The organism is Mesorhizobium sp. WSM4307 (assembly GCF_007003945.1).
GTDB lineage: Bacteria > Pseudomonadota > Alphaproteobacteria > Rhizobiales > Rhizobiaceae > Mesorhizobium.
Map to the genome: position 1 here is coordinate 57,672 of NZ_VFTB01000019.1, position 50,018 is coordinate 107,689.

At 62.5% G+C, this 50,018-nt stretch carries 52 protein-coding genes (1 of these 52 only partly in view); 17 read left to right on the forward strand and 35 right to left on the reverse strand.

What is annotated here, in order from left to right; all coding sequences use genetic code 11:
• The 3 genes from pyrH to FJV83_RS33475 form a co-directional block, all read right to left on the reverse strand.
• Positions 1–316: the beginning of a UMP kinase gene (gene pyrH / locus FJV83_RS33465; RefSeq protein WP_095774470.1), read on the reverse strand. The gene continues 407 nt to the left of window position 1, outside the view; 316 of the gene's 723 nt are visible here — the first part of the coding sequence; the start codon lies at positions 314–316; its stop codon lies off the left edge, out of view.
• A gap of 214 nt (positions 317–530) precedes the next feature.
• The gene (locus tag FJV83_RS33470; RefSeq protein ID WP_142887036.1) at positions 531–1,640 is read right to left on the reverse strand and encodes an aldo/keto reductase; all 1,110 of its coding nucleotides are present in this window, start codon (positions 1,638–1,640) and stop codon (positions 531–533) included.
• A gap of 37 nt (positions 1,641–1,677) precedes the next feature.
• Positions 1,678–2,205, reverse strand: coding sequence for a nuclear transport factor 2 family protein (locus tag FJV83_RS33475; protein WP_142876783.1), 528 nt, complete (start codon positions 2,203–2,205; stop codon positions 1,678–1,680).
• A 132-nt stretch (positions 2,206–2,337) separates the two neighbouring features.
• On the opposite strand from FJV83_RS33475, the gene FJV83_RS33480 reads away from it, so the two are divergent.
• The gene (locus FJV83_RS33480) at positions 2,338–3,273 is read left to right on the forward strand and encodes a LysR family transcriptional regulator (protein WP_142887037.1); all 936 of its coding nucleotides are present in this window, start codon (positions 2,338–2,340) and stop codon (positions 3,271–3,273) included.
• A 13-nt stretch (positions 3,274–3,286) separates the two neighbouring features.
• On the opposite strand, the gene tsf is transcribed toward FJV83_RS33480, so the two are convergent.
• From tsf to FJV83_RS33505, 5 genes are all read right to left on the reverse strand, one after another.
• Positions 3,287–4,207, reverse strand: a complete 921-nt coding sequence (tsf, locus tag FJV83_RS33485; RefSeq protein WP_010909555.1) for a translation elongation factor Ts — start codon at positions 4,205–4,207, stop codon at positions 3,287–3,289.
• Positions 4,208–4,317: 110 nt separating this feature from the next.
• A complete protein-coding gene (gene rpsB / locus FJV83_RS33490; protein ID WP_019858207.1) occupies positions 4,318–5,100 on the reverse strand; it encodes a 30S ribosomal protein S2 in 783 nt (260 codons plus the stop codon).
• 177 nt (positions 5,101–5,277) lie between these two features.
• The gene (locus tag FJV83_RS33495) at positions 5,278–5,889 is read right to left on the reverse strand and encodes a LysE family translocator (RefSeq protein ID WP_095788821.1); all 612 of its coding nucleotides are present in this window, start codon (positions 5,887–5,889) and stop codon (positions 5,278–5,280) included.
• Positions 5,886–6,164 (reverse strand): DUF4031 domain-containing protein, encoded by a 279-nt coding sequence (locus FJV83_RS33500; protein ID WP_095774332.1) that lies wholly within the window; start codon positions 6,162–6,164, stop codon positions 5,886–5,888. Before FJV83_RS33500 ends, FJV83_RS33495 begins: the two co-directional genes overlap by 4 nt.
• 36 nt (positions 6,165–6,200) lie before the next feature.
• Positions 6,201–7,031: a cell envelope integrity EipB family protein gene (locus FJV83_RS33505; RefSeq protein WP_095774331.1), complete on the reverse strand. Its 831-nt coding sequence runs from the start codon at positions 7,029–7,031 to the stop codon at positions 6,201–6,203.
• Between the two features lie 138 nt (positions 7,032–7,169).
• On the opposite strand from FJV83_RS33505, the gene FJV83_RS33510 reads away from it, so the two are divergent.
• The 4 genes from FJV83_RS33510 to FJV83_RS33525 all read left to right on the forward strand — a co-directional run bounded on the left by FJV83_RS33510 (position 7,170) and on the right by FJV83_RS33525 (position 10,185).
• Positions 7,170–7,634: a RidA family protein gene (locus FJV83_RS33510; RefSeq protein WP_095774330.1), complete on the forward strand. Its 465-nt coding sequence runs from the start codon at positions 7,170–7,172 to the stop codon at positions 7,632–7,634.
• A 13-nt stretch (positions 7,635–7,647) separates the two neighbouring features.
• Positions 7,648–8,376 (forward strand): glycerophosphodiester phosphodiesterase, encoded by a 729-nt coding sequence (locus FJV83_RS33515; RefSeq protein ID WP_142887038.1) that lies wholly within the window; start codon positions 7,648–7,650, stop codon positions 8,374–8,376.
• Positions 8,377–8,431: 55 nt separating this feature from the next.
• Positions 8,432–9,646: a GNAT family N-acetyltransferase gene (locus FJV83_RS33520; protein WP_142887040.1), complete on the forward strand. Its 1,215-nt coding sequence runs from the start codon at positions 8,432–8,434 to the stop codon at positions 9,644–9,646.
• A 107-nt stretch (positions 9,647–9,753) separates the two neighbouring features.
• Complete coding sequence (locus tag FJV83_RS33525) at positions 9,754–10,185, forward strand: HIT family protein (RefSeq protein ID WP_095774469.1); 432 nt, start codon at positions 9,754–9,756, stop codon at positions 10,183–10,185.
• A gap of 31 nt (positions 10,186–10,216) precedes the next feature.
• Here the strand turns inward: FJV83_RS33525 and FJV83_RS33530 are convergent, their stop codons facing one another.
• From FJV83_RS33530 to FJV83_RS33545, 4 genes are all read right to left on the reverse strand, one after another.
• Entirely contained in the window at positions 10,217–10,837 is a 621-nt protein-coding gene (locus FJV83_RS33530) for a chloramphenicol phosphotransferase (RefSeq protein ID WP_142887041.1), read from the reverse strand.
• A gap of 62 nt (positions 10,838–10,899) precedes the next feature.
• The gene (clpA, locus tag FJV83_RS33535) at positions 10,900–13,368 is read right to left on the reverse strand and encodes an ATP-dependent Clp protease ATP-binding subunit ClpA (protein ID WP_095774326.1); all 2,469 of its coding nucleotides are present in this window, start codon (positions 13,366–13,368) and stop codon (positions 10,900–10,902) included.
• Between the two features lie 6 nt (positions 13,369–13,374).
• Positions 13,375–13,704 carry an ATP-dependent Clp protease adapter ClpS gene (clpS, locus tag FJV83_RS33540; protein ID WP_010909565.1) on the reverse strand — a complete coding sequence of 110 codons (330 nt, stop codon included), beginning with the start codon at positions 13,702–13,704 and terminating at the stop codon, positions 13,375–13,377.
• A 278-nt stretch (positions 13,705–13,982) separates the two neighbouring features.
• On the reverse strand, positions 13,983–14,312 hold the full coding sequence (locus FJV83_RS33545) for a phasin family protein (RefSeq protein ID WP_095774324.1): 330 nt from the start codon (positions 14,310–14,312) through the stop codon (positions 13,983–13,985).
• 284 nt (positions 14,313–14,596) lie between these two features.
• Between FJV83_RS33545 and FJV83_RS33550 the strand changes: the two genes are divergently transcribed.
• A complete protein-coding gene (locus FJV83_RS33550) occupies positions 14,597–16,036 on the forward strand; it encodes a D-alanyl-D-alanine carboxypeptidase (protein WP_142887042.1) in 1,440 nt (479 codons plus the stop codon).
• A 46-nt stretch (positions 16,037–16,082) separates the two neighbouring features.
• Here the strand turns inward: FJV83_RS33550 and FJV83_RS33555 are convergent, their stop codons facing one another.
• From FJV83_RS33555 to FJV83_RS33565, 3 genes are all read right to left on the reverse strand, one after another.
• A complete protein-coding gene (locus FJV83_RS33555) occupies positions 16,083–16,784 on the reverse strand; it encodes a DnaJ domain-containing protein (RefSeq protein WP_142887044.1) in 702 nt (233 codons plus the stop codon).
• 276 nt (positions 16,785–17,060) lie between these two features.
• Positions 17,061–17,498, reverse strand: a complete 438-nt coding sequence (locus FJV83_RS33560) for a DUF1489 family protein (protein WP_095774321.1) — start codon at positions 17,496–17,498, stop codon at positions 17,061–17,063.
• 71 nt (positions 17,499–17,569) lie between these two features.
• Complete coding sequence (locus FJV83_RS33565; protein ID WP_142887045.1) at positions 17,570–18,973, reverse strand: L-serine ammonia-lyase; 1,404 nt, start codon at positions 18,971–18,973, stop codon at positions 17,570–17,572.
• A 175-nt stretch (positions 18,974–19,148) separates the two neighbouring features.
• On the opposite strand from FJV83_RS33565, the gene FJV83_RS33570 reads away from it, so the two are divergent.
• Complete coding sequence (locus FJV83_RS33570) at positions 19,149–19,868, forward strand: DUF599 domain-containing protein (protein ID WP_142887062.1); 720 nt, start codon at positions 19,149–19,151, stop codon at positions 19,866–19,868.
• Here the strand turns inward: FJV83_RS33570 and FJV83_RS33575 are convergent.
• The 6 genes from FJV83_RS33575 to FJV83_RS33600 form a co-directional block, all read right to left on the reverse strand.
• Positions 19,841–20,638, reverse strand: a complete 798-nt coding sequence (locus FJV83_RS33575) for a YdcF family protein (protein ID WP_095793010.1) — start codon at positions 20,636–20,638, stop codon at positions 19,841–19,843. The genes FJV83_RS33570 and FJV83_RS33575 overlap by 28 nt on opposite strands.
• A 28-nt stretch (positions 20,639–20,666) precedes the next feature.
• The gene (locus tag FJV83_RS33580) at positions 20,667–22,232 is read right to left on the reverse strand and encodes an amidase family protein (protein WP_095793009.1); all 1,566 of its coding nucleotides are present in this window, start codon (positions 22,230–22,232) and stop codon (positions 20,667–20,669) included.
• On the reverse strand, positions 22,232–22,687 hold the full coding sequence (locus tag FJV83_RS33585) for a GNAT family N-acetyltransferase (RefSeq protein WP_095793008.1): 456 nt from the start codon (positions 22,685–22,687) through the stop codon (positions 22,232–22,234). Before FJV83_RS33585 ends, FJV83_RS33580 begins: the two co-directional genes overlap by 1 nt.
• 7 nt (positions 22,688–22,694) lie before the next feature.
• Positions 22,695–22,982, reverse strand: coding sequence for an Asp-tRNA(Asn)/Glu-tRNA(Gln) amidotransferase subunit GatC (gatC, locus tag FJV83_RS33590; RefSeq protein WP_095774315.1), 288 nt, complete (start codon positions 22,980–22,982; stop codon positions 22,695–22,697).
• Between the two features lie 122 nt (positions 22,983–23,104).
• Positions 23,105–23,521 (reverse strand): hypothetical protein, encoded by a 417-nt coding sequence (locus FJV83_RS33595; protein ID WP_095774314.1) that lies wholly within the window; start codon positions 23,519–23,521, stop codon positions 23,105–23,107.
• 24 nt (positions 23,522–23,545) lie between these two features.
• The gene (locus FJV83_RS33600; protein WP_142887046.1) at positions 23,546–24,253 is read right to left on the reverse strand and encodes a metal-dependent hydrolase; all 708 of its coding nucleotides are present in this window, start codon (positions 24,251–24,253) and stop codon (positions 23,546–23,548) included.
• 125 nt (positions 24,254–24,378) lie between these two features.
• Here FJV83_RS33600 and ruvX point away from each other — a divergent pair, with 125 nt between their 5' ends.
• Positions 24,379–24,903, forward strand: coding sequence for a Holliday junction resolvase RuvX (ruvX, locus tag FJV83_RS33605; RefSeq protein WP_142887047.1), 525 nt, complete (start codon positions 24,379–24,381; stop codon positions 24,901–24,903).
• Here ruvX and FJV83_RS33610 read toward each other — a convergent pair.
• The 3 genes from FJV83_RS33610 to FJV83_RS33620 form a co-directional block, all read right to left on the reverse strand.
• On the reverse strand, positions 24,803–25,162 hold the full coding sequence (locus FJV83_RS33610) for a DUF6105 family protein (RefSeq protein ID WP_095774312.1): 360 nt from the start codon (positions 25,160–25,162) through the stop codon (positions 24,803–24,805). The genes ruvX and FJV83_RS33610 overlap by 101 nt on opposite strands.
• Positions 25,162–25,710, reverse strand: coding sequence for a hypothetical protein (locus FJV83_RS33615; protein ID WP_095774311.1), 549 nt, complete (start codon positions 25,708–25,710; stop codon positions 25,162–25,164). Before FJV83_RS33615 ends, FJV83_RS33610 begins: the two co-directional genes overlap by 1 nt.
• A 156-nt stretch (positions 25,711–25,866) precedes the next feature.
• The gene (locus FJV83_RS33620) at positions 25,867–27,495 is read right to left on the reverse strand and encodes a DNA alkylation response protein (RefSeq protein WP_095774310.1); all 1,629 of its coding nucleotides are present in this window, start codon (positions 27,493–27,495) and stop codon (positions 25,867–25,869) included.
• Positions 27,496–27,652: 157 nt separating this feature from the next.
• Here FJV83_RS33620 and FJV83_RS33625 point away from each other — a divergent pair, with 157 nt between their 5' ends.
• Genes FJV83_RS33625 through dprA form a run of 4 tightly spaced genes read left to right on the forward strand, consistent with a single transcriptional unit; the run spans position 27,653 to position 31,692 of the window.
• On the forward strand, positions 27,653–28,633 hold the full coding sequence (locus FJV83_RS33625; protein WP_019858236.1) for an aspartate carbamoyltransferase catalytic subunit: 981 nt from the start codon (positions 27,653–27,655) through the stop codon (positions 28,631–28,633).
• On the forward strand, positions 28,630–29,916 hold the full coding sequence (locus FJV83_RS33630; protein ID WP_142887048.1) for a dihydroorotase: 1,287 nt from the start codon (positions 28,630–28,632) through the stop codon (positions 29,914–29,916). The genes FJV83_RS33625 and FJV83_RS33630 overlap by 4 nt, the downstream gene beginning before the upstream one ends.
• A gap of 58 nt (positions 29,917–29,974) precedes the next feature.
• Complete coding sequence (plsY, locus tag FJV83_RS33635; protein ID WP_095774308.1) at positions 29,975–30,562, forward strand: glycerol-3-phosphate 1-O-acyltransferase PlsY; 588 nt, start codon at positions 29,975–29,977, stop codon at positions 30,560–30,562.
• Positions 30,559–31,692, forward strand: coding sequence for a DNA-processing protein DprA (gene dprA / locus FJV83_RS33640; RefSeq protein WP_142887050.1), 1,134 nt, complete (start codon positions 30,559–30,561; stop codon positions 31,690–31,692). The genes plsY and dprA overlap by 4 nt, the downstream gene beginning before the upstream one ends.
• Before the next feature lie 9 nt (positions 31,693–31,701).
• On the opposite strand, the gene FJV83_RS33645 is transcribed toward dprA, so the two are convergent.
• The 5 genes from FJV83_RS33645 to FJV83_RS33665 form a co-directional block, all read right to left on the reverse strand.
• Entirely contained in the window at positions 31,702–31,914 is a 213-nt protein-coding gene (locus FJV83_RS33645; RefSeq protein ID WP_142887051.1) for a hypothetical protein, read from the reverse strand.
• Positions 31,915–31,959: 45 nt separating this feature from the next.
• Positions 31,960–32,751 carry a trehalose-phosphatase gene (otsB, locus tag FJV83_RS33650; RefSeq protein ID WP_095774306.1) on the reverse strand — a complete coding sequence of 264 codons (792 nt, stop codon included), beginning with the start codon at positions 32,749–32,751 and terminating at the stop codon, positions 31,960–31,962.
• Positions 32,748–34,517, reverse strand: a complete 1,770-nt coding sequence (locus FJV83_RS33655; protein ID WP_142887052.1) for a trehalose-6-phosphate synthase — start codon at positions 34,515–34,517, stop codon at positions 32,748–32,750. Before FJV83_RS33655 ends, otsB begins: the two co-directional genes overlap by 4 nt.
• A 109-nt stretch (positions 34,518–34,626) precedes the next feature.
• Positions 34,627–36,789, reverse strand: a complete 2,163-nt coding sequence (locus FJV83_RS33660) for an amylo-alpha-1,6-glucosidase (protein ID WP_095788863.1) — start codon at positions 36,787–36,789, stop codon at positions 34,627–34,629.
• A 46-nt stretch (positions 36,790–36,835) separates the two neighbouring features.
• The gene (locus FJV83_RS33665) at positions 36,836–37,897 is read right to left on the reverse strand and encodes a glycosyltransferase family 4 protein (RefSeq protein WP_142887053.1); all 1,062 of its coding nucleotides are present in this window, start codon (positions 37,895–37,897) and stop codon (positions 36,836–36,838) included.
• A gap of 174 nt (positions 37,898–38,071) precedes the next feature.
• Here FJV83_RS33665 and FJV83_RS33670 point away from each other — a divergent pair, with 174 nt between their 5' ends.
• The 3 genes from FJV83_RS33670 (at position 38,072) to FJV83_RS33685 (ending at position 41,982) form a co-directional block, all read left to right on the forward strand.
• The gene (locus FJV83_RS33670) at positions 38,072–38,602 is read left to right on the forward strand and encodes a hypothetical protein (RefSeq protein ID WP_246688973.1); all 531 of its coding nucleotides are present in this window, start codon (positions 38,072–38,074) and stop codon (positions 38,600–38,602) included.
• Between the two features lie 262 nt (positions 38,603–38,864).
• Positions 38,865–40,931, forward strand: coding sequence for an acyltransferase family protein (locus tag FJV83_RS33675; RefSeq protein ID WP_142887054.1), 2,067 nt, complete (start codon positions 38,865–38,867; stop codon positions 40,929–40,931).
• Between the two features lie 352 nt (positions 40,932–41,283).
• Positions 41,284–41,982: a CBS domain-containing protein gene (locus FJV83_RS33685; RefSeq protein ID WP_142876800.1), complete on the forward strand. Its 699-nt coding sequence runs from the start codon at positions 41,284–41,286 to the stop codon at positions 41,980–41,982.
• Between the two features lie 301 nt (positions 41,983–42,283).
• Here FJV83_RS33685 and FJV83_RS33695 read toward each other — a convergent pair whose 3' ends face one another.
• The 3 genes from FJV83_RS33695 to FJV83_RS33705 all read right to left on the reverse strand — a co-directional run bounded on the left by FJV83_RS33695 (position 42,284) and on the right by FJV83_RS33705 (position 46,095).
• Positions 42,284–42,553: a DUF6455 family protein gene (locus tag FJV83_RS33695; protein WP_095774464.1), complete on the reverse strand. Its 270-nt coding sequence runs from the start codon at positions 42,551–42,553 to the stop codon at positions 42,284–42,286.
• 114 nt (positions 42,554–42,667) lie between these two features.
• Entirely contained in the window at positions 42,668–45,355 is a 2,688-nt protein-coding gene (gene mgtA, locus FJV83_RS33700; protein ID WP_142887057.1) for a magnesium-translocating P-type ATPase, read from the reverse strand.
• Complete coding sequence (locus tag FJV83_RS33705; protein WP_179295969.1) at positions 45,286–46,095, reverse strand: universal stress protein; 810 nt, start codon at positions 46,093–46,095, stop codon at positions 45,286–45,288. Before FJV83_RS33705 ends, mgtA begins: the two co-directional genes overlap by 70 nt.
• Positions 46,096–46,281: 186 nt before the next feature.
• Here FJV83_RS33705 and FJV83_RS33710 point away from each other — a divergent pair, with 186 nt between their 5' ends.
• On the forward strand, positions 46,282–47,835 hold the full coding sequence (locus FJV83_RS33710; RefSeq protein ID WP_142887058.1) for a PAS domain S-box protein: 1,554 nt from the start codon (positions 46,282–46,284) through the stop codon (positions 47,833–47,835).
• On the forward strand, positions 47,825–48,439 hold the full coding sequence (gene fixJ / locus FJV83_RS33715) for a response regulator FixJ (RefSeq protein WP_095788842.1): 615 nt from the start codon (positions 47,825–47,827) through the stop codon (positions 48,437–48,439). Before FJV83_RS33710 ends, fixJ begins: the two co-directional genes overlap by 11 nt.
• A 2-nt stretch (positions 48,440–48,441) precedes the next feature.
• Here the strand turns inward: fixJ and FJV83_RS33720 are convergent, their stop codons facing one another.
• The 3 genes from FJV83_RS33720 to FJV83_RS33730 form a co-directional block, all read right to left on the reverse strand.
• Positions 48,442–48,711, reverse strand: coding sequence for a hypothetical protein (locus tag FJV83_RS33720; RefSeq protein ID WP_245438067.1), 270 nt, complete (start codon positions 48,709–48,711; stop codon positions 48,442–48,444).
• 95 nt (positions 48,712–48,806) lie between these two features.
• The gene (locus FJV83_RS33725; RefSeq protein ID WP_245433489.1) at positions 48,807–49,178 is read right to left on the reverse strand and encodes a cytochrome c; all 372 of its coding nucleotides are present in this window, start codon (positions 49,176–49,178) and stop codon (positions 48,807–48,809) included.
• A 5-nt stretch (positions 49,179–49,183) separates the two neighbouring features.
• Positions 49,184–49,567 carry a phasin family protein gene (locus FJV83_RS33730; protein WP_246691952.1) on the reverse strand — a complete coding sequence of 128 codons (384 nt, stop codon included), beginning with the start codon at positions 49,565–49,567 and terminating at the stop codon, positions 49,184–49,186.
• Between the last annotated feature and the right edge of the window lie 451 nt (positions 49,568–50,018).

Genomic DNA, 50,018 nt, shown 5'->3' on the forward strand with positions numbered 1-50,018 from the left:
TCGCGGACAGCACCACGGCGTCGACGCCGATCTTGTTCAGCGAGGTGCGCAGCGCCAGCGAGTTGATGACCGTGGCAAGCATGCCCATGTGGTCGCCGGTAACGCGGTCTCCGCCCTTGGAGGCGACAGCCACACCACGGAAGATATTGCCGCCGCCGATGACGACGCCGACCTCGATGCCAAGCGCTCGGGCCTCGGCGATGTCAGCGGCGATGCGATCCACGACGGAGACATCGATGCCGAAATGCTGTTCGCCCATCAACGCTTCGCCCGACGCTTTCAGCAAGACACGTCGGTAGAGGGGCTTCACCGTCATCTGGTCCTCGTCATTTTTCATGTGGTCGCGCCTGGGCTGGCCGCCCTCGCGCAGGCGCCGCGCCCGAACATTGGCACGATGCCGAGTTCCGATACACGAAGGGCGCCGCGCGGAGACACCGCGCCCGCCCCCCCCCCCGCCCGCCCCCCCCCCCCCCCCCCCCCCCCCCCCCCCCCCCCCCGACCGGCAAATTGGTGGCAAGCTGCGGGATCGATCAGTCGGTCGACACGCTGGCCGGCTCGCCCTCGACAAGCACCGGCGTTGCGTAGCCGGAGGGCTTGTCGCCGGTTGCCGCACCACCGGTGACGCGCGCCTGTATCAGCGATCCGAAATAGGAATAGGGGAACGGCGCCGGCGTTCTGCTGACCGCATCCAGGCGGTCGCGAAGCCCTAGCGGAATCTCGAAATCCAGCGCGCCAAGATTGTCCTTGATCTGGGCAAGCGTCGTCGCACCGAGGATGACCGTGGCGATCCCCGGCTGCGTCGCCACCCAGTTGAGCGCGACCTGCGGCATGCTGCGGCCGAGTTCGGACGCGACCTTTTCGAGTTCGGCCACGATGGACCAGTTGCGCTCCGTGAATTTCTGGAATCCCGGATGAGCCGAATTGCGGAAACCGTCGAGCCGGCCGGCATTTCCGGCCTGGGCCGGCCGATACTTGCCGCTGAGCAGCCCACTGGCGAGCGGGCTCCAGACCATGATGCCGGCGCCATGGCGCGTGCCGAAAGGCACGAACTCGTTCTCGATCGAGCGCTCGGCCAGGGAGTATTCGAGCTGCAGGGCAGAAACCGGCTCATACCCGCGCAGCTCGGCGATCGCCTGTGCCCGTCCCGCATACCAGGCCGGCACATCGGACAGGCCGACATGGCGAATTTTCCCCGCGCGCACGAGATCGTCCAGCGAGCGCATGACCTCCTCGGCCGGCGTCAGCCTGTCCCACACATGCATGAGATAGAGATCTATATAGTCGGTGCCCAGCCGCTTCAGCGAGGCATCGACCGCCCGCATGATGTTCTTGCGGCCGTTGCCGCCGGCATTCGGATTGCCCGGCTGCATGTTCATGGTGAACTTGCTGGCGATTACCGCGGTGTCGCGCAAGCCCCGGTCGGCGATGAATTCGCCAAGCCAGGCTTCGGCCGTGCCACCGGTGTAGAGGTCCGCCGTGTCGAAGAAATTGCCGCCCGTCTCGACATAGGCGTCGAACATCGCGCGGGCTGTCTCCCTGTCAGCTCCCCAGCCCCATTCCTTGCCGAAAGTCATCGTGCCGAGCGCCAGCCGGCTGACCCTGAGGCCGCTATTGCCGAGGGTGTAATAGGTCATGGTCATGATCGTTTTCCAATACTTGCTGGTGAAAGCTGTGGCCTCACAGGCCTGGGGTCGCCTTGACCCAAGGATTGCCGCGCTCATGCGTCATGCGGAACGTGAAGCCGTCGACTTTCCAGCCGGAGGAGGAGCGCGTCAGGTGATGCTCATAGGTGCCCCAGACTTCCCAAAGCGGGTCGCCATTGCCTTCCATCCGGTTCCAGGCATAGCCATTCGAACAGACGGTCGCCGTGTCCGCCTTGAGAACGACCTGGTGATTGGTGCGCAAATGCAGGCTCCTCTTCGAGCCCTTGAGATTGCCGGCCCAGGTGCCGATCAGCTCGTCGGAGGCGATGTTGGCCGCAGGCTGCCCGGACAGGCTGCTGAAATCAGCGGTAATCCGATCCGCGAAGTAGCTGCGCGCCAGTTTCCAGTCCTGCGCGTCGACGGCGCGGTCGATGGCGTCCGCAATGCGGATGACCGCGCGTTCGTCCGCGAGCGCCTGCCAGCCGGAAGGTTCGGCCCCGCCGGCATCGATCGGCGCCAGCGCCATGCCTGCCGCGAACGTTACGTGCTTCAATGCATTCATGTCTCTTCTCCTTGATGCCATCGGCCGATTGCCGATGTGTGGGGGCGCCGACGTGTTGGCGACAATGTGGATCACCGCGTCGGCATCGATAAGATTGCATTGTCTGCAAACACCATGCGATATCGTGCATGAATGGATCGGGATCTCCTCACGCATCTGCCTGTCATCGTGGCCGTTGCCCGGCGTGGCGGCTTCGCGCTTGCCGCGGCCGAACTCGGCATGAGCCCGTCAGCGGTCAGCCATGCGGTGCGCCTCGTTGAGGAGCGCGTCGGGCAGCCCTTGTTCGCGCGCACGACGCGCAGCGTTTCGCTGACCGAGGCCGGCAAGGCGCTGGTGGAGACCGCGGCCCCTGCCCTTCAGGATATTGGCGAGCGGATCGATCGGATCCGCAGCGTCAAGGGCAGGCCCTCCGGCCTGCTCAGGATCAACGCCTCCACCATCGCGATTCCATTGGCGGTGACGCCTGTCGTCGCGGCGATGGCCGAGCGCTATCCGGACGTTACGGTGGAGATTTTCGCCGATCAGGGGCTGGTCGACATCGTCGGCGAAGGCTTTGACGCCGGCATTCGGCTGGGCGAGATGATCGCGCAGGACATGGTGGCCGTGCGGCTCACGCCTCCGTTCAAAACCGTCATCGTCGCTTCTCCCGCCTATATCGGGCGCCGCGGCCGTCCGCGCAGCGTCGCCGATCTCGCCAACCACAATTGCATCGGCTACCGGCTTGTCCGCTCCGGTGCCCTCTATCGCTGGGATTTGACCGAAGACGGCAAGGATGTCGTGATGCAGACCGGCGGTACGGTCGTCGTCACGGATTCGCTCGCGGCGATTGACCTGGCGCTAGCCGGAGTGGGCCTTGCCTATATGTTCGAACCGCTGGCGCGCGCCGATCTTGCGGCCGGCCGCCTGGTGCAGGTCCTGCCGCAATCGGCAATCGAGGAACCCGGCCTTTTCCTCTATTTCCCGCGCCGTGCGGCGATGGCGCCGAAACTACGGGCCTTTATCGACACCGCACAAGAAATCGGCCGGACATCCCTGCGGACATCCGGCCGAAAAACGCTTTCGGCATAAAGCGGTAGGAAGTTTACTTCTTGACCGCCGCCGCGACTTCCGCCGCGAAGTCGGTCTCTTCCTTCTCGATGCCCTCGCCGAGCGCGAAGCGCAAATAGGCCGTGATCTTGGCCGGCGCGCCGATTTCCTTCTCGGCATCCTTCAGCGCCTTCTCGACGGTGATGTCGGGATTGAGCACGAAGGCCTGCTTCAAGAGCACGACTTCCTCGTAGAACTTGCGCATGCGGCCCTCGACCATCTTTTCGATGATCGCTTCCGGCTTGCCGGACTGGCGCGCCTGATCGGAGAAGATCGCCTTCTCACGCTCGACCGCTGCCGGATCGATCTGCTCCGCCGTCAACGCCATCGGGTTGGTGGCGGCGACATGCATGGCGACCTGACGGCCGAAAGCATTGGCGGCATGCTCGTTGCCGGTGGTTTCGATCGCAACCAGCACGCCGAGCTTGCCGAGGCCGTCGGCGACCGCGTTGTGGACATAGGTCGCAACCGCGCCGTGCGGAACCGTCAGCTTGGCCGAGCGGCGGAAGCCCAGATTCTCGCCAATGGTGCCGACCGCATCCTTGATGGTGTCGGTGACCGACTTGTCCGAACCCGGATACTTCGCGGCAGCCACGGCTTCCGTCGTGCCGTAGGCGAGAGCAACCTTGGCAACGTTGGCGACGATCTCCTGGAACGCGGCGTTGCGGGCGACGAAGTCGGTCTCGGAATTGACCTCGACGACGGCAGCTTCGCGCACGCCGGCATCGACGCCGATCAGCCCCTCGGCCGCGGTGCGGCCGGCCTTCTTGTCAGCCTTGGAAATGCCCTTCTTGCGCAGCCAGTCGACGGCTTCTTCCATGTTGCCGTTGGTCTCGTTCAACGCCGCCTTGCAGTCCATCATGCCCGCGCCGGTCAAGTCGCGGAGTTCTTTGACCTGTGCAGCCGAAATGCTCATTGTCGCCTCTTTGTTTTAAATGCACCGACGCACCACCGCTACTCGATGATGCGTCCGTTTAGCGTGCCAAAATATTAGAAAGATGAAGGCCGGAACCGGCCCTCGCCGTTTTACGCCTGAGGGGTCTCGGTCGACGGAGCCGGATCGAGCGCCGGCTCGACCGGGGCTTCGACCGAAGCGCCGATATCGACGCCGAGCGCGCCCTGCTGACGGGCGATGCCGTCGATCGCAGCCTTGGCGATCAGGTCGCAATAGAGCTGGATGGCGCGGGCCGCGTCGTCATTGCCAGGGATCGGGAAGTCGATCTTGTCCGGATCGCAGTTCGAATCGATGATGGCGACGACCGGGATGCCGAGACGCTTGGCCTCGAGGATGGCGATCGCTTCCTTGTTGGTGTCGATCACGAACATCAGGTCAGGCGTCGAGCCCATGTCCTTGATGCCGCCCAGAGCCTTGTCGAGCTTCTCGCGCTCGCGGTCGAGGTTCAGGCGCTCCTTCTTGGTGAGGCCCTGGGCCTCGCCGGCCAGCATCTCGTCGAGCTTGCGCAGGCGCTGGATCGAATTCGAGATCGTCTTCCAGTTGGTCAGCATGCCGCCGAGCCAACGCGAATTGACATAGTACTGGGCCGAACGCTGCGCCGCATCGGCGACGATGTCGGACGCCTGGCGCTTGGTGCCGACGAACAGCACGCGGCCGCCCTTGGCAACGGTGTCGGAAACCTGCTTCAGCGCCTGGTGCAGCAAAGGCACCGTCTGCGAGAGGTCGATGATGTGGATGTTGTTGCGGGCGCCGTAGATGTACGGCGCCATTTTCGGGTTCCAGCGGTGGGTCTGGTGGCCGAAGTGAATGCCAGCTTCCAAAAGCTGGCGCATGCTGAAATCAGGCAGAGCCATTCTCATTTTCCTTTCCGGTTAGCCTCCACGGACACAGGCATTTTTGGACGATGTCCTCTAACGCCACCGGAGGTTTCAGCCGGATTTCTCCCGGGCAGACACCAAAGTCCGTGTGTGGAATGAGCGCGCATATAGAGGGGAAGCGCGACAAACGCAAGCGGGGCGGCGGTTTACCGCTCAACGTGCGGCAATCAGCGCTCCGGTGCCGATCATCGCGCTGCCGGCAAACCGGTTCATCAGCCGCATGCGCTTCGGTGTCCTGAACCAGCTAGACGCCCGGCCGGCAAGCGCCGCATAGACCCCCATGGTCAGGATATTGACGCTGATGACGGTGGCCACCACCAGCAGGCCGTCGACAAATGTCAGCGTGTCGAGGTTGAGGATCAGCGGCATGATCGAGGCGTGGAACAGGATCGCCTTGGGGTTGCCCAGCGCAATGGACGCGCCAAGGAAAAAAGACCGGGACAATCTCGCCTCGGCCGTCCGCGGCCCATTCGATTGCGCGGTCGAGGCGCGCCACATCCTGATGCCGAGAAAGATCAGGTAGGCGGCGCCGGCATATTTCAGCAGGAGAAAGATCCATTCGAAGGTTTGCGCCAGCGCCACCAGGCCGAGCAGCGCCAGGGTGACCAGCACGGCATCGCCGGCGGCGACCCCGACGCCGGCCATGAAGGCACGCAGGAAACCGCGCGACACACCATTGGTGATGACCGTGAACATAGCAGGCCCAGGCGTGGCGGCAGCGAGTGTGACGGCGGCGCAATAGGCGAGAAATGCCGTTGGTGTCATCGTTTGGCCTTTCCATTGGGCACCCGCACCCGCCGGAAGATCGCGACGATCTCCTCGCGGCTGCATTCGATGGCGCCGAGCCGCACCGCGCGGTCGCGCTCCAAGCCGGTTATGTCATAATGCGGAGCCGATGTCTTGGGCGGCCCCTGGTAGGATGAACGCTTGACGCCAAGCGCGGCGGCGAAACGATGCAGTTCGTCAGTGTCGTCGGCCATCAGGTGGCACCAGCGATGGCCGGCCCATTTCCAGATCGCCGCATCGACGTAGACCGCCATCAAGCCCGCCGCGGCCAGTTCAATTGCGCAACCCTGCTATTTCGAGACCGGGCAAGGCTTGGTCTGGTCGAACAGCGACAGGTTGACCAGCTTGCCGGTCATCGAGAAGTCGCCATAGTCCATGGTGAGATCGCGGGTGATGCCGTTGTCGTGCAGCTTGAAGCTGATCCGGTATTCCGGCACTTCTTCGCCGTTCTGGGCGCTGTCGTCGAAATAGGCGATGTCGACCGGCCAGTATTTGTCGGTGGCGAGCTTGGCCAGCGCCGGAGCCTCCGGATCGGCCTTGTCGGCTTCGGTCTTCTTGCCGACGACGACGGTGGTCGCCATTACCTTGTTGGCGTCCTCCGACCCGTCGAACAGGTTCGTCTGGTAGAAATTCTCGCCTTTTTCGGCCTTGCCGATCAGTTCGACCAAATGCTGGGTCGGAAACTGGGTCGCGGCGAGTTCCAGACTGCTCTTCTCGGGCTTGTCGATATCGACCTTGAGCCCCTTCTGATCTTTCGTGGCGATACCCTTGACCTCCTTGTCGAGGTTCTGGTCGACAAAGGATTTGGTCACAAATGAGAAGGTCTTGCCTTCGGCATCCTCGAAAGTCGTCGTCTGCTGGTCGGTCAATCGCGTATTGTCGTTGGTGACGATCTGGGTGACGAACCGGAATTTCACCGTATAGCCTTCGCAGGCCGAACCGTTGAATTCGTAGACCATGCGACCGGATATGCCTGTTATGCCGGAGCGGTCTGAGGCCTTTTTGAGGGTAAGGTCATACACGGCGCGATGCGCCTGCAGCGCCGGTACGGCGAAGGCGGGAACTATCGGGAACACCGCCGACAACAGAACGGCATGGAATGCAAGGCGCGCTGCGCGCATGGGGTACTCCGATCGTCGCGGCTGATGGCAGGCCGCAGGGAAAGATGGTCCAGCTTAAAAAAAGTCGTGGCGGAAGCGAGGCAAAAATAGCAATTTCGGCCCCGCCAGCGCGGCGCCTTCCAGCAATAGGGAAAAGCAATGAGTGAAACAATCGAAAAGCGGCTAAGCGATCTCGGCGTGACGCTTCCTGTCGCCGCCGCACCTGCCGCCAACTACGTCCCCTATTGCAGGTCGGGCACTCTGCTGTTCACCGCCGGGCAATTGCCGCTCAAGGACGGCAAGCTGCAGGCGAGCGGCCTGCTCGGCCGCGACGTCGACACGGCAGGCGGCAAGGACGCGGCGAAATACTGCGCGATCAACATTCTGGCGCAGGCCAAGGCCGCGCTCGGCGACCTGGAGAAGATCCGCCGGCTGGTGAAGATCACCGTCTTCGTTGCCTCTGCCCCCGACTTTGTCGAGCAGCATCTGGTTGCCAACGGCGCTTCCGATTTCCTGGTCGCCGCCCTTGGCGAGCGCGGCAAGCATGCCCGCTCCGCCGTCGGCACTGCCTCCCTGCCGCTTAATGCCGCAGTGGAAATCGAAGCCATCTTCGAAGTCGAATGAACGAAGGCCTGACATGACCGACCTATCCTGGCTGACTGCCCGGCCCGTTGCCCATCGCGGCTTCCACGACATGAACAAGACGCGCTGGGAAAACACGCTGTCCGCCTTCACCGCCGCGGCCGAACGGGGCTACGCCATCGAATGCGACGTGCATCTGTCGTCTGATGGCGTTCCCGTCATCATCCATGATGGCGACCTGAAAAGGCTGACCGGCGAGGACGGTTTCGTCTGGCAGCGCAGCGCGGCCGAACTGACCGCGCTCAGGGTTGGCGGCACATCTGACCGTGTGCCGACGCTGCAGGAAGCGCTCGACCTCGTCGACGGCCGCGTGCCCATGGTCGTCGAGCTGAAAGGGGTTCCAGGCCGCGACGAAGGCCTGGTGGCGCGCGTCGGCAAAATGCTCAAGCGCTACAAGGGCAAGGCGGCGATCATGTCGTTCGATCACTGGCTGATCCGCGATTTCCCGAAACATGCAGCCGGCATTCCCGCTGGCCTGACCGCCTACGGCAAGGACCTCAAGCTGATCGAGGCGCATTTTTCGATGCTGGCGCATGAGTTATCCTTCACCTCCTACGCCGCCGGCGACCTGCCGAATCCGTTCGTCAGCTTCGTGCGTGAAAAGCTCAAAATGCCTGTCATCACCTGGACGGTGCATGATCAGCCCGCGATCGACTTGACCTTCAAATATGCTGATCAGATGACATTCGAAGGGTTCGAACCCGAGCTGGTCAAAGTCGCGTGAGTGGGGTGTCTGAAATGTGACTTGTAGCGGCCCGGATGGAGCTTAAATAAGCCTCATGGATCAGGGCGACGATGGCGACGGGCAAACTGCAAATGCGGACTATTCGATCCGTATCGCCGCAGGCATCGGCGCGTTCACCTGCGACGAGTGGAACGGCTTTGCGGGCACCACGCGCGGCGATGCGGAAAATGGTTATAACCCGCTCGTTTCATTCGCTTTTTTAAGCGCGCTGGAAGATTCCGGCTGCGCCGTGCGACGCACCGGCTGGCAGGGGCATCATTTGCGGCTGGAGACCGCGCAAGGCAGGCTGCTGGGCGCGGTCCCCTGCTATCTCAAATCGCACAGCCAGGGCGAATATGTGTTCGACCACGGCTGGTCTGACGCCTTCGAGCGCGCCGGCGGCCGCTATTATCCAAAACTGCAATGCGCCGTGCCGTTCACGCCGGTCACCGGCCCTCGCCTGCTGGTCGGCAAGGGCGAGGATCCGGATGCGGTGAAGGCCGGGCTTGCCGCCGGCCTCAAAATGGTGACCGACAAGCTCGGCGTGTCCTCGGCGCATGTCACCTTCGCGCGGGAGAGCGATGTCGCAACGCTCGAGGCCGCCGGTTTCCTGCACCGCACCGACCAGCAATTCCACTTCTTCAACGAAGGCTTTTCGACTTATGACGACTTTCTCGCCACGCTTGCCTCGCGCAAGCGCAAGGCGATGAAGAAGGAACGGCGCGAGGCGCTCGCCGATGGCATCACCATCGACTGGCTGACCGGCAAGGACCTGACGGAAAAGGCGTGGGACGACTTCTTCGCCTTCTACATGGACACCGGCAGCCGCAAATGGGGCCGCCCCTATCTGAACCGCCAGTTCTTCTCGCTGATCGGCGAACGCATGGCCGACGACATCCTGCTGGTGATGGCCAGGCGAAACGGGCGCTACATTGCCGGCGCCATCAATTTCATCGGCTCCGACGCGCTCTACGGCCGCAACTGGGGCTGCATCGAGGATCACCCCTTCCTGCATTTCGAGGTCTGTTATCACCAGGCCATCGACTTCGCCATCGAACGCAAGCTGAAGGTGGTCGAGGCGGGCGCCCAGGGGGAGCACAAGCTGGCGCGCGGCTACCGGCCGGTAACGATGCATTCGGCCCACTACATTTCGCATCCCGGCTTGCGCAATGCGGTGGCCGACTATCTCCAGCGCGAGCGGCGCGAGGTGGAGCGGATGAGCGGCTATCTCGAAGAACACACGCCGTTTCGCAAGGATCTCGAGGAGTAGCAGGCCTTCTGGCATGGCCGATCTCGCCCGATCGCCCGTCCCATCGTCTTGCCGGTCCGGGACAGCTTCGCTACACGGGACGCGAGGCACAATCCGGAGTGTTCGCCATGGCTGAAACCGCCTATGAGACCGACAACATCTTCGCCAAGATCCTGCGTGGAGAAATTCCGTCGCACCGCGTCTACGAAGACGACGCCGTCGTCGCCTTCATGGATGTGATGCCGCAAGGGCCCGGCCATACGCTGGTGGTGCCAAAAGCCCCGTCGCGCAATCTGCTCGACGCCAACCCGTCGACCTTCGGCCCGCTCTTCAACGTCGTCCAGAAAGTGGCGCGGGCAGTCAAGAAGGCGCATAATGCCGACGGCGTTACCATCCTGCAGTTCAACGAGCCGGCCTCCGGCCAGACCGTCTATCACCTGCACGTCCATGTCATTCCGCGTTTCGACGGCATCCCGTTGAAGCCGCATAGCGGCGTGATGGAGAAACCCGAAGTGCTTGCCGGGAATGCCGAGAAAATACGGGCGGCGCTGGGAAGCTGAGCCGCAACTCGTTTCGCGGGCAGGAGAAAGTCTAGCTGGCGGCTCGAGCCAACCGCTCGATGGCGCCCGGCTGGGCGCCATCACGCAGGCACCGGCGGATCGCTTGGGCGCACTGTTCAGGGCTGAGGACCGAGGTGTCGACCTCAAGATCATACACGCCCGGCCGATGCACCGCTTCCTGCCACAGACGCACGGGCAAAGGGGTGGGATCGTCCGAAGAGCCGGTGACATACCCCCTGCCCGCCTCGCTGGCGGCTCGCCTTTCCATGATGATTTCAATCGGACAGAGAACGCCGACAAACAGCACCGGCAGGCCGGCGAGACGGCGCGCGCAATCGGCCAGGCAATCGAGCGGCCTCGAATAGGCATCGTGATGGCCGAGATCCGTCACGACGTTCAGCCCCAGCCGACTATGCGCCGCGATCGATTCGTAAAGGGCGGCATAAAGGCGTGGCACGAAGACTTCGAGGTCGGGGCGTTCGCCGCCGGGTCGCAGCCCTATTCCCGGGCGAAGTCGCGGCGGTATGATCTGGGCATAGCTGTCGACGCCCAGATTCATCCATGCGCCATCGAAGCTTTCCTGAATGGCGCGAGCGATGCTCGATTTTCCCGACCGCGGCGCGCCGTTGAGGATGACGATCTGGCCGGGCATAGCCACCCCATTGCTCAAAATGAAAAAGCCCCGTTGCCGGGGCTTTTTCGGGTGCGTGCCGATCAGCCCTTGCGGGGCAGTTGCGGGACCAAGCTGCGCTTGCCGCCATCCTTGCCCTTGGGCTCCGGCTTCTGCGCCACGACCTTCTTGGCGGCTGGCTTCTTGGCCGCGGCCTTGCGCGGCTTCGGCGCGTCTTCCGGCTCTTCCTTCTTCGGCTTGACAGGCGCCTCGTCGGCCAGCGATTCGAGCTTCAGGCCGGTCTCGCCGGTTTCCTTCTTCTCGACGGTGACGCGCACCGTGCCGCCCTTCTTGAGCTTGCCGAACAGCACCTCGTCAGCCAGCGGCTTCTTGATGTGCTCCTGGATCACACGGCCGAGCGGCCGCGCGCCCATGCGCTCGTCATAGCCCTTGTCGGCCAGCCAGGCGATCGCATCCGGCGACAGGTCGAAGGTGACGCCACGCTCGGAGAGCTGCGCCTCGAGCTGCATGACGAACTTCTGCACCACCTGATGGATGACCGGAACCGGCAGCGAACCGAACGGGATGATCGCATCGAGACGGTTGCGGAACTCCGGCGTGAACAGCCGGTTGATCGCCTCGACATCGTCGCCTTCGCGCTTGGTCGACCCGAAACCGATCGCCGCGCGCTGCGCATCGGATGCGCCCGCATTGGTGGTCATGATCAGGATGACATTGCGGAAGTCGATCTGCTTGCCGTTGTGGTCGGTCAGCTTGCCGTGGTCCATCACCTGCAACAGGATGTTGAACAGGTCCGGATGCGCCTTCTCGACCTCGTCGAGCAGCAGCACGCAGTGCGGATGCTGGTCGACGCCGTCGGTGAGCAGGCCGCCCTGGTCGAAGCCGACATAGCCGGGAGGCGCGCCGATCAACCGCGAAACGGTGTGGCGTTCCATATATTCCGACATGTCGAAGCGGATCAGCTCGACGCCGAGCGAGGCAGCGAGTTGCTTGGCCACTTCCGTCTTGCCGACGCCGGTCGGACCCGAGAACAGATACGAGCCGATCGGCTTTTCCGGTTCGCGCAGGCCGGCACGGGCCAGCTTGATCGCCGAGGTCAGCGCCGTGATGGCGGTGTCCTGACCATAGACGACGCGCTTCAGCTCGATATCGAGGCCCTGCAGCACCTTCTCGTCATCGGCCGAAACCGTCTTCGGCGGGATGCGCGCCATGGTGGCGATCGTTGCTTCGATCTCCTTGATGCCGATGGTCTTCTTGCGCTTGGCTTCCGGCACCAGCATCTGCGAGGCACCGGTCTCGTCGATCACGTCGATCGCCTTGTCCGGCAGCTTGCGGTCGTTGATGTAGCGCGCCGACAACTCGACCGAGGCCTTGATCGCTTCGCTCGTGTAGCGGACCTTGTGGAACTCCTCGAAATAGGGCTTCAGGCCCTTCATGATCTCGATGGCATCCTCGATGGTCGGTTCGTTGACGTCGATCTTCTGGAAGCGCCGCACCAGAGCACGGTCCTTCTCGAAGAACTGGCGGAACTCCTTGTAGGTGGTCGAGCCGATGCAGCGGATCGCACCCGACGACAGAGCCGGCTTCAACAGGTTCGACGCGTCCATGGCGCCGCCCGAGGTGGCCCCTGCCCCGATCACCGTATGGATCTCGTCGATGAACAGTACCGCGCCCGGATAATCCTCGAGCTCCTTGACGACCTGCTTCAGCCGTTCCTCGAAATCGCCGCGGTAGCGCGTGCCGGCCAGCAACGTGCCCATGTCGAGCGCGAAGATGGTGGCGTTGTGCAGCACTTCGGGAACGTCGCCCTCGACGATGCGCTTGGCCAGACCTTCGGCGATCGCCGTCTTGCCGACCCCCGGGTCGCCGACATAAAGCGGGTTGTTCTTGGAGCGGCGGCACAGCACCTGGATGGTGCGGTTGATCTCCGACTCGCGACCGATCAGCGGATCGATCTTGCCGGCCTTGGCCTTGTTGTTGAGGTTGACGCAATAAGCGGTCAGCGCATCCTGCTGCTGCTTTTTCTTGCCGCCTTCCTCCTGCGGCTCGGCGCCGTTCTGGCCGCCCTGCTCGTCATCGGCACCGCGCGGCGAGCGCGTCTCCGATGCGCCCGGACGCTTGGCGATGCCGTGCGAGATGTAGTTGACAGCGTCGTAGCGCGTCATCTGCTGTTCCTGCAGGAAATAGGCGGCGTGGCTTTCGCGCTCGGCGAAGATGGCGACGAGCACGTTGGCGCCCGACACTTCCTCGCGACCGGACGACTGCACATGGATCACCGCGCGCTGGATGACGCGCTGGAAGCCGGCGGTCGGCTTGGAATCCTCGTCGTAGCCGGTGACCAGATTGTCGAGCTCGGTGTCGATATAGGTCAGAACAGTGTGCTTGAGCTCGTCGAGATCGACGTTGCAGGCGCGCATGACGGCGGCCGCCTCGGTGTCGTCGATCAACGCGAGCAGCAGATGTTCAAGGGTTGCGTATTCATGGTGCCGCTCATTGGCGAGCGTCAGCGCCTGGTGAAGCGCCTTTTCCAGGCCTTGGGAGAAAGCCGGCATGTTACCTCACTTCTTCTCCATCACGCATTGCAGCGGATGCTGATTCTGTCGGGCGAAATCCATGACCTGAGACACTTTGGTCTCGGCCACCTCGAATGTATAGACCCCGCACTCGCCCACTCCATGATTGTGAACATGAAGCATGATGCGTGTGGCGGCTTCGCGGTCCTTCTGGAAAAAACGCTCCAGCACGTGAACCACGAACTCCATTGGAGTGTAGTCGTCGTTGAGGATGAGGACCCGATAAAGGCTGGGCTTCTTGGTCTTGGTTTTGGTGCGCGTGATGACGGCCGTCCCGCGGCCGGCCTCATTGCCGTCGCCGCCGCCGTTTTGCATCCGCGCCACTTGTCTCATGGCAGTCAAACCGATCGTCACGTAATCCTGCCTCTTTCGAATCCCCATGCGAGTTCAACATGTAGGTGTTCGATGGACGATTTTAAGCCCTTCTGGTTAGCTGACAATATGGCTAGGTGACCAAACTTGGCGGATTTTCGCAATCGTGAAGCGCCACGCCGCCGCAAACCGGAAATTAGCACGAAAAAACCCGGCCGCGTTTCCGCGACCGGGTTTCGCCCCGGGCCCAAAGGGTCCGGATCTAAAACTATTGGCCGAAATTACTTCGCCTTGGCAACGATCGATTCGAACGGCTTGTAGGCTTCCTTGGCGAGTTCGGCGTAGAGATCGCCGATCTTGGTGGCCTCGGCGACGAACGCCTCGTAGGACTGCTTGGCGTAGTCGGACTGGATCTCGATCGCCTTGTCCAGCGACTTGGCCGAAAACAGCTTCTCGAAAGCGGCGCTGCCGGCTTCGAAGCTCTTCTTGGTGTATTCACCGGCTTCGGTGGCGATCGCCTGAGCGCCCTTGGAGAGCGAAGCGAAGCTCTTCAAACCGGTGTCGGCGAATTCCTTACCGTATTTGCTGAAGTCCTCATAGGTCTGGGTCATTTCACGATTCCCTTGACGGTTGAGGCGTCCTTCTTCGGGGCGCCCTTGTGCAATGCACTAGAGTATATTGTGCGCCGCACAAAAGTCAATATTTCGCCGGCGAGCGGCGCCGCCTGCGCAGGCAATGGCTAAAAATCAAATAAAGTGCGTTTCAAGCCCGAAGAAAATGGTGAACGCGGCGGTTACCATAAACGGATTGGTAACGCTGCCCCGTTAGCTTGGCTGAAAGTGAGGCAGGACCCTTTGCCGCCTCCAACGCAACGAAGAATTCAAGGGAAATATCAGTGCGTAAGGCGTTGTTGGGCATCGTTTCCAAATCCACCTCCCCCCTCAAAGCGATGATGGTCTTCGCCCTGGCGATGACGTTCGTTTGCGCCGACGTTGCCTCCTCGCTGGCAGCACGGCCGGCCGCCATCGTCGTGGACGCTAAGACGGGCAAGGTGCTCTACTCCGCGGATGCCAACGGCAGGCGCTATCCGGCGTCGCTGACGAAGATGATGACGCTTTATCTGACCTTCGAAGCGATGGCGAAGGGCAAGATCAGCCGGAACACGCCTGTCGTGTTTTCCGCCAAGGCCTCCGCCGAAGCGCCGACGAAACTCGGCGTGAAGCCGGGCGGTTCGGTCTCGGTCGAAACCGCGATCCTGTCGATCGTCACCAAGTCCGCGAACGACTCGGCCACCGCACTTGGTGAAATGATTGGCGGCGATGAAACCACTTTTGCCCGCATGATGACCGCCAAGGCGCGGCAGCTCGGCATGAACGGCACCGTCTTCCGCAACGCCAACGGCCTGCCCGACCCTGGCCAGTTCACCACCGCGCGCGACATGGCGACGCTCGGCATCGCGCTCAGGGAGCATTTCCCCCAGTATTATGGCTACTTCTCGCAGCGTTCCTTTCTCTATGGCCGCCAGCGCATCAATGGCCACAACCGTCTGCTCGGACGCATCAAGGGCGTCGACGGCATCAAGACCGGCTACACCCGCGCCTCCGGCTTCAACCTCGTTTCATCCGTGGCCGACGGCAACCGTCGCCTCGTCGCCGTTGTCATGGGCGGCACGTCGGGCGGCAGCCGCGACAACCAGATGGCATCGTTGATCAACACCTACCTGCCGAGGGCCTCGACCCGCGGCGGCGGTGACCTGGTCGCCAAGGCCGACGGCAGCAACCCGGTCAAGGCCCTTGCCAAGGTTCTCCTGCCCAAGCACGACGCGCCGACCCCGGACGAGAAGCCGGTCGCTGTGGCCAGCGCCGATGACGCCGTCGCCGACGACGCAACGGTTGCCGAGGATGACACCGCCGACAGCAATGCCCAGGCCGAAGCGCCCACGCTGGTCGCCCCGGCAAAGAAGGTGAAGACGGTCATCGTCTCCGCCCCCAAGGTCGCCACGGCGCAGGTCGTGGCCGCCTATGCCGAGCCGACGCAGGCCGCCGAGCCGGCGTCAAGCGTCGATCCGGTCAACACCGCCTCAGTGCCGTCGGGCTGGGCCATCCAGGTCGCCTCTTCACCGAAGCAGTCGGAAGCCCAGGCCGTCCTCGACAAGACCAGCAAGCAGGCACCAAAAGCGCTGGCGGATGCTTCCGGCTTCACCGTCGCGTTCGACAAGGACGGCGTCACCTACTACCGCGCCCGTTTCGGCGGCTTTGGCTCGAAAGACGCCGCCTGGAAGGCCTGTACCGCTTTGAAGAAGAAGAAAATCGAGTGCTACGCCGTCCAGCAATAGGGCGGCGTGGAAGCATCTCCCGGAAAATTTTTCGCGTCGAAGGAGACTAGTTGTGATTGGAGAGCAAGACGTCCTTGGCTTCGTTGATTCGCGCCGCCAGGAAAGACGTGCCGCCGATATCGGGGTGCAGGCGCTGCATCAGGCGGCGGTGCGCCTTGCGGACATCCGCCGCGGCGGCCCCCGCTTCAAGACCAAGGACCTTGTAGGCCTCCTCCTTAGTCATGGCGCCCGGACCTGGCGCAACACCCAGCCCTTCGCCACCGTTCGTCTCAGTGTTTTTGCGCCAGACGGGAAATCTGCCGTCAAGATACGTCTCTAGCAGCTGGCGGCTCTCCGCATCGGCGGAGAGTTCGCGGTAGAGATGCTGCAACTCCGCAAGGCCCATAGCGCCAAGCATCTTGCCGTCATGGCGGCCGGCCAGAACCAGCCCTTCGAGGCCGCCGGTATCGTGATCCAGCTCCATTTCGAGCGCTGCCGTCCGCACCGTTGAGCGTTTTCCCGGCGCCGGCCTGGCATCAGGCCGGTTCGTGCGCGTGGCGGCATACCAGCCGATCGCCACGAACAGCATGATGCTGCCGATTCCGCTTCGGCCGACCAGAAGCACAGCGGTGCCTGCCAGCGCCAGCAGGATCGGTCCCAGTGTTCTCATGCCGGTTGCGAGCCGGGCCGGATCGGCCCGCAGGAAGGCCGAGGCTATGCCCAGGAGCACCAGCAGCAATGCGACCAGACCGATAATTGCTGCTAACATTTCCCACCGCCCCGCAGATGCCCTGTCTGCCTGGACAGCCGCGTGATGTCATCCAACACTTTTTCTGCGCCGGAATGATGGCTTTCACCTGGACAGGACGAGAACCGCCACGCGGGCTGGCTCTCCAGCCCATTGGCCCTTGTCGGCTTCGTCAGCTTTTCATTGCGCATGAATTTCAAGATGTGGCGTTGTCGCGCCGCTTGCAAGTCCAGTGCGAAGCAAGATGGAGGGCCAGAAAAGCCCGCGCCAAAACAGGCAGCGCCTGCGTGCGACGGCCTACAGCAAGCCGAGATCGGCAAGCTCGCGCCTGAGTTTCGGCGGCATCTCGACCAGTCCCGCCTTGCCTTTGCCGAGATCAGGTGGTGCATCCGACGGTTTCAAATAGCGCCAACCCTGGAAGGCCCGGCGCGGCTGCCAGTCGGTGCGCACGACATGCGGATCAAGCATAAGGTGGCAGCGACCGATGCCCTCGTCGTCAATGAACGGCCGGATCTCGGTGATCAGCTGCCGGCATTGCACATTGCCCTTGATCACCCAGTAGAGCGAACCGCCATCGGTGATCTCGGCGCCACGCGTGGGCACCATGCGGGTGGTGTGCCAGTGTTCGGCCGGCTCGCCGGCCCGGCGCCGTTCGTCGAGACGGAACTCGATCCATTCCTCGAGATCCTCGACGCTGTCGCAGCCGACGCACAGTTTTAGTAGATTGAGAGCCATTCGCTAAGGTTAGTCCGGAGCGCCGGGACGTCAACGGCATGAAGGGGCTTCTCCACAGTGGCCAGCGTTGCTCAGCACTCCACGACATTGACGGCGAGACCGCCGAGGCTGGTTTCCTTGTACTTCTCGTTCATATCGAGACCGGTCTGGCGCATGGTCTCGATCGCCGCGTCGAGCGGCACGAAATGGACGCCGTCGCCCTTGATCGCCAGCGACGCGGCCGTTACCGCCTTGACCGCGCCGAGCGCATTGCGTTCGATGCACGGCACCTGGACCAGCCCGCCGACCGGATCACAAGTCATGCCGAGATGGTGTTCGAGCGCGATTTCGGCGGCATTCTCGACCTGCTCGGGCGTGCCGCCCATGACGGCGCACAGGCCGGCCGCGGCCATCGCCGAGGCGGATCCGACCTCGCCCTGACAGCCGACCTCGGCGCCCGAGATCGACGCATTGGTCTTGATGATGCCGCCGACGGCGGCAGCCGTCAGCAGGAAGTCGCGAATGCTGGGCTGGTCGGCCTCGGGATGGAAATGCAGCCAGTAGCGCAGTACTGCCGGCAGCGTGCCGGCCGCCCCATTGGTCGGTGCGGTGACGACGCGGCCGCCGGCGGCATTCTCCTCGTTGACCGCCATGGCGTAGATCGACAGCCAGTCGTTGGCGAGCAGCGGATTTGGACGATTCTGCTGCCACTGTTCCTGCAGCTTGTCGTGCAACTGCCGGGCCCGGCGCCGCACCTTCAGCCCGCCCGGCATGATGCCGTCCTGCGACAGGCCACGGTCGATACAGCTCTTCATCGCCCCCCAGATGGCGTCGAGGCCGGCGTCAAGCTCCTCGCGCGACATCTGCGTTTCCTCGTTGACGCGCTTCATTTCGGCGATGGAAAGCCCGCTCTTGGCCGCCATCTTCAGCATCTCGACGGCGTTCTTGAAGGGATAAGGCACTTTCTTGCCTTCCGATGTCACCGACCCCTTGGCCTTCATGCGCTGCAGCTCTTCTTCCGACACCACGAAGCCGCCGCCGATCGAATAGTAGATGCGCTTGAGCAGCAGGCGTCCGCCGGCGTCATAGGCATGGAACGCCATGCCGTTGGCGTGGCCGGCAAGCGGTGTCTTGCGGTCGAGCACCAGATCCGTGGCCGGGTCGAAATGATAGGACGGGTGACCTGGCGGTGAAATCATCTTGTCGGCGGTGATGCGGCCGATGATGCCGTCGGCCTGGTCCGGATCGACCGTCTGCGGGGTCTGGCCGGCAAGGCCGAGGATGACGGCGCGGTCGCTGCCATGGCCGATGCCCGTGTAGGCGAGCGCGCCATGCAGGCTGGCGCCGATGCGGGCGACCTTGGCGCCGGCGGGACGCGGCCAGTCGTCGCCCGCGATCTCGTCGAGAAACCGCCGCGCGGCCGTCATCGGCCCCATCGTGTGCGAGCTCGAGGGGCCGATGCCGATCTTGAACAGGTCGAAAACCGAAAGGAACACGCTGTCTCCTGGAGTCGCGTCGAGGATCCTACATATAGGAATTCCAAGGAATGTTTCCGCTCTTTTGACGGTCGCGGCGCAGCATCTGCCGACCTTGTTTGCTCCGGCAGCGACATTGCTGCCGATCGCGGGAGCCGGCATCGAAGCAACCACGCTGGATGTGATAAATTCAGCCATGGGCGATTCCTTCTATCTTTCGATGGCTGATTTCGGGGCGCTGGCCTTCTTCCTGATCGCGTGGCTGCTGCACACGCTCGCCTCGGACGGCAAGCTGGTCAGCCGCATGTCGCTGACGACGGCGATGAATGCACAGCGCGAGGCCTGGATGCGCACCATGGCCGAGCGCGAAATCCGCATCGTCGACACCGCCATCATGAGCGGTCTGCAGCAGGGAACCGCCTTTTTCGCCTCAAGTTCGCTGATCGCGCTCGGCGGCTGCTTTGCCTTGCTCGGCGCGTCCGACCGGGTGCTGGAAGTGCTGAGCAACCTGCCGCTCGGCGGCGCGCCATCGCGCCCGGCCTTTCAGATCAAGGTGCTGGGACTGGTGCTGATCCTCGCCTTCGCCTTCTTCAAATTCGGCTGGGCCTACCGGCTGTTCAACTATTGCTCGATCCTGATCGGCGCGGTTCCGATCCCGCATGGCGAAGCCTCGCGCAATCCGGTCACGGAAACCGCGGTGTGGCGCGCGGCGCAGATGAACATGCTGGCCGGCAAGCATTTCAACTCTGGCCTGCGCGGCGTGTTCTTCTCGATCGGCTATCTCGGCTGGTTCGTCGATCCGGTGGTGTTCGTCCTGTCGACGCTTCTGCTGCTTGCCGTGCTGGTGCGGCGCCAGTTCTTCTCGGCGGCGCGGCGCGCCGTCATCGGTCAGCCGCCCGGTCCTGGGAAAGGCTGATCGATGCGGCCGGAAAGCCAATAGGCGAAAAGCCCGATCCATTCGCGGAGCGCTATGGTGGTGTTCTGCACGGAATCAATCGCATTGTCGCGAAACAAGCCGACACCTTCCTTGCCGGAAGTGTGATAATCGACCGGCCATGGGATGGTTGGAAAACCAGCCTTGTCGAACAGCGCCTTGGCCCGCGGCATATGGAAGGCGGAGGTCACCAGCAGCCAGGTCTCGCCCGGCTTCGGGTCGACAAGTTTGCGGCTGAAGACGGCATTTTCATAGGTGTTGCGGGACTTGTCCTCCAGGACAAGACGATCGGCCGATACACCGAGCGGAACGAGCAGGCGGGACGCGGTGTCGGCGTCCCCCTCGGCGTCGATGAAAAACGCGCCGTGACCGCCTGATACAACCACCTTGGCCTGTGGGAAACGCCGGGCGAGGATTGCGGCCTCGACCATGCGATCGCCACTGCTGCTCAGTTCATAGCCGCCACGCGCGAAGTTGATGGCGCCCTCGAAGCCGCCGCCGAGCACGACGATGCCGTCAACCTTTTGCGGCAGCGGCGGGCGCGCAAAGCGCTCCTCCAGCGGGTTGAGCATCATCGCCCCAAGCGACGTCCAGGTTGAGAGCGCCAGGATCAGAAACGCCAGGACACTGCCGGTGACGGCCAGCCGCCGCCGGCCGATCAGCCCGGCGATCAACCCGGCCAGAAGCAGGAAAATCGTCAGGTTGAGCGGCTGGATGAAGAACCAGAAGACCTTGGAAAGAAGAAAGAACATCGCTCACCCCTTCAGATGATCGATACCCTTACCACCACTTCTCAGGCTGAAATGTGCCAGCCGCCTGCTCGATGACGGCGGCAGTCTGGAACAGCGTCTCTTCCTCGAACGGCCGGCCGATGAGCTGCAGCCCGAGCGGCAGCCCCTTGGGGTCCAGGCCGGCAGGCACGGCGATGCCCGGCAGGCCGGCCATGTTCACGGTGACCGTGAAAATGTCGTTGAGGTACATTTTCACCGGATCGGCGGCCATGTCCTCATCCGCGATGCCGAAGGCGGCGGACGGCGTCGCCGGGGTCAGGATGACATCGACGCCGGCGGCGAACACATTTTCGAAGTCGCGCTTGATCAAATTGCGCACCTTCTGCGCCTGCAGGTAGTAGGCGTCGTAATAGCCTGCCGACAGCACATAGGTGCCGATCATGATGCGGCGCTTGACCTCGCGGCCGAAACCGGCGGCGCGGGTCTTTTCATACATCTCGACAATGTCCTTGCCCGGCACGCGCAGGCCGTAGCGGACGCCGTCATAGCGCGCCAGGTTGGACGAAGCCTCGGCGGGCGCCACGATGTAGTAGGCCGGCAGCGCGTACTTCGTATGCGGCAGGGAAATGTCGACGATCTCGGCGCCGGCATCCCTGAGCCAGGCAATCCCCTTCTGCCACAGCGCCTCGATCTCTTCCGGCATGCCGTCGACGCGGTATTCCTTGGGAATGCCGACCTTCATGCCCTTGATCGGCTTGCCGATCGCAGCCTCGTAGTCCGGCACCGGCCGGTCGACGGAAGTGGTGTCCTTCGGATCGACCGAGGCCATCGACCTGAGCAGGATCGCGGCGTCGCGCACGTCGCGCGCGATCGGGCCGGCCTGGTCGAGCGACGAGGCGAAAGCGACGATGCCCCAGCGCGAGCAGCGGCCATAGGTCGGCTTGATGCCGACGGTGCCGGTGAAGGCGGCCGGCTGGCGGATCGAGCCGCCCGTATCAGTCGCCGTCGCGCCGGCGCACAGGAACGCCGAGACGGCGGTCGCCGAGCCGCCGGAAGAGCCGCCTGGCACCAACTGCGCATTGTCCAGGGTGCGCTGGGTTTTCGTACCGCCGGCCGTCACGAAGCCGCCATCGCCCTGATGCGTCGTTGGCATCACCACCGTGTCGAGCCGCGAACGCCGCCACGGGTTGATGACCGGGCCATAATAGGACGTCTCGTTGGACGAGCCCATGGCGAACTCATCCATGTTGAGCTTGCCGAGCATGACCGCGCCATCCGCCCACAGATTGGCGGTGACGGTCGATTCGTAACGTGGCTTGAAGCCGTCGAGCACATGGCTGCAGGCCTGGGTGTGGACGCCTTCGGTGCCGAACAAATCCTTGATGCCCAGCGGAATGCCTTCCAGCGCACCGCCCTCGCCCTTGACCAGCCTGGCGTCGGACGCCTTGGCCATGTCACGCGCTCTGTCGCCGGTCACCGCGACATAGGCATTGAGCGCCGGATTGGCGCGATCGATCGCCGAGAGATAGGCCTCGGTGATCTCGGTCGCGGTGATTTCCTTGCCGCGCAGCTTGGCGCGGGCCTGCGAAATCGTCAGTCTGGTCAGGTCGCTCATCAAAGGCTCTTTTCGTAAAACACCGACCACTTGGAATCGGGATAATCCAGCACCGGGCCGCAGCGCGAAAATCCGGCACGTTCATAGACGGTCCAGGCGGCGGGGTGGCGGTCGCCCGTCTCCAGCACCAGCCGCTTCAGTCCTTCCTGCCTCGCCAGTGCCTCGACGCGCTCAACGATGCTGGCGCCGATTTTCTGGCCGCGATGCGAAGGCCGCGTATACATGCGCTTGACTTCGCCAATGGCATCGCCATGGCGCTTCAACGCGCCACAACCGATGGCGATGCCATTGTCGCGGGCGATGAAAACGGTCGTGTCCTGGCCGGCCATCTGCTCCACCGTCAGATGATAGCAGTGCTCCGGCGGCGTCAATTCGAGCAAGGTCTCGTTGAGTTCCTTGACCAGGCCGCGCACATCGTCCTGCAACGGTGTCTCGATGGCGATCTCGATTGCCATCGGCGCCCTACTCCACGACCTTCGGCACGAGGAAGAAATTCTCTTCGGTCGCAGGCGCATTGGCGACGATGTCGGTCGCCTTGCTGCCGTCGGTGACGACGTCCTGGCGCTTCTTCATCTCCATCGGCGTCACCGAGGTCATCGGCTCGACGCCGGAAACATCGACTTGGTTCAGCTGCTCGACGAAGCCCAGAATGGCGTTCAGTTCGCCGGTCATGCGTTCGGCATCTTCCTCGCTCACCGCAATGCGGGCGAGACGCGCGACGCGCTTCACAGTCTGAAGATCAACGGACATAGATTTGCCTCGGGGAAAACCAGTCCGGGCTATAGCGGCGCCGCGCGCGCGGCGCAACATGCATCATGCGAGAGACCAGGCGTGATGGCGGCCTGGTCTCGGCCATCGGTCCAAGGACAGGTCTATGGCAAGGCAACGCCCTCGCACAGATAATAGCTGCCGCTGTTGCCGCTCGCTTCGCTTTCGTCATCGATCGGCCGGACCGATACGAGATCGATCTGCGTCGGGCTGATCCGCGTCACCGACAGGACATCGGGAAAGACATAGCCCGGTTCCTGGCAGATGGCCGTCACCGCCCAGCTCGGCGAGCGTGTCGCCTTGCTGACCTGCACGAATTCGCAATTATATTCAACGCCCTGCAGGCCATGCACGGAAAGCACGACGTTGCCGGCATCGATCAGCGTCTGCAGCGTGTCCTTCCTGGCCTGCGTGCAAAGCTCCTCGGACTGCAGGTAGACGCCTTCGATGAAGTCATCCGCGGCGAGCGCGGGCGATGCCGCGACAAACATCGATACACAAAGAGATCGCCCCAACGCCATGGATTTGTTCCGCTTTGGCTGTTTCTAGATCGTAATCGTTTCACCGATTTTCGGCAACGCGACCTTCACACCGGACCCTTCGAGGCCGGCCTCGAATTTCTCGGACGTCGGATCGATCATCGGAAACGTGCCGAAATGGCAAGGGACGACCGTGTCGAACTTGAAGAAGCGCCGACAGGCAAGAGCCGCCACCGCGCCGCCCATGGTGAAACGATCCCCGATCGGCACGATGCCGATCTTCGGCTCATGCAATTCGTTGATCAGCGCCATGTCGGAAAAGATGTCGGTATCGCCCATATGGTAGAGCGTCGGGTCTTCCGGGAAATGCAGGACCAGCCCGCCCGGATTGCCGAGATAGACGTTCTTGCCGCCGTCTTCGCCAAACGAGGAAGAGTGCAGCGCCTGGACGAAAGTGGTGGTGAAGCCGCCGCAATCGACCGTGCCACCGATATTGCCGGGATTGATCTTGCTGCCGTCGGCGCCCTTGCCGACCAGATACATGCAGATCTCGAAATTGGCGACCAGCTGCGCGCCGCTCTTGCCGAGCACTTCCAGCGCGCCGCTGATGTGGTCGCTGTGTCCATGCGTCAGCAGGACATGCGTGATCCCATCCGCCGGCCCTTCCCAGCCGCCCGTCCAGGACGGGTTGCCGATCAGATAGGGGTCGATGAGGATCTTGGCGTCGCCGGTTTCGATACGGAAGGCCGAATGGCCGTACCAGGTCAGTTTCATGAAATGCATTCCTCGATTATTGCCGGGCCAGAGGTTAAAACGCCGATGACCCCGATATCAAAGGGTATAGTGTCCGCCGCGCATCCGGAAGGACGCATGCTGCTGAAAAAGACAAGGAAAAACCGTTGGCTATCATCACGATTGAGCAATTGCCGGCATGGCTCGCCGACGGCAGGACGCTGGCGGGGCTCGATCTCGGCGACAAGACGATCGGCGTCGCGGTTTCCGACCGGGGATTCGCCTTCGCTCACCCGCGCCCGGTCATCATGCGGAAGAAATTCTCGCTCGATGCCGCCGTGCTTCTGGCCTTGCTGGAGAAGGAGAATGTCGGCGCGGTGGCGATCGGACTGCCGATCAACATGGATGGGTCGGAAGGTCCGCGTGCGCAGAAATCGCGCGCCTTCGTGCGCAACATGGCGCAGCTGAGTGACCTGCCCTTCGTGTTCTGGGACGAACGGCTGTCGACTGTGGCGGCGGAGCGGACGCTGATCGAAATGGATTTCTCGCGCGCCAAACGTGCCGGCAAGATCGATTCGGCGGCCGCGGCCTTTATTCTGCAGGGAGTCTTGGACCGGCTTCAGTCGCTCGATTCAGGCGATCGAAGGGAATTGGGCGGTCAAGCGGGACCGGGCCCGACCGACGCCGCCTGACCCAGTCCAGAATTTCGCGGCGACGGCGAAAAGCCCATATCGCCATCAGCAGAAAACCGTCGAAGATGCAGGCCTTCGCCACCATCCCCGGGATGATGGCCGGATCGATGCCGAGCATCTGGCCATAGAGCTGGAATACGAAATCGTGCAGCTGCCGGGTCAGCATCACATAGCCGAAATTCATGTCGTTGAGCGACAGGTAGAACCAGCCCCAGAACAGCGCCATCGGGGCCGCCCATAATGCGAAGATATAGCGCATCAGCGGCCTCCCTTCCCGTTCGGCCCGGTCCGGCCCGATATAAGGGAAAGCAGCGAATTATGCGCCGCTGCCTTCGCCATGCCGTGCGCCGTGGCGCGAAAATCAGCGTCATCAGACGCGGCCGCGGAGCGCCGCTCGGCGAGCATCGCGACATAAGAGGCCAGAAGCGCCGCCAATTGCACCGCAACGACCATGAACAGCCCGTTGATGCCTTGCGCGGCGCCACCGATCAGGATCATCGACAGGACGCCGGACGCGGAAATGAAGGCGATGCGAACGACGCTGTCGGCGCCCGGGCTGGCCGGATCGTTGATCAACGTATCGACAAAGGCCCAGAAGAACAGCACCGCCACGACCAGCAAGGCGATCGCCAGCGGGGCGACCACGACGACGTTCTGCAGGTCGACGAACCGGGCGCTCTCGACGGTCACTCCAAGCACGCCGAGGGCTGCCGTCACACCGCGGTCTCCATCGATGCAGATCAGCGCCAGCAGGGCGAAGACGATCGCCCAGTGCACAGACAGAAAGGAGGTCAGTACGTGTCGCATCGTGGTTCCTGCTTCGGCAGGAATGACAGTGGGCTTTGCCGCCCGCCGCCGCAATGGAAACCATTTGTTAAGGTTAACGGCGATCCACAGGACGCACCCACTGTTCTCAGATGCGCTCAACTCATCGAAGAATCGGGCGATGCGGCCGCTCTCGGCTCAGGTCACCGGCGGGTAGAGCGTGTCGATGATCATGCGCGCGTCATGGCGCGAATCGATCATGCCGTAGGTGTTTCGCCACTGGCCGGCCAGGCGGGTCTCGACGAAGGCATCGGCAATCCGCCCTGCCCCCAGCCGGCGCAGCTCCGCCGCGGCGGCCGACAAAGCCAGCTGTTCGGTCAGCAGCCGTGCCGAGCCCTCGTCGGTCGATGCCACCTGCATCGCCGCCTTCAACACGCCGATCGTGCCGCGCCCACCGGCCCCGAGGTCGCGGTCGATACCGGCCAGCACCTCTTCGAACAGGCCGGGCGCGCGCCCGAGCACGCGCAGCACGTCGAGCGCCATGACATTGCCCGACCCTTCCCAGATCGCGTTGACAGGCGCTTCGCGATAATAGCGGGCGAGCGGCGCCTCCTCGACATAGCCATTGCCGCCTAGACACTCCATCGCCTCATAGAGCAGCGGCGGCGCGATCTTGCACACCCAGTATTTGACGACCGGTGTCATGGCGCGGGCAAACGCCGCTTCGCCGCGATCGCTCGCCGCCTCGTCGAACGAGCGCGCCAGCCGGAACGACAGAGCGGTTGCGGCGGCAACATCCAGCGCCATGTCGGCCAGCACGCGCTGCATCAGCGGCTGTTCGATCAAGGTGGAGCCGAACACCTGGCGATGGCGGGCATGATGAACCGCTTCCGCCAGCCCTGCCCGCATGATCGCCGAGGACGCCACGGCGCAATCGAGCCGGGTCAAGGTCACCATGTCCATGATCGTCTTCACGCCGGCGCCGGGCTCGCCGACCATCTCGCCGATGGCGTTGACGAACTCGACCTCGGAAGAGGCGTTGGAGCGGTTGCCGAGCTTGTCCTTCAGCCGCTGGAATCGGAAGCCGTTGCCCGACCCGTCGCCGAGAACGCGCGGCACGAGGAAGCACGACAATCCCTCCGGCGCCTGCGCCAGCACCAGGAAGGCGTCCGACATCGGTGCCGACATGAACCATTTGTGGCCGGTCAGGCGATAGAAGCCGCTGCCGGCGCGCTCGGCCCTCGTCACATTGGCGCGCACATCCGTGCCGCCCTGTTTTTCGGTCATGCCCATGCCGAGCGTCAGCCCGGTCTTCTCGACCGGCGGCTTCTGGCTCTGGTCGTATTTGCGCGTCGTCACGCGCGGCGCCCATTCGCGAAACAGCTTTGGGCTGGCCATCAACGCCGCCAGTGAGGCGCTGGTCATGGTGATGGGGCAGAGATGCCCGGTCTCGAGTTCGGCGGTCAGGTAGAAACGGGCGGCGCGCACCTGGTGGCGGCGGCCGATCTCCGCGTCGCCATTTTCCCAGACCGAGGAATGCAACCCGTTCGCCACCGAGCGGCGCATCAAGGCGTGGTAGGCGGGGTGGAACTCGACGAGGTCGATGCGCCGTCCCTGGCGGTCATGGGTCCTGAGCTTCGGCGTCTCGACATTGGCCAGGCGCGCCAGCTCCTGCGCCTCCTGCGTCAGGACGAAACGGCCGAGACCGTCGAGGTCCTTGCGCACCGGGTCGGAAAAGCGCTCGGCAAGCTGGATCAGCAACGGATCGCCTCGCCAGGCGTTGCCGCCCGTCAGCGGCGGCGGCTGGTTCGTCACGTCGTCGGTCACAATTCGTCCCTATCGTCGGAAAGCCTCGAATCCGGGGCCACCGGCTAGATATAGCCAAGCGTTGCCGCGTGCGCGACGAAAATACCGGGGAGAAAGGCGCCAATCCAAAGCTGGTGCTTGCGGGCGCAAAATCCGCACCCTATAGCAGCGCCTTGAGATGACCGACGCTTCGTCCCTGCCACTCTACCCTCACCGCCATCTTCTAGGCATCAGCGATCTTTCGCCCGCCGACATCGAGCTGTTGCTCGACCGGGCTGATCGGGCCGTCGCGATTTCGCGGCAGTCCGAGAAAAAGACCTCGACGCTGCGCGGCCGCACCCAGATCAATCTCTTCTACGAGGCCTCGACCCGCACGCAGTCCTCGTTCGAGCTGGCTGGAAAGCGGCTCGGCGCCGATGTCATGAACATGTCGGTGGCGAGTTCTTCGGTGAAGAAGGGCGAAACGCTCATCGACACGGCGATGACGCTGAACGCCATGCGGCCCGATATCTTGATCATCCGCCACCAGTCGGCGGGTGCTGCCGCCCTGCTGGCGCAGAAAGTCGGCTGCTCGGTGGTCAATGCCGGCGACGGCGCGCATGAACACCCGACCCAGGCGCTGCTCGATGCGCTGACCATCCGCCGCGCCAAGGGGCCGCTGTCGAAATTGATCGTGGCGATCTGCGGTGACATCCTGCATTCGCGCGTGGCGCGCTCCAACATCATGCTGCTCAACGCGCTTGGCGCGCAGGTGCGCGTGGTGGCGCCTTCGACGCTGCTGCCGTCCGGCATCGAGAAGATGGGCGTTATCGTCACGCGCTCGATGGCCGAAGGCCTCAAGGACGCCGACGTGGTGATGATGCTGCGCCTGCAGCGCGAGCGCATGGAAGGCGCCTTCGTGCCTTCGGTGCGCGAATATTTCCGCTATTTCGGCCTCGACGCCGAAAAGCTGAAAGCCGCCAAGGACGACGCGCTGGTGATGCATCCCGGCCCGATGAACCGCGGCGTCGAAATCGCCTCGGAAATAGCCGACGGCCCGCAAAGCGTGATCCAGGAGCAGGTGGAGATGGGCGTCGCCGTGCGCATGGCGGTGATGGAAGCACTGCTCGACCCCCGTCGCAACCAAGAGGGCCGCAATCAAGAGGGTCGCGGCGCATGAGCACGACAGTCTTTGAACGCGCCCGCATCGTCGACCCCTCGCGCGGCCTCGACGAAGTCGGCTCCGTCATCGTCGAGGGCCGCAAGATCGTTGCCGCCGGCAAAGCGGCGTTGAACCAGGGCGCGCCCGATGGCGCCACGACAATCGATTGCGCCGGCAAGGCGATCATTCCCGGACTGATCGATGGCCGCGTCTTTATCGGCGAGCCGGGCGGCGAACATCGCGAAACCATCGCCTCGGCAAGCGTCGCCGCAGCCGCCGGCGGCGTGACTTCCGTCGTCATGATGCCTGACACCGATCCGGTGATCGACAATGTCGCGCTGGTCGAGTTCGTGCTGCGCACCGCCAAGGACACGGCGATCGTCAACATCTTCCCGGCGGCGGCGATCACCAAGGGGCTCGACGGCCGCGAGATGACCGAGTTCGGCCTGCTGCGCGAGGCCGGCGCCGTCGCCTTCACCGATGGCCGCCACACCATCGCCAGTTCGCTGGTGATGCGCCGGGCGCTCACCTATGCCCGCGATTTCGGCGCCACCATCGTGCACGAGACGCAGGATGCAGATCTCGGTTCGTCCGGCGTGATGAATGAAGGTCTCTACGCCAGTTGGCTCGGCCTTTCCGGCATTCCGCGTGAAGCCGAATCGATCCCGCTCGAGCGCGATCTGGCTTTGGCGCGACTGACGCGCGGCTCCTATCACGCGGCCAAGATTTCGACGGCGATGGCCGCAAACGCCGTGACGCGCGCCAAAGCCGATGGAGCTGATGTGACATCAGGCGTGTCGATCCACAACCTGTCGCTCAATGAAAACGATGTCGGTGAGTACCGCACCTTCTTCCGCCTGACGCCGCCATTGCGCGCCGAGGAAGACCGGCTGGCGATGATCGAGGCGGTCAGGGACGGCACGGTCGACATCATCGTCTCCTCGCACGATCCGCAGGATGTCGACACCAAGCGCCTGCCCTTCGCCGATGCCGCGGCCGGCGCCATCGGGCTGGAGACGCTGCTGGGTGCCGCCTTGCGGCTCTACCACAATGGCGACGTGCCCTTGCTGCGGCTGGTCGAAGCGCTGTCCACCGCGCCGGCAAGGCTGTTCGGACTGCCCGGCGGCACGCTGAAGCCGGGCTCAGTCGCCGACCTCGCGCTCGTCGATCTCGACGATCCATGGATCGTCAGCGAAGGCGGCATCCGGTCGCGCTCGAAGAACACCTGCTTCGAAGGCGCCCGCCTGCAAGGCAAGGTCTTGCAAACGCTGGTGGCGGGCCGCACAGTGTTCTCGGCATAGACCGGCAACGGGCGTCGCGCCCGATCGGGTTTAGTTGGGGGAAAAGCGGGGGGAAACAATGACTTACGGCCTGATCCTGGCGCTGGTATTCGGCTACCTCTTAGGCTCGATTCCCTTCGGGCTGCTGCTGACCCGCGCCGCCGGCCTTGGTGATGTGCGCAAGATCGGCTCCGGCAATATCGGCGCCACCAACGTGCTGCGCACCGGCAACAAGGGCCTGGCCGCCGCGACCTTGCTGCTCGATGCGCTGAAGGGCACCGCCGCCGTGGTGATATCAGGCCATTTCGCGCCGGAAACGGCGGTCTGGGCCGGCCTCGGCGCCTTTCTCGGGCATCTCTTCCCGGTCTGGCTTGGCTTCAAGGGCGGCAAGGGCGTCGCGACCTATCTCGGGGTGCTGATCGGCCTTGCCTGGCAGGTAGCGCTGATCTTCGCCGTCATCTGGCTGGCGATGGCATTCCTGTTCCGTTACTCGTCGCTTGCGGCACTTGCAGCGGCCGTCGTCGTGCCGATAGCCCTCTACTTTATGAGCGCACCGCAGATTGCCGTTCTGTTCGTGGTGATGAGCATCATCGTCTTTATCAAGCACAGGGCGAACATTTCGCGGCTGCTTGCCGGCACCGAGGGCAAGATCGGAGCCAAGGGATGAGCGAGACGGCCGCCGGGCCGCGCCTCAGCGACCGGCAGCGGCTGAGCTGGCTGCGGCTGATCCGCACCCAGAATGTCGGCCCCGCCTCCTTTCGCGACCTGATCAACCGCTTCGGGTCGGCCGAAGTGGCGCTGGAAATCCTGCCGGAACTGATGATTTCGGGCGGCGCCAGCCGGATCGCCCGCATTCCGTCAATCGCCGAGGCCGAGGCCGAACTCGAGGCAGCCCGCCGGGCAGGCGCGCGTTTTGTCGGTATCGGCGAGCCCGACTATCCCCCGCTGCTGAGAAGCATGGACAATCCTCCACCCCTTCTGGCGGTCAAGGGCAATGCCGCTGTCTTCCGCCTACCCGGCGTTGCCATCGTCGGCGCCCGCAACGCATCGCTTGCCGGCATCAAGATGGCGCGCATGTTGGCGGCCGAGCTTGGCGGCGACGGTTATGGCATTATCTCGGGGTTGGCGCGCGGCATCGACACGGCGGCGCATCAGGGCAGCCTGCAAACCGGCACGGTCGGTGTGCTGGCCGGAGGCCTCGACCTGCCCTACCCGCCCGAAAATGCCGGCCTGTGCGCGGAAATCGCCGAGCGTGGCGCCATCATCTCCGAAATGCCATTCGGCTGGCAGCCGCGCGCCCAGGATTTTCCACGCCGCAACCGTCTTGTCGCTGGCGCGGCCCTCGGGCTGGTGGTGGTCGAGGCCGCCCAGCGTTCGGGCTCGCTGATCAGCGCCAGGCTTGCCGGCGAAATGGGCCGGCTGGTTTTTGCCGTGCCGGGCTCCCCGCTCGATCCGCGCGCCGCAGGCACCAACGGCCTGCTCAAGGACGGCGCCACGCTGGTCACCGAGGCATCGGACATTTCCAGGGCGATCGCGCCGCTGACCGGCATGCGGGCGCCTGCTGTGCCACCGTTCGAGGACCCGCCCGACTTTTCGGCCACACCGCCACCCGGCGAGAGCGACCGCGCCAAGGTCATCGAAGCGCTAGGCCCGACACCGGTGCCGGTCGACGAGATCATCCGCCACACCGGCCTTCACCCGGCCCAGGTCTTCATGGTTCTGCTGGAACTCGACCTCGCCGGCCGGCTCGAACGCCATGCCGGCGGTAATGTTTCGCTGATTTTCGGGGAAGGCTGAGCACAGCCGTCAATGACGGTTAGGCTTCTTCTCCCCGGTGTCGGCATAATCCGGCGTGTTGGCTCCAAACAGATCGTTTTCGACGGCCTTGCGCCAGACTGCGTCCGCATCTTCGGGACGCAGCGGCTCAGCTGTCGCCTGGCGATCTCGGCTGTTCGTCTTGGATTGCCGCTGGAGCCAGACGGGCATGATTTCCTCGATGAGGCTGGTCAGTTGGGTCATTGCAACTTCTTCCATGCGCGTGAACAGGCAATTAGGGAGTCTGGTTCATTTGGACGTTGCGGCAAGCGTCGCCGCTTTCGCGGTCTCGCGTCTGCTCATCTCGTCCAGCCAGGCCAGGGCCGCATCCACGCCAGCCAGCGAAAAAGGCGCCGCTGTCGATCCCTGCGGCTTTATGCGAACCGAAATGCCGTCCAATTCGTTGACGGTCTCGAACCCGTTCTCGTCGGATGTATCGTCCCCAAGGAACACCGGGCGCCGTCCCCTGAAGGCCGGAACTTGCAGGAAGCGCCGGATGGCCGCTCCCTTCGCCGCCTCCAGCGGCATCAGTTCCACACCGGCATTTCCGGCCAGGATCCGATATCCCGCAGGCAATCTGTCCAGTGCCTGTTCGACCAACTCGGTCGCTCGCTGCAGCAGATGCGGTGCCGCGCGCGTATGAATGGCCAGGATTGGTCCCTTGCGCTCGATATAGACATCCGCATTGTCCAGTTCCGTAGCGATTTCGTTGGCGAGCGCGGCAATATCAGCCGGTTCGTCGGCCGCCTCGACCGGACCATCGCGCGCCAGCCTGTGCTCGAGGCCATAAAGCCCCGCGGCGCGCAATCTGAGAGGCTGGAAGAGATGGTCGACGGCAGCGATCGACCGTCCCGTGATGAACGCCAGCGCTCCATCCAATTGCGCTTCGAGCCGCACCAGCAGCGTGCGCAATTCGTCACCGACGACCACCGCATCGGGATGCGCGGCATGTTCGAGAAGCGTGCCATCGATATCGAGGAACAGGCTCCATGGCCCTTGCGGAACGACAGGCACGGCGAGGTTCGGCGAGATCGACATCATAGCGCCGCCACGCGTCTGCGATCGAGCAGCGATATCACATTGCCTGGGGCCGTTGGAGCGGTGGCAACGGCGCGATCGACGGCGTCGCGCTTGCGCAAGCGCGCCGCATCGAGAAGCATGCTGCCCGCCCACCGATAGACATTGTTGTCGCGCACGATTTCGCGCATGCGTCGCATGCGCTGGCTTTGCTCTTCCGGCGACATGGTCAAGGCCTGCAGCAAGGCATCGCCCATCATCGCCGCGTCATAGGGATTGACGATCAGTGCGTCCAGAAGCTCCTTGGAGGCGCCGGCGAACATGCTGAGCAGCAGCACGCCCTGTTCGTCCTCGCGCGCCGCGACAAACTCCTTGGCGACCAGGTTCATGCCGTCATGCAGGCTGGTGACCATGCAAACGTCGGCGGCACGGTAGATTTCGTAGACCTGCTGCTGCGAGTGATGTTCCGTTATCATCAGCACGGGTGTGTAGCCGTCGCGACCATAGCGCCGGTTGAGATCCTCGGCATGGCGCAGGCACTCCTCGTAGAGTTGCTGATAGGCTGGCAAGGTGCCCCGGCTGGGCGCGGCGATCTGCAGGAACGCCACCTTGCCGATCCATTCGGGATGAAGCGTCAGCAGTTCATCAAGTGCGTTGAAGCGATCGAGGATGCCTTTGGTGTAGTCGAGACGTTCAACGCCCACGCACAGTTTGACATCTTCGGCCAGGCCGAATTTCTCCTGAACCTGCCGGCGGCACTGCGCCACGTCAGGCAGTTTGCCCAGTTGCGCCGGCGGCCATTCGATTGAGATAGGATAGGCATGGACCAGGCTGATCTGGCCACCATAGGAAATGGCCGAATCCTCGCGCTCGATCCGGCTTTCCAGGAAACGGTCGACGCTGTCGATGAAGTTGTTGCAATGGAACTGGGTGTGGAAACCGACGATCGAACTGCCGAGCAGGCCCTCGAGAATCCTCTCGCGCCATGGGCAGATGCTGAACACTTCGGAATTCGGCCACGGGATATGCCAGAAGGTGATGATGATCGCCTCCGGCAGACGCTCACGGATCATTCGCGGCAGCAGCGCGAAATGATAATCCTGGACCAGCACGATCGGCCGCTCGTTGCGGGCTTCCGCGATGACGGTGTCGGCGAATTTGCGGTTGACCGCCTCGTAGGCCTCCCAATCCGAGGCGCGGAATATCGGCCGGGTGAAGGCGATATGGCACAGCGGCCAGAGTCCTTCATTGGCAAAGCCGAGATAATAGCCTTGCTGTTCTTCCTCGCTCAGCCAGACACGGCGCAGCGTGTAGGAAGGATTGTCCGGCGGCACCTCGATCCGATCGTTCTTGTCGACCACCAGCTTGTCGGCCGAACCGCCGCCATAGGCGATCCACGTGCCCGCACAGGCGCGCGTGATCGGCTCCAGGGCCGAGACGAGCCCGCTCGCGGGTACGACCAGTTGGATGTCGTCGCCCTCGCGGTTGTGGATATACGGCTCGCGGTTTGAGACGACGATCACCTGGGCATCGGGAAGTTCGGTCGCCAGGATGTGACGCAGCGTTTCGGGCGACCACTGTACCAGTGCCGCGGCCGCCGACTGCCCGTTCTTCGCGAATTCCGGCAATGGGCCGCGAGCAGGGTCAACCTCCGCAGCGGCCAACCTGCCGCCCTTGCGCGCCCGCAACACCATCGTCACCAGCACAATAACCAGGACGCCGAGGGCTGCAACAACAAAGAGCCACAATGCGAATACGGGAACGACTAGATACGAACTGTTGTCGGGCATTGAAATCGATTACCTTTCAATGGGATACTGCTGCGGCTTTATGGACTGGAGTTTCGGCATCCCATGGCGTGGTGGTCCAACGCTCACGGTGCAGGATGGTTCCGATTTTTCAGCTCCTGACCACGAGTGGCACCAGCCCCTCATGCGGTTCGGCAAGGAAGGCGCCGACGCGATCTCCCACGCGCTGGAACGTCAGATCCACTGCCGCCTGCCCCACCGAAAGATGGCGGATGACGAGGTTGTCGATGCCGATCGGCAGGCGCGGCCGGGTCACATGGATCTCGCCTGTCCAGCCGTCGATCTGCAGGCCGAGGCACGATTGCATGAGCATGAAGGCCGAGCCGGCGGACCAGGCTTGCGGCAGGCAAGCCACCGGATAGGCGATCGGCGCTTCGCCGGCCGCGCGCGTGAAACCGCAAAACAGTTCCGGTAACCGCATGTTGAAATGGACGGCGGATTCGAAGGTGCCGCTCATCAGCCGCACGACGCTGTCGCGGCTGCCGTACCGTGCCAGTCCGGCAGCGCAGATCGCTGTATCGTGCGGCCAGATGGAGCCGTTGTGATAGGACATCGGATTGAAGAAGATCGCATCGTCCGCCAGCGTCCGCAGCCCCCAGCCGGAATGAAACGAGGCCGACAGCAGCTGGTCGGCGACCATGCGCGCGCGATCCGGGTCGGGAAGGCCGACATAGAGCAGGTGACCGGCATTGGACGTGCGCACCTTGCAAGGTTGACCATCGCCGTCCAGCGCGAGCGCATAGTAGCCGAGGTCTTCCATCCAGAAATGGCGCTCGACTGCTTGGCGAATGGCGTCGGCGCGTATTTCCCAGCTCTCGGCGCGTTCCGCCTCGCCACGCAGCCGTGCCAGCTTCGCCAACCCCTGGAACGCTGCAAAGACGTAGCCCTGCACCTCGACCAGCGCGATCGGCCCCTTCGGGATGCGGCCATCGGCGTGGAAGACGGAATCGAAACTGTCCTTCCATCCCTGGTTGGCAAGGCCGGATTCCGCGGCGCGCTGGTAGGTGAGGAATCCAGTCGAACGGCTCGCCGTTTCGATCCATTCGGCCGCGGCGCACAGTGAGGGCCACAGCGTATCAAGGAAGGCCGTGTCGCCCGTGCGGTCAGCATAGGCGCAGGCAAGATGGATATAGAGCGGCGTCGTGTCGACGCCGCCATAATAGCGGCCGAACGGCAACTCGCTCAGCGCCACCATCTCGCCCTTGCGGGTCTCGTGCATGATCTTGCCAGGTTCGGAATCGCTGAACGGAGAGGTTTCGGTCGCCTGGTGCTGAGCGAGAAACGCCAGGACGCCGCGCGCCAGGCCGGGATTGAGCCAAAGCATCTGCAAGGCGGAGATCACGCCATCCCGGCCGAAGGCTGTGGAGAACCAGGGAATGCCGGCATAGGGATAGGGCCCGGTCGCCAGTTCCGTGGTGAGCAGCGCGACATCGGCGCGCGCCCGCTCCATCCAGTCGTTGAAGACGCGGCCGGAACTGTGCAGCGTCGCGCCATGCCGGCGCTTGGCGCGCATGCCGAAGCGAGCGCGGGCGGCAGCCGCGCGAAACCGGCGGCTTTCGGGGCGATCGTCCGTCGCGTTGCCCACTTCCACATAAAGCGTCTGGCTGCTGCGCTTGGTGACGGCGATGACGAAATCGGCGCGCTCGGAAGTCAGTTGATCGGGCGTCTGTGAGAAGGAAATCGCCGATGTCCGCACGACCTTGTCCAGGCCTTCGTAGCGAAGCACGACCGCATTCCCTGTGATCTCGGCCGTATGGGCGGTTCCACGCTTCGAGCGGGTCGAACCGCGGACCTCGAACATGTCGCGGAAATCGGCGGCAAAACGCAGCGATAGCAGGATCGTCGAATGCTCGCGGCTGTAGTTGGACAGTGTTATGCGCTCATACAGCCTTTCCTCCCACAACAGCCGCACGCGCTCGATATGCATAGCGCCTTGCGGAATCTGGCGGCCAGCGGCGCTCTCGATCGGCAGATTGGTGAGGTTGGTGGTGAAGAGCACGTTGTCCTGGCTGAGCGACGCGCCCAGCAACGACGTCGACCGCCCGCCGACGGTGAGGCGAAATTCGGAGAGCACGCGCGTGTCGTCGCGGAAGAACCCATCGCCGACACCGCGTATGTCGCCATAGGCATCGGCTACGGCAAAGCAATCGCCATGCTTGAGGGCGAACAGCCGATGCGGCTCCCTCGGCGCGGTTTCGTCCAGGGAAGCCAGAGCTATGGCAGGATCAAGCTTGCGCTCGTCGAGTTGGGTGATGGTCAACAGGATTGTCCCGTGCTGGGTTTTTCGGACGGGTGAAGGCCTACGAAGCTCTGCTTTGCTCATGGCCGTTGCGCAGCCGGGAATAAGCCTCGACGTAGTCCCTGGCCATTCTGTCGGCTGAAAACCGCCTTTCGAACACCGCCCTTATGCGCCGCCTGTCGAGCTGCAGGAGAGCCGGCATCGTGGCGACCGCATCCTCGATGGTCTCGACGACGAAGCCGGTAACCCCATAGTCGACGATTTCGGGCATGGCGCCGCAACTCCAGGCCATGACCGGAGTTCCACAGGCCATGGCTTCGATCACGGCAAGGCCGAAGGGTTCGGGCCAATCGATCGGAAACAGCAGGGCGGCAGCATTGCCAAGAAACCTGCTCTTCTGGTCCTCGCCGATTTCGCCGACATATTCGACCCGGTCGCCATCGATCATCGGTTGCACGACTTCCTCGAAATAGGCGCGGTCGCCATCGCCGATCTTGGCCGCTAGCTTGAGTTTCAGCCCGGTGCGGCGGGCGATGTCGATCGCCCGGTCCGGCCGCTTGTCGCGCGACATCCTGCCGAGAAAGGCAAGATAGCCGCCACCCGAACCTGCCTCGAAATCGGGTTCGTAGAGATCGACGGGCAGGCCGTGATGGATCGTGGCAAGCCAGTTGGCAGACGCAAACCGCGCCCGCTGGCTGCGCGATATGGAAACCATCGGGAAGCGTGGGAACCGGTCATAGGCCTGCGCGAGATCCGCGTAATCCAGCCTGCCATGCGGCGTCGTCACCGTGCGCTGCGGCATGTCGTGGAAAAACGGGAAATGCAGGAAATGGCTGAGGTGGAAATGAATTACGTCAAAATCGTCGGCGCGTTTCCTCACCTGGTCGAGCATCGACAGATGCGCCGCGATCTCGGACTTCAGCGGGCGCGGATCGAGACGAAGCGCCCGCTCGCGGCATGGCACGAGTTTGGCGGAGGTCTTCGTGTCGCCGCTGGCGAACAGCGTCACGTCGTGGCCGAGGTCGACGAGGGCTTCGGTCAGGTAGGAGATGATGCGCTCGGTGCCGCCATAGAGCCTTGGCGGAACGGATTCGTACAGCGGCGCGACATGAGCGATCTTCATGGCCCGGCCTTCCCTCAATGCGCTGGTCATGGAACGAAATGCTTCAGCCGCGGGATCGTTCCGGCCCATTGGCGGGTGCGACGAAATGATCGAAGGACGTTTGATGTCCGATCAAGCCGCCCTATTTCCTTTTGGCCGCCGAATTTGCGCGCACGGCAGGCCAGGGAGGCTCCGGTGGAACCCAAGGATGTGCAGGAACCCAGGGACATTGCAGCCCGCCGCCTGAGGATGATCATCGAACAATATGTCGAGGCCAGAAAACGGAGTTATGACTTCGTGTCGACGGATCTGGCCGCCAGGGTGATCCGCAAGATCCTGAAACCCGCGGACCCAGCCCTCTCCGACCGTAAGCTCGACGATATGGTCGCCGCCGTCGCCGTCAAGAACGGCCTTGCGGTCGTCTTCGATCGTGGCGTCAGAGCACCGACCGATGGCACCGTGGCCGACCTGAGCAGAAAGGAACCGACCATGCGAGCACCAAGGGAGACTCCCGATGTTGCCGGCGCGGTGGATGCCATTCTGGCCACCCAGACCGCCCCGATTTCCCAAAACTCCCCGCTTTCCCAAATTACTCCGCTTTCAATGAGCGCAGTGATCTCGTTGCTGCGCGAACGAACCGGCACCAAGCGATCGGACGCGGATCTGGAAGGCCTGATCGCCAAGAAGGCTGCCGTCCTGGACGTACATTTGTCGCGGAACGGCTGAACGGTCGGTCGCAACGCGCTGCGGAGGCCTGCGAGCGAGGCGAATGTCCTCCCTCGCGACATTCGGTTGCAGCCGAAAGCCACGGACCGGCCCCACAACGCCCTCGAACGAAACAAATCCTGTGTCCGGCCTTTCCCATGATCGGCACATCCTGTAATTGCCCGCAGGTTCAGGCTGCCGCGCTTCAACTGGCGTCTGGCTGGCCTTAACCGGAACGTTATCCGATCGGATTTCTTACCTACAAGAACGTGTGTTTCGTCCAATGGCCGATAATTTTGGTTCGACGTCGGAACGCTCGTCGAAGGACTATCTGGCTTTCCTTGACGGGCTCCGGGCCATCGCGATCCTGTCAGTAGTGTTCTACCATCTGTATGGCGACCGCTTCCCCAATGGTTTTTTAGGGGTTGATGTTTTCTTCGTAATTTCTGGTTTCGTCGTCAGCTATACCGTGTCGAGGCGCTACCGCGGCCAGTCCGCTTTTCATTTTGTCTTGGAATTCTATGCGCGCCGATTCACAAGAATCATGCCGGCCCTGTTGCTGTGCTTATTGGTCAGTGCACTCGCCACCTTTCTGTTTGTTCCGGACGCATGGCTGAGCACATCAATCAGCAAAACCGCTTCTTCGGCCTTCGTCGGCCTGAGCAACATCTTCCTGGCCAAGGGAACCGACTATTTTTCACCCGTGACCGAGTTTAACCCATTCACCCACACGTGGTCTCTTGGGGTTGAGGAACAATTCTACGTCGTCTTCCCGCTGCTGTTCTTTCCTTGGGTCATGGGACCGCGCGGGAAGAGATTCTCGGCGCTTGTATACGGTGCGCTCGCCGTCGCGTCGGTGGCGATATGGCTTCATCTACTGGATGCGAAACCGCTTCAGGCCTTCTATATGCCCCATGCTCGCTTTTGGCAGTTGGCATGCGGCATATTGTGCTTTCAGCTTGTCAGCCGGATAGGGGAACGGACGGGCTTCGAAAGGCATTGCAATCTTGCAGCCACGACCGCGCTGATAGGACTCGTGGCAACGTTCGCGCTCGACTTTGGCCAGGGCTCCGAAGGGCTTGAGAACATCGCTGCGGTTGCCTGCACAACAGTCTTGATCGGATGCCTCTACTACCTGGGAAGCGACCGTGCGCCACACTTTGCGGTGTTGGAAATAAAGCCCGTCAGGTTCGTCGGATGGATCTCTTATTCTCTCTACCTGTGGCATTGGCCAGTCTTCGTGATCGCAAGATGGACGATGGGCACCGAAACCACCGCCACAAAATTGGCGGCGTTGCTGGTCGCCGTGGCGTTCAGCCTCGGCTCGTATTTCTGGATCGAAACACCGACGCGTCGAATGCGGCTTCTGAGAACCGCCCCCGACATAGCCGTTGTCGCCCTCTTTCTGGCTGTCATCGCTGCTGCATTTTTTAGCTTCAAACTGATGCGCGACAATCGATATGAAATCGCCTTGAGCACGGTCATGAGGAATCGAGGCGAATGGTATGCGACCTCACCAGACACCTCTCCCCAGTCTCCTGGTTGCGCCGTCGTCACGGAAACTGTGGAAGAAGCGCTGTTCTTCACCAAAGGTGGGTGCCCGGCCGAAGGGCGTAGCGAGACCATGTTCGTGCTGGGCGACTCTCACGCGGGAGCCTACATTCCTCTCCTGAAGCGCTTCACGCTCGAAACCGGTATCCGAACAGTGGTGGTGTCGACCGCCGGTTGCCCGTTTGTCAGCTTGGATCTTCGCCACGACACTGAGCCGACGTGCGCTCATGCCACGGCTGCCGGTGCGGCCTACATAGCCAAGCTTGCCAAGCCTCGCGACCTGCTGTTCCTGCCCTCGCTCCGGCTGACTCGACTTAGCCTTCAATGGGCTTCTGGCCCCGACAGCAGCCCGCAGAGCAGCGAGCAGCAGAGGGAACAAGCCGTCAAGAACGCTATCGATCAACTTACCCCCCTCTCCAAGGCGGGACTGTCGATTGTTTTCGAAGGCCCAAAGCCAATCTTCAGGGCCCCGGCATTTCGATGCAGTGATTGGTTCAATTCAATGAACCCGTCCTGTACCAACGGATTCGACATCGATCGAAAGCTGATAGAAAATCTTCGATCACCAATTTTGAAGGGCTACGCTGAGATATCAGCGGCTGTGCCGAATGTTCACGTCTGGGACCCTTTGCCTACGCTGTGCCCACAAGTTACATGTTCGGCATTCAGGAACGGACACCCGTTGTTCTTCGACGGCGATCATGTCACGGCCTATGCCAATTCGCTTCTGGTGGAGGACTTCGTGTCGAAGATCGAGTCCACAATCTCCAAAGACCAAGTAGCACGCTTTGGGATGTGAACCACGTGCCGGCCGGCTTTGATCGCAGCAATGCCACAAGCGCGGCCTGGTTGTGCGCCTTGGCTTTGGACGCGGAACCGTGACACGCGGGTTGTAACGATCGCCATTCCTCTGATCGAAATTTGCGGTGCATTTCTGGTCACTGCGACGGCCTACCACGGTGGACTGCTTGTCTACGAACTTGGCGTGAACGTCGCCAAGACCGCGATAGCTGGTCGACCGGTTCGCGCCCTGTCATTCACGGCTCCAGCCTTGGACCATTTGCCTCCACCGACAAATGATTCAGATCAAGGCGCTTCGTGCATATGAAAGCTAAAGAAGCCGGACGTTGGAGAAACTCCGGAGAGCGAACATGCAAGCCGAAGCCATAATGAGCAAGCCAGTCGTCGGCATAGATCCGTCCGCATCGATCGCCGAGGCCGCCGGGTTGATGCTCTCCAAAAAGCTCAGCGGCCTCCCCGTCATTCGCAACGACGGCAGGATGGTGGGGATCGTCAGCGAGGGCGATTTCCTGCGACGCGGGGAACTGGGTACGGAGCGCAAGCGCTCGCGCTGGCTGGAATTTCTCGTCAGCCCAGGAAAGGCCGCCGACGAATATGTCCGCGCCAATGGTCGACGGGTTGAAGAGGTGATGTCGCAGGATGTCGTGACGGCATCCCCTGCGGCATCACTCGCGAAAGTCGTCGAGCTCATGACGCGTCACCATGTCAAACGCATTCCCGTCGTAGAAGCTGGGAAAGTCGTTGGCATCATCACCCGCTCTGATCTTCTGCGGGCATTGCTCGGCGTCCTTCCGGATGGAGGCGCTACGGTCATCGATGACGAACAGATTCGGCAGAACATCGCTACCGAGCTTGCGAGGCAGAAATGGGCTGGCAACGATTTGATCAACGTGATGGTGGACAAGGGCGTGGTGACACTGAGCGGCGCCATCTTCGACGAACGCGAGCGCCAGGCAGCAATAGTCGCCGCCGAAAACGTCGCCGGCGTCAATGCAGTCAAGGACAATCTCTTCTGCGCCGATCCCGTGTCGGTCGTCCTTGTTTCGTAGCGGAGCTGACATTGATCCGCAGCAAGGCACCATTGCCCTCTGTGTTGCCAGTCCTCGCCCAAGGCTTCGTCGCGCCTAGGGCGCGACCATGGGTATCAATGGTCGAAGGAGCAACAGGGCAAAGGCAATAAGCGCCGCGCCCGCAACTTTTTCTGCCAGTGTTTTGCCTCCGCAGAAGCGCCGCCCCAGCAAAAGCCACACCCGGTGGAACGTAAACCTATCAACTGCAACACGTGGCTTGCGTTGACTCTCGTTAAAAACACGGACAGCACGACATCGTCCAGGCTGAGTATTCGAATGATTACCGTTGACCGGCCGCATGCCGCAACCGAGCGATCAGGTCGCTGTTGCGGCAATAGTCTGGCGGGTTATCGGCTTGCTGATGTTCGTCGAGCCAAACCGAGCATTCGTCCTGGTGCCCGCAGGATTGGCAGCGGTCCACCGCCCGGTTGGTGACGGCGGTATGGTCTGCCACGACCTTCAATTGTCTGTCGACGCCCAGCTTCCGCATCATGCGGTCCATCAAGGTGGTTCTGGCATCAATTGAAATCAGGTAATCGAGAAAGGTCATGGTGATCACTCCTGCCTAGTGGCCATCATTGGCATGTTGGCGGCAGGCGGCGTTGATCTCGATCAACAGGCGGCATCGTTGCCGATCCCTGAGCCCCCAACAGGGAGCATGGCGCTAAACCTTGGCCACAAGGCGATCGAGAAAGGACCGCTGACGGGCAAGCAACTTCTTGCGGGCCCGACTCTCTTGTCCGAAAAACCAGCGCTTGGTCGCCTCCGAGGCGAGTAGATAGAGCGCGGTAATTGCGACAAGTCCGGCAAGTACGGGCAGAGGCAAGGGCACGAAGCCGAACCAGGCCGCAAACGGCAGATAGGGGATCATGATCGCGATAATCCCGACAGCCAATGTAAGCCAGGCAAGCAACGGGCTTGGACGGCTCGCCCAGAAAGCCCTGTGCGTGCGCACAATGAGCACGATGGCAAGCTCCGTCAGCAACGACTCGACAAACCAGGCGGTCTGGAATGCGGCCTCCGTGGCATGCGCGAAGAACAGAAGGAATGCGAAGGTCGCGAAGTCGAACAGCGAACTGACCAAGCCAAAGCTAATCATGAACCGCCGCACAAAACGGATATCCCAGTGGCGAGGTCTGTGCAGTTGGTCGGGATCGACGTTGTCACTTGCAATGGCGAGTGAAGGAACGTCGGAAAGGAAATTGTTGAGCAGGATCTGCTTGGCCAGAAGCGGCAGGAAAGGCAGGAACAGTGAGGCGACAGCCATGCTGATCATGTTGCCGAAATTGGCGCTGGTGGTGATGGAAATGTACTTCATCGTGTTCGCGAAGGTCTTGCGGCCATCGTCGACGCCGCGCACCAGCACGCCGAGATCCTGCTTGAGAAGGATGATATCGGCCGCCTCGCGCGCGACATCGACGGCGCTGTCGACCGAGATGCCTATGTCTGCCTCATGAAGGGCGGGCGCATCATTGATGCCGTCGCCCAGGTAACCAACGACACGGCCCCTGCTCCGCAACGCCTGAACGATGCGCTCCTTCTGGTTGGGGTCGATCTCGACGAAGAGGTCGGTGTGCTGCACGCCTGCGAAGAGCGCGCTCTTCGTCAATTTCGAAAGCTCCTCGCCGGTCATGATCCTGTCGGCCCGCAAGCCGATCGCCTGGGCGAGATGCGCGGCAACGTAACGGTTGTCGCCAGAAATGACCTTTACCGCGATGCCGCGCTGGGCGAGTTCGGCAAGCGTCTCCTTGACGCCTCTCTTTGGCGGGTCGAGGAAAAGCAGGAAGCCCGCGAAGGCGAGATCGATCTCGTCTTTCCTGCTGAACGTTTTCTGGCGCTCAAACCGACGGATTGCCAAGCCCAGAACGCGGTAGCCGTCCGCGCTCCAGCGTCGGAATTTTTCCTCGATTGCCGCCCGGTCCATTTCATTGAGAGGTTCCAGCCCCTTGGCTGTTCGGACGAAGCTGCAGGTTTCGAGGACATTTTGTACGGCACCTTTGGTAATCAGAAGATCCTGGGCGTCCTTGTTCCGCACCACGACCGATAGTCGCTTGCGAATGAAATCGTAGGGGATTTCGTCGACTTTCGTGAAGGCCGCCAATGATGCGCCCTCGCCTGGCGCACCGGCGATTGCTTCGTCCAGTGGATTCTTCAGTCCGGTCTGCAGGGTCGCGTTGAGACGTCCCCAGAGCAGGATATCGGTTGATGGATTGCCGTCGACATCGAGCCATCCATCCAGATGGATAACGCCTTCAGTCAGCGTCCCCGTTTTGTCGGTGCACAACAAATCCATGCTGCCCAGGTTCTCGATGGCATCGAGACGGCGCACGATGACGCCATTGACTGCCATCGCGCGAGCCCCTCGAGCCAGCGTCACGCTGATGATGGCCGGGAGAAGTTCGGGCGTAAGACCAACCGCCAGTGCCAGCGAAAACAGCAGCGATTCAATGAGCGGCCGATGCAGCATCAGGTTGGCGAAGAACACCAGAATGACAATCGCCAGCATGATCTCAGTCATCAGATAGCCGAACAGCCTGATGCCCCGGGCAAACCCTGTTTCGGGGATTTGTCGCTCCAGGGCCGCGGCGATCGACGCAAATTCCGTGCGGGGGCCGGTTGCTGCTGCAAGCACGGTTGCGGTGCCGCTACGGACGGATGTTCCCGTAAAGACCGCGTTGGTGCGCAGCGTGAGCGCGGCATCCGGCGCCGAGCGTCCCGGTGTCTTCACGGCGGGAAAGGTCTCGCCGGTCAGCACGGCCTCGCTGACATTGAAATCGCGCGCTTCCAGAATGATACCGTCGACAGGGATGAGGTTTCCGGCCGAAAGCCGGATCACGTCGCCCGGCACGATGTCGTCGGCGGCGACCGAGCACTCGGCGCCGTCGCGCAACACAATAGCCTTGCGCGAAATACGCTGTTTCAGTGCTTCGGTCGCCCGCGACGCACCGTACTCTTGGGTGAAGCTCAGGACGCAGCTTGCCAGCACGATCGCGCCGATGATCGAAGCCTCCTGGCCATCCCCGACGAAGGCCGATACGCAGGCCGCGAAAATGAGGATTAGGACCAGCGGGCTGCGGAACTGGCGGGCAAACACTGCCAAGGCCGACGCGCTTGACGTCGACGCGGGTGTGTTTCGGCCGAATTTTGCGAGCCTCGATGCCGCCTCGGACGAAGCAAGCCCCGAGACTGAGGTCTCAAGGCGTAGCAGGAGGTCATTGGTCTCGATCGACCAATAGGCACCGTCCTCTGGTGAGACGGATTGCTGGTCAGCCTCGCCTATCATCAATACGACATGAAGCGGTTGATGCCGCTCGCTTCGATCAGCGTGCGGGTAACGCCGCCGAACGCCCATTCCCGCAAGCGACTATGGCCATAGGCGCCCGAGACGATGAGGTCCGTATGGATCGAGCGTGCGAATGTCAGCAACCGGTCGCCATCAGCCTCACCGGCGATCAGCTCGGTTCGCGCCTTGATGCCATGGTGCTCGAGAAAGACCGCGACATCGGCGAGGCTGTCGCGAATGCTTTCGTCGCGGTCGGTGTCAATCGTGGCAATCACGACTTCGCTGGCTTTGGCCAGGAAAGGCAACGCATCAGCCATCGCCCGCCGCGCCTCCCTGGTGTCCTTCCACGCGACAAGAACGGTTTTTGCAAGGACGTGCTCGACGTTGGTTGCGGCGACCAGGACCGGACGCCCGGTGCCCAGTGTCAGGCTGCCGACATCCACGGCGCGAAACACATTGTCTCCTGCCTGGCCGGTAACGACGAGGTCGGCCGCTCTGGCGGAAACACAGAGGAACCGGGTCGGGCTGCAAACAGCTTGCCCCCATTCGCTGAAGATCGAAGCCGGAACCAGCCTTTCGAACTCGGCTCGCAGTTCTGCAAGCCGCTTTTCGATTTCCGTCCGTTGGATCTGCATGATCTCGCCTTCGTAGACCATGCCCTGGCCAGTCGCGACCAGGGGCGGAACATCCGCTGCCGCCAGACCGATGAGACGGGCTCCAAACCGTTCCGCCAGTTCGACCCCAACGTTTACGATCGGTGCGGGAGGTGCATCCACCGCAAGGTTTACGATGATCGACTTGTAGCACATTGCCGGCCTCTTTTCTGAAACGCAGGAATGCGCGATGAATTGCATTCGCGGGCGCCCGGCACCTTGATGCGCATCAAATGGCCCGACGCTGGCATTCCACGCGGAAGCCCCGATCCGTTTTGCGTGTGTGGCGAGAAGTGATAACTACGCCTTCGGCAAGTCTTTCGAATCCAGGGGCGTCAGCAGGTGAGCCAAGACGAAGCGCTTATTTTGTCGGCCGACGGGACGATGCTGAAATCCGTCTTGTCGCAGATGTTCGAGCAGGCCCCGGGCTTCATGGCGCTGCTGCAAGGACCAGACCATGTCTTCGAACTGACCAATGCGGCCTACCAAAGGCTTATTGGACACCGGCAAGTCATTGGAAAGTCCATCCGCGATGCCTTTCCGGAACTTGAGGGACACGAATTTTTCGAACATCTGGATCAGGTGCACAAGACCGGCGTGCCCTACAGGGGACAAGGTGTGAAGGTCGGCCTCCGCAACCATGAAGACGGGCCGATCGAAGAGCGCATCCTTGATTTCGTCTATCAGCCGATCAAGGGCGATGACGGGCGGATCACCGCGATCTTCATTGAAGGCACGGATGTCAGCGAACTCTCCTTTGCCAACGCCGCCCTTCGGTTGCGTGAGGATCATTTGCGTTCGATCCTGGCCACTGTGCCCGACGCCATGGTCGTCATCGACGAACAGGGGCGGATCCAGTCCTTCAGCACCGCTGCCGAAACGCTGTTCGGCTACCAGTCAAGCGAGGTCATCGGGCAAAACGTCAATCTGCTGATGCCCTCGCCCTATCGCGACGAGCATGATGCCTATCTGCTTCGCTATTTGACGACAGGAGAGCGTCGGATCATCGGGCTCGGCCGCACCGTTACCGGGGCACGCAAGGACGGCACGACTTTCCCGATGGAGCTTTCCGTCGGCGAGATGCACCCGGGAACCGGACGCTTCTTCACGGGCTTCTGCCGCGACCTGACCGAACGCCACCGGGCGGAAGCGAGAATCCAGGAGCAGCAGCAGGAGCTTCTCCATATGGCGCGGTTTACCGCTCTCGGCGAAATGGCTTCGACCTTGGCCCATGAGATCAACCAGCCGCTTACGGCGATCACGAACTATTTGAAAGGCAGCCGGCGACTTCTCGAGAACAGCAAGGAAGAAAATGCGCCAATGCTGCGGGATGCCGTGGATAAAGCCGCCGAGCAGGCCCTGAGGGCGGGAAACGTCATCAGGCATCTGAGGGATTTCGTTGCAAGAGGCGAAAGCGAGCGCCAGGTCGAACGACTGCCGACGCTGATCGAGGAAGCTTCGTCCCTGGCACTGGTCGGAGCACGGGAGATAAACGTCCTCGTCAGCTACAAGCTCGACCGTGCCGCCGAACTGGTGTTGACCGATCGCATCCAGATCCAGCAGGTTCTGCTCAACCTGATGCGCAATGCCGTAGAGGCAATGCAAGGCTCGCCGCGCCGCGAATTGAAGGTCACAACTGTCGCCCGCGATGATGGAATGGCCGAAGTGAGCGTGATCGATACTGGCCCAGGCCTTGCCCCGGAGGTCTCGGCGCAACTCTTCCAGCCCTTTGTGACCACCAAGAAGCACGGCATGGGCGTCGGGCTTTCGATTTGCCGCACCATCGTTGAATCGCATGGCGGTCACATATGGGCCGAGGCAATGCCGACCGGCGGGACGGCTTTCCGGTTCACCTTGCGCATCGTGGAGAAGGAAGAGGTCTCAAATGGCCGATAGTGATCTGGTGCATGTGGTCGACGACGATGTGGACGTTCGCAAGTCGCTCGGTTTTCTTCTGGCGACAGCGGATTTTGCGGTGCGCCTGTACGAATCGGCCACCGCTTTTCTGTCAACGGCAACGGGCAGGCTCGAGGGCTGCATCGTCACCGACGTACGCATGCCGGGTATAGACGGTATCGAGTTCCTGCGGCAGCTCAGAGCCGGCGGCCATACGATTCCGGTTATTGTCATGACAGGCCATGCCGATGTGGCGCTCGCCGTCCAGGCGATGAAGGAGGGAGCCGCCGACTTCATCGAGAAGCCGTTCGATGACGAGATGCTGATCGAAGCGATCCGTTCCGCATTGGCCAACCGCAACCAGGCGCATGCGGCGCATCCCCGGTCGGCGGATATCCGCGATCGCCTGTCCACCTTGTCGGAGCGCGAGCGCCAGGTGCTGGATGGGCTGGTGTCCGGCCTGCCGAACAAGACGATCGCATATGATCTGGGCATCAGCCCGCGCACCGTCGAAATCCACCGGGCCAATGTCATGAGCAAGATGGCGGCAGGCAGCCTATCACACCTCGTGCGCATGGCACTTATCGTGGAGTCCAAATCCTAGACTTATCGGCCAGGCTGAAGTCCATCGTCCTCGTTGAGCGTTTTCTCCATCACCCAATCGCGCCAATGGGTCGGTCGGATATCGACACGCGCGCCGGTGGTCACATTCTTCCAACCCTCCCCCACCCTTTGGCAGGGAAATACAAGCGCGTGCGCGCCGTCCTCGTCAAGGACGGCAAGTTCGAGATCGCGACCAAACGGAGCGTTTAGGATTGGCTTCCACATCGTATCAAGATGTCCGTAAACGATGGGCCGCGCTTTGATCTGCATCATTTTCTGGAATCACCCCGATCGCCGTCGGAATGACGTCGTTCTTGCCGCTCCTGATCGGATCCACCCCGGCTGTGCCTATTCTGCTGGTGTCTCGATCACGGTTGCTGCAGGCTGCTGATATAGGCGATGATCGCCTCGATCTGGTCAGGGCTCGCAACCCACTCAGGCATGTCCGGATGTCCCGTCGAGATGCCTTCCGCGAGAGCTTCCTCGAGATCCGCGATCGGATAGCGCTTCGACAAGGTGCGAAAGGCGGGCGCATCCGGATGGCTGCTCTTGTCGGTTCTGCCAACCGCGTGGCATCCGGCGCAATTGAACTCAACCAATGCCTTGCCGCGTTCGACCGTGCTATTTGCCAAGGCTGGCGGTGCGCAGCCAAGCCAAACCGCCACCAACACGGAAATCCACGCGCAATATCTGCGGCTGCTATTGTCCATACGGGTGTTCATAGCTGCCAGCCTTCGCATTCCGCTCAAGCGACTGTCCTCGCCGCTATGCCTTCAATCGCGTTTCTGGCTTCCTTGCGCACCAGCCCGGCCGATTCCGATGCAAGCTTGGACGTCAGTGTCGCAACCTTGCCGGCTTCGGTGACATAGTCCGAGGCCGCATTCTGCAGGAAGGTGGAGACGACCTCGAAGGCATCATTGAATTCAGGACCACCGATGAGATCGTCCGCCAGCTTGATATCCTGCTCGCAACGATGCCTCAGAAAGGCAAGCGTTTCGATCTGATAACGCATCATCGCCTTGAAGGCGTGCGCCTGGAGTGACACGGCGGCAAGAACCGCCTTCTGGCCATTTTCCGCCATTGGCAGCAGCTGCGTGCCGGATCGCGGCGGTCCTGGATAGCTGTGCATGATCGGCTGCTCCGTTGCGAGATGCCGCAACGCTAATGCCATTCGCCTCGGGGTCGTTGATCAGGATCAAGCCCTTTGACCTTTGCCGGGTAGGCAGCCCTTCAGATTGGTCGAGAGATTTACGGCTGATCTGATCATTGCGGGCGGTTACGGCCACAGCCGTGTCCGTGAAATGGCCTTTGGCGGCGTGACGCATTCTGTGCTGCGCAGCGGATCGCTGCATCGATTCATATCGAACTGAGCAAAAACACCTTCGCCCCTGAAGTTGACCTGAATCAAGGTCGCCCCTTCCCGCAAGGGGTTACGTCTAGCCCCGCCAAATGAGCGAGGAACCGGTGCGGCGACACCTGCGATCGTTCCACAGAAAAGGAGTTCGGACATGAACTACCAGCGGTTCTTCGAAGAAGCGATCGACCAGCTCCACGCGGAGCGGCGCTATCGTGTCTTCGCC

Excerpts from the sequence above, each read along its gene's own strand:
- FJV83_RS33470 (WP_142887036.1), bottom strand. The coding sequence starts at position 1,640 with ATGACCATGACCTATTACACCCTCGGCAATAGCGGCCTCAGGGTCAGC.
- FJV83_RS33475 (WP_142876783.1), bottom strand. The coding sequence starts at position 2,205 with ATGAATGCATTGAAGCACGTAACGTTCGCGGCAGGCATGGCGCTGGCG.
- FJV83_RS33480 (WP_142887037.1), top strand. The coding sequence starts at position 2,338 with ATGGATCGGGATCTCCTCACGCATCTGCCTGTCATCGTGGCCGTTGCC.
- tsf (WP_010909555.1), bottom strand. The coding sequence starts at position 4,207 with ATGAGCATTTCGGCTGCACAGGTCAAAGAACTCCGCGACTTGACCGGC.
- rpsB (WP_019858207.1), bottom strand. The coding sequence starts at position 5,100 with ATGGCTCTGCCTGATTTCAGCATGCGCCAGCTTTTGGAAGCTGGCATT.
- FJV83_RS33495 (WP_095788821.1), bottom strand. The coding sequence starts at position 5,889 with ATGACACCAACGGCATTTCTCGCCTATTGCGCCGCCGTCACACTCGCT.
- FJV83_RS33500 (WP_095774332.1), bottom strand. The coding sequence starts at position 6,164 with ATGGCGGTCTACGTCGATGCGGCGATCTGGAAATGGGCCGGCCATCGC.
- FJV83_RS33505 (WP_095774331.1), bottom strand. The coding sequence starts at position 7,031 with ATGCGCGCAGCGCGCCTTGCATTCCATGCCGTTCTGTTGTCGGCGGTG.
- FJV83_RS33510 (WP_095774330.1), top strand. The coding sequence starts at position 7,170 with ATGAGTGAAACAATCGAAAAGCGGCTAAGCGATCTCGGCGTGACGCTT.
- FJV83_RS33515 (WP_142887038.1), top strand. The coding sequence starts at position 7,648 with ATGACCGACCTATCCTGGCTGACTGCCCGGCCCGTTGCCCATCGCGGC.
- FJV83_RS33520 (WP_142887040.1), top strand. The coding sequence starts at position 8,432 with ATGGATCAGGGCGACGATGGCGACGGGCAAACTGCAAATGCGGACTAT.
- FJV83_RS33525 (WP_095774469.1), top strand. The coding sequence starts at position 9,754 with ATGGCTGAAACCGCCTATGAGACCGACAACATCTTCGCCAAGATCCTG.
- FJV83_RS33530 (WP_142887041.1), bottom strand. The coding sequence starts at position 10,837 with ATGCCCGGCCAGATCGTCATCCTCAACGGCGCGCCGCGGTCGGGAAAA.
- clpA (WP_095774326.1), bottom strand. The coding sequence starts at position 13,368 with ATGCCGGCTTTCTCCCAAGGCCTGGAAAAGGCGCTTCACCAGGCGCTG.
- clpS (WP_010909565.1), bottom strand. The coding sequence starts at position 13,704 with ATGCAAAACGGCGGCGGCGACGGCAATGAGGCCGGCCGCGGGACGGCC.
- FJV83_RS33545 (WP_095774324.1), bottom strand. The coding sequence starts at position 14,312 with ATGACCCAGACCTATGAGGACTTCAGCAAATACGGTAAGGAATTCGCC.
- FJV83_RS33555 (WP_142887044.1), bottom strand. The coding sequence starts at position 16,784 with ATGTTAGCAGCAATTATCGGTCTGGTCGCATTGCTGCTGGTGCTCCTG.
- FJV83_RS33560 (WP_095774321.1), bottom strand. The coding sequence starts at position 17,498 with ATGGCTCTCAATCTACTAAAACTGTGCGTCGGCTGCGACAGCGTCGAG.
- FJV83_RS33570 (WP_142887062.1), top strand. The coding sequence starts at position 19,149 with ATGGGCGATTCCTTCTATCTTTCGATGGCTGATTTCGGGGCGCTGGCC.
- FJV83_RS33575 (WP_095793010.1), bottom strand. The coding sequence starts at position 20,638 with ATGTTCTTTCTTCTTTCCAAGGTCTTCTGGTTCTTCATCCAGCCGCTC.
- FJV83_RS33580 (WP_095793009.1), bottom strand. The coding sequence starts at position 22,232 with ATGAGCGACCTGACCAGACTGACGATTTCGCAGGCCCGCGCCAAGCTG.
- FJV83_RS33585 (WP_095793008.1), bottom strand. The coding sequence starts at position 22,687 with ATGGCAATCGAGATCGCCATCGAGACACCGTTGCAGGACGATGTGCGC.
- gatC (WP_095774315.1), bottom strand. The coding sequence starts at position 22,982 with ATGTCCGTTGATCTTCAGACTGTGAAGCGCGTCGCGCGTCTCGCCCGC.
- FJV83_RS33595 (WP_095774314.1), bottom strand. The coding sequence starts at position 23,521 with ATGGCGTTGGGGCGATCTCTTTGTGTATCGATGTTTGTCGCGGCATCG.
- FJV83_RS33600 (WP_142887046.1), bottom strand. The coding sequence starts at position 24,253 with ATGAAACTGACCTGGTACGGCCATTCGGCCTTCCGTATCGAAACCGGC.
- FJV83_RS33610 (WP_095774312.1), bottom strand. The coding sequence starts at position 25,162 with ATGCGCTATATCTTCGCATTATGGGCGGCCCCGATGGCGCTGTTCTGG.
- FJV83_RS33615 (WP_095774311.1), bottom strand. The coding sequence starts at position 25,710 with ATGCGACACGTACTGACCTCCTTTCTGTCTGTGCACTGGGCGATCGTC.
- FJV83_RS33625 (WP_019858236.1), top strand. The coding sequence starts at position 27,653 with ATGACCGACGCTTCGTCCCTGCCACTCTACCCTCACCGCCATCTTCTA.
- FJV83_RS33630 (WP_142887048.1), top strand. The coding sequence starts at position 28,630 with ATGAGCACGACAGTCTTTGAACGCGCCCGCATCGTCGACCCCTCGCGC.
- plsY (WP_095774308.1), top strand. The coding sequence starts at position 29,975 with ATGACTTACGGCCTGATCCTGGCGCTGGTATTCGGCTACCTCTTAGGC.
- dprA (WP_142887050.1), top strand. The coding sequence starts at position 30,559 with ATGAGCGAGACGGCCGCCGGGCCGCGCCTCAGCGACCGGCAGCGGCTG.
- FJV83_RS33645 (WP_142887051.1), bottom strand. The coding sequence starts at position 31,914 with ATGACCCAACTGACCAGCCTCATCGAGGAAATCATGCCCGTCTGGCTC.
- otsB (WP_095774306.1), bottom strand. The coding sequence starts at position 32,751 with ATGATGTCGATCTCGCCGAACCTCGCCGTGCCTGTCGTTCCGCAAGGG.
- FJV83_RS33655 (WP_142887052.1), bottom strand. The coding sequence starts at position 34,517 with ATGCCCGACAACAGTTCGTATCTAGTCGTTCCCGTATTCGCATTGTGG.
- FJV83_RS33665 (WP_142887053.1), bottom strand. The coding sequence starts at position 37,897 with ATGAAGATCGCTCATGTCGCGCCGCTGTACGAATCCGTTCCGCCAAGG.
- FJV83_RS33675 (WP_142887054.1), top strand. The coding sequence starts at position 38,865 with ATGGCCGATAATTTTGGTTCGACGTCGGAACGCTCGTCGAAGGACTAT.
- FJV83_RS33685 (WP_142876800.1), top strand. The coding sequence starts at position 41,284 with ATGCAAGCCGAAGCCATAATGAGCAAGCCAGTCGTCGGCATAGATCCG.
- FJV83_RS33695 (WP_095774464.1), bottom strand. The coding sequence starts at position 42,553 with ATGACCTTTCTCGATTACCTGATTTCAATTGATGCCAGAACCACCTTG.
- mgtA (WP_142887057.1), bottom strand. The coding sequence starts at position 45,355 with ATGGGCGTTCGGCGGCGTTACCCGCACGCTGATCGAAGCGAGCGGCAT.
- FJV83_RS33705 (WP_179295969.1), bottom strand. The coding sequence starts at position 46,095 with ATGTGCTACAAGTCGATCATCGTAAACCTTGCGGTGGATGCACCTCCC.
- fixJ (WP_095788842.1), top strand. The coding sequence starts at position 47,825 with ATGGCCGATAGTGATCTGGTGCATGTGGTCGACGACGATGTGGACGTT.
- FJV83_RS33720 (WP_245438067.1), bottom strand. The coding sequence starts at position 48,711 with ATGATGCAGATCAAAGCGCGGCCCATCGTTTACGGACATCTTGATACG.
- FJV83_RS33725 (WP_245433489.1), bottom strand. The coding sequence starts at position 49,178 with ATGCGAAGGCTGGCAGCTATGAACACCCGTATGGACAATAGCAGCCGC.
- FJV83_RS33730 (WP_246691952.1), bottom strand. The coding sequence starts at position 49,567 with ATGCACAGCTATCCAGGACCGCCGCGATCCGGCACGCAGCTGCTGCCA.